General features: G+C 65.1%; 54 protein-coding genes and 4 tRNA genes (1 of these 58 running past the window's edge). 18 read left to right on the forward strand and 40 right to left on the reverse strand.

Annotated elements, in window-relative coordinates:
* Positions 1-40: 40 nt before the first annotated feature.
* Positions 41-685 (forward strand): hypothetical protein, encoded by a 645-nt coding sequence (locus tag OIE68_RS27560; RefSeq protein WP_327093979.1) that lies wholly within the window; start codon positions 41-43, stop codon positions 683-685.
* On the opposite strand, the gene OIE68_RS27565 is transcribed toward OIE68_RS27560, so the two are convergent.
* Positions 675-1,541, reverse strand: a complete 867-nt coding sequence (locus OIE68_RS27565; RefSeq protein ID WP_327093980.1) for a helix-turn-helix transcriptional regulator — start codon at positions 1,539-1,541, stop codon at positions 675-677. The two genes, OIE68_RS27560 and OIE68_RS27565, sit on opposite strands and share 11 nt — an antisense overlap.
* Before the next feature lie 100 nt (positions 1,542-1,641).
* Here OIE68_RS27565 and OIE68_RS27570 point away from each other — a divergent pair, with 100 nt between their 5' ends.
* On the forward strand, positions 1,642-2,649 hold the full coding sequence (locus tag OIE68_RS27570) for an aldo/keto reductase (RefSeq protein WP_327093981.1): 1,008 nt from the start codon (positions 1,642-1,644) through the stop codon (positions 2,647-2,649).
* A gap of 62 nt (positions 2,650-2,711) precedes the next feature.
* Here the strand turns inward: OIE68_RS27570 and OIE68_RS27575 are convergent, their stop codons facing one another.
* Positions 2,712-3,182: a PaaI family thioesterase gene (locus OIE68_RS27575; protein WP_327093982.1), complete on the reverse strand. Its 471-nt coding sequence runs from the start codon at positions 3,180-3,182 to the stop codon at positions 2,712-2,714.
* Positions 3,183-3,252: 70 nt separating this feature from the next.
* Complete coding sequence (locus tag OIE68_RS27580; protein WP_327093983.1) at positions 3,253-3,570, reverse strand: CD225/dispanin family protein; 318 nt, start codon at positions 3,568-3,570, stop codon at positions 3,253-3,255.
* A 192-nt stretch (positions 3,571-3,762) separates the two neighbouring features.
* On the opposite strand from OIE68_RS27580, the gene OIE68_RS27585 reads away from it, so the two are divergent.
* Positions 3,763-4,476: a hypothetical protein gene (locus OIE68_RS27585; RefSeq protein ID WP_327093984.1), complete on the forward strand. Its 714-nt coding sequence runs from the start codon at positions 3,763-3,765 to the stop codon at positions 4,474-4,476.
* Here the strand turns inward: OIE68_RS27585 and OIE68_RS27590 are convergent.
* From OIE68_RS27590 to rplJ, 16 genes are all read right to left on the reverse strand, one after another.
* On the reverse strand, positions 4,473-5,522 hold the full coding sequence (locus OIE68_RS27590; RefSeq protein WP_327093985.1) for a glycerophosphodiester phosphodiesterase family protein: 1,050 nt from the start codon (positions 5,520-5,522) through the stop codon (positions 4,473-4,475). The genes OIE68_RS27585 and OIE68_RS27590 overlap by 4 nt on opposite strands.
* Before the next feature lie 170 nt (positions 5,523-5,692).
* Positions 5,693-9,646: a DNA-directed RNA polymerase subunit beta' gene (locus OIE68_RS27595; protein WP_327093986.1), complete on the reverse strand. Its 3,954-nt coding sequence runs from the start codon at positions 9,644-9,646 to the stop codon at positions 5,693-5,695.
* A gap of 106 nt (positions 9,647-9,752) precedes the next feature.
* Positions 9,753-13,262 (reverse strand): DNA-directed RNA polymerase subunit beta, encoded by a 3,510-nt coding sequence (locus tag OIE68_RS27600; protein ID WP_327093987.1) that lies wholly within the window; start codon positions 13,260-13,262, stop codon positions 9,753-9,755.
* A 420-nt stretch (positions 13,263-13,682) separates the two neighbouring features.
* Positions 13,683-14,393, reverse strand: a complete 711-nt coding sequence (locus OIE68_RS27605; protein WP_327093988.1) for a hypothetical protein — start codon at positions 14,391-14,393, stop codon at positions 13,683-13,685.
* 11 nt (positions 14,394-14,404) lie between these two features.
* The gene (locus OIE68_RS27610; protein WP_327093989.1) at positions 14,405-15,112 is read right to left on the reverse strand and encodes a hypothetical protein; all 708 of its coding nucleotides are present in this window, start codon (positions 15,110-15,112) and stop codon (positions 14,405-14,407) included.
* Between the two features lie 121 nt (positions 15,113-15,233).
* Positions 15,234-16,475: an MlaD family protein gene (locus tag OIE68_RS27615; protein ID WP_327093990.1), complete on the reverse strand. Its 1,242-nt coding sequence runs from the start codon at positions 16,473-16,475 to the stop codon at positions 15,234-15,236.
* Complete coding sequence (locus OIE68_RS27620; protein ID WP_327093991.1) at positions 16,472-17,659, reverse strand: MCE family protein; 1,188 nt, start codon at positions 17,657-17,659, stop codon at positions 16,472-16,474. Before OIE68_RS27620 ends, OIE68_RS27615 begins: the two co-directional genes overlap by 4 nt.
* A 125-nt stretch (positions 17,660-17,784) precedes the next feature.
* A complete protein-coding gene (locus tag OIE68_RS27625; RefSeq protein WP_327093992.1) occupies positions 17,785-19,059 on the reverse strand; it encodes an MCE family protein in 1,275 nt (424 codons plus the stop codon).
* A gap of 1 nt (position 19,060) precedes the next feature.
* Positions 19,061-20,071 (reverse strand): MCE family protein, encoded by a 1,011-nt coding sequence (locus tag OIE68_RS27630; protein ID WP_327093993.1) that lies wholly within the window; start codon positions 20,069-20,071, stop codon positions 19,061-19,063.
* Entirely contained in the window at positions 20,071-21,138 is a 1,068-nt protein-coding gene (locus tag OIE68_RS27635; protein WP_327101824.1) for an MCE family protein, read from the reverse strand. The genes OIE68_RS27630 and OIE68_RS27635 overlap by 1 nt, the downstream gene beginning before the upstream one ends.
* Positions 21,139-21,146: 8 nt before the next feature.
* Positions 21,147-22,499: an MCE family protein gene (locus tag OIE68_RS27640; protein WP_327093994.1), complete on the reverse strand. Its 1,353-nt coding sequence runs from the start codon at positions 22,497-22,499 to the stop codon at positions 21,147-21,149.
* Between the two features lie 123 nt (positions 22,500-22,622).
* Positions 22,623-23,387 carry an ABC transporter permease gene (locus OIE68_RS27645; protein ID WP_327101825.1) on the reverse strand — a complete coding sequence of 255 codons (765 nt, stop codon included), beginning with the start codon at positions 23,385-23,387 and terminating at the stop codon, positions 22,623-22,625.
* A gap of 105 nt (positions 23,388-23,492) precedes the next feature.
* Positions 23,493-24,200 (reverse strand): ABC transporter permease, encoded by a 708-nt coding sequence (locus tag OIE68_RS27650; RefSeq protein ID WP_327101826.1) that lies wholly within the window; start codon positions 24,198-24,200, stop codon positions 23,493-23,495.
* Positions 24,201-24,298: 98 nt separating this feature from the next.
* Positions 24,299-25,375, reverse strand: coding sequence for an ABC transporter ATP-binding protein (locus tag OIE68_RS27655; protein WP_327093995.1), 1,077 nt, complete (start codon positions 25,373-25,375; stop codon positions 24,299-24,301).
* A 241-nt stretch (positions 25,376-25,616) separates the two neighbouring features.
* Complete coding sequence (gene rplL / locus OIE68_RS27660; protein WP_040696004.1) at positions 25,617-25,997, reverse strand: 50S ribosomal protein L7/L12; 381 nt, start codon at positions 25,995-25,997, stop codon at positions 25,617-25,619.
* Positions 25,998-26,061: 64 nt separating this feature from the next.
* Positions 26,062-26,601: a 50S ribosomal protein L10 gene (gene rplJ, locus OIE68_RS27665; RefSeq protein WP_040696007.1), complete on the reverse strand. Its 540-nt coding sequence runs from the start codon at positions 26,599-26,601 to the stop codon at positions 26,062-26,064.
* 540 nt (positions 26,602-27,141) lie between these two features.
* On the opposite strand from rplJ, the gene OIE68_RS27670 reads away from it, so the two are divergent.
* Positions 27,142-28,755: an MFS transporter gene (locus OIE68_RS27670; protein WP_327093996.1), complete on the forward strand. Its 1,614-nt coding sequence runs from the start codon at positions 27,142-27,144 to the stop codon at positions 28,753-28,755.
* 71 nt (positions 28,756-28,826) lie between these two features.
* Here the strand turns inward: OIE68_RS27670 and OIE68_RS27675 are convergent, their stop codons facing one another.
* The 11 genes from OIE68_RS27675 to OIE68_RS27725 form a co-directional block, all read right to left on the reverse strand.
* Positions 28,827-29,360 carry an NADPH-dependent FMN reductase gene (locus OIE68_RS27675; RefSeq protein WP_327093997.1) on the reverse strand — a complete coding sequence of 178 codons (534 nt, stop codon included), beginning with the start codon at positions 29,358-29,360 and terminating at the stop codon, positions 28,827-28,829.
* Positions 29,361-29,567: 207 nt separating this feature from the next.
* Positions 29,568-30,281, reverse strand: a complete 714-nt coding sequence (gene rplA, locus OIE68_RS27680; RefSeq protein WP_327093998.1) for a 50S ribosomal protein L1 — start codon at positions 30,279-30,281, stop codon at positions 29,568-29,570.
* Positions 30,282-30,359: 78 nt separating this feature from the next.
* Positions 30,360-30,794, reverse strand: coding sequence for a 50S ribosomal protein L11 (rplK, locus tag OIE68_RS27685; RefSeq protein WP_062983809.1), 435 nt, complete (start codon positions 30,792-30,794; stop codon positions 30,360-30,362).
* Positions 30,795-30,902: 108 nt separating this feature from the next.
* The gene (nusG, locus tag OIE68_RS27690) at positions 30,903-31,682 is read right to left on the reverse strand and encodes a transcription termination/antitermination protein NusG (RefSeq protein ID WP_327101827.1); all 780 of its coding nucleotides are present in this window, start codon (positions 31,680-31,682) and stop codon (positions 30,903-30,905) included.
* Positions 31,683-31,787: 105 nt separating this feature from the next.
* Positions 31,788-32,171, reverse strand: a complete 384-nt coding sequence (gene secE, locus OIE68_RS27695) for a preprotein translocase subunit SecE (RefSeq protein WP_327093999.1) — start codon at positions 32,169-32,171, stop codon at positions 31,788-31,790.
* Positions 32,172-32,277: 106 nt separating this feature from the next.
* Positions 32,278-32,350 (reverse strand) — tRNA-Trp (locus tag OIE68_RS27700).
* A 231-nt stretch (positions 32,351-32,581) separates the two neighbouring features.
* Entirely contained in the window at positions 32,582-33,646 is a 1,065-nt protein-coding gene (locus OIE68_RS27705; protein WP_327101828.1) for a fused (3R)-hydroxyacyl-ACP dehydratase subunits HadA/HadB, read from the reverse strand.
* Between the two features lie 346 nt (positions 33,647-33,992).
* The gene (gene rpmG, locus OIE68_RS27710; RefSeq protein ID WP_011211653.1) at positions 33,993-34,163 is read right to left on the reverse strand and encodes a 50S ribosomal protein L33; all 171 of its coding nucleotides are present in this window, start codon (positions 34,161-34,163) and stop codon (positions 33,993-33,995) included.
* A gap of 43 nt (positions 34,164-34,206) precedes the next feature.
* Positions 34,207-34,282 (reverse strand) — tRNA-Met (locus OIE68_RS27715).
* A 74-nt stretch (positions 34,283-34,356) separates the two neighbouring features.
* Positions 34,357-34,429, reverse strand: a tRNA-Thr gene (locus tag OIE68_RS27720).
* A gap of 179 nt (positions 34,430-34,608) precedes the next feature.
* Complete coding sequence (locus OIE68_RS27725) at positions 34,609-35,100, reverse strand: YajQ family cyclic di-GMP-binding protein (RefSeq protein WP_327094000.1); 492 nt, start codon at positions 35,098-35,100, stop codon at positions 34,609-34,611.
* A gap of 205 nt (positions 35,101-35,305) precedes the next feature.
* On the opposite strand from OIE68_RS27725, the gene OIE68_RS27730 reads away from it, so the two are divergent.
* A tRNA-Tyr gene (locus OIE68_RS27730) sits at positions 35,306-35,388 on the forward strand.
* A 56-nt stretch (positions 35,389-35,444) separates the two neighbouring features.
* Here the strand turns inward: OIE68_RS27730 and OIE68_RS27735 are convergent.
* Complete coding sequence (locus tag OIE68_RS27735) at positions 35,445-36,443, reverse strand: nitroreductase/quinone reductase family protein (RefSeq protein WP_327094001.1); 999 nt, start codon at positions 36,441-36,443, stop codon at positions 35,445-35,447.
* Between the two features lie 125 nt (positions 36,444-36,568).
* Between OIE68_RS27735 and OIE68_RS27740 the strand changes: the two genes are divergently transcribed.
* Entirely contained in the window at positions 36,569-37,033 is a 465-nt protein-coding gene (locus tag OIE68_RS27740; RefSeq protein ID WP_327094002.1) for a MarR family transcriptional regulator, read from the forward strand.
* An 18-nt stretch (positions 37,034-37,051) separates the two neighbouring features.
* Here OIE68_RS27740 and htpX read toward each other — a convergent pair whose 3' ends face one another.
* Both htpX and OIE68_RS27750 read right to left on the reverse strand, forming a co-directional pair.
* Entirely contained in the window at positions 37,052-37,927 is an 876-nt protein-coding gene (htpX, locus tag OIE68_RS27745) for a zinc metalloprotease HtpX (protein ID WP_327094003.1), read from the reverse strand.
* A gap of 221 nt (positions 37,928-38,148) precedes the next feature.
* Positions 38,149-39,171: a polyprenyl synthetase family protein gene (locus tag OIE68_RS27750; protein WP_327094004.1), complete on the reverse strand. Its 1,023-nt coding sequence runs from the start codon at positions 39,169-39,171 to the stop codon at positions 38,149-38,151.
* Between the two features lie 194 nt (positions 39,172-39,365).
* Between OIE68_RS27750 and OIE68_RS27755 the strand changes: the two genes are divergently transcribed.
* From OIE68_RS27755 to OIE68_RS27765, 3 genes are all read left to right on the forward strand, one after another.
* Entirely contained in the window at positions 39,366-40,646 is a 1,281-nt protein-coding gene (locus tag OIE68_RS27755; RefSeq protein WP_327094005.1) for a geranylgeranyl reductase family protein, read from the forward strand.
* A 1-nt stretch (position 40,647) separates the two neighbouring features.
* Positions 40,648-41,061 (forward strand): AraC family transcriptional regulator, encoded by a 414-nt coding sequence (locus OIE68_RS27760; protein ID WP_327094006.1) that lies wholly within the window; start codon positions 40,648-40,650, stop codon positions 41,059-41,061.
* 71 nt (positions 41,062-41,132) lie between these two features.
* Complete coding sequence (locus tag OIE68_RS27765; protein WP_327094007.1) at positions 41,133-41,567, forward strand: VOC family protein; 435 nt, start codon at positions 41,133-41,135, stop codon at positions 41,565-41,567.
* A gap of 36 nt (positions 41,568-41,603) precedes the next feature.
* On the opposite strand, the gene OIE68_RS27770 is transcribed toward OIE68_RS27765, so the two are convergent.
* Positions 41,604-42,110, reverse strand: coding sequence for a DUF2505 domain-containing protein (locus tag OIE68_RS27770; protein ID WP_327094008.1), 507 nt, complete (start codon positions 42,108-42,110; stop codon positions 41,604-41,606).
* Between the two features lie 40 nt (positions 42,111-42,150).
* On the opposite strand from OIE68_RS27770, the gene OIE68_RS27775 reads away from it, so the two are divergent.
* From OIE68_RS27775 to OIE68_RS27790, 4 genes are all read left to right on the forward strand, one after another.
* Positions 42,151-42,633, forward strand: coding sequence for a DUF3592 domain-containing protein (locus OIE68_RS27775; RefSeq protein WP_327094009.1), 483 nt, complete (start codon positions 42,151-42,153; stop codon positions 42,631-42,633).
* An 89-nt stretch (positions 42,634-42,722) separates the two neighbouring features.
* Positions 42,723-43,865: a glycosyltransferase family 1 protein gene (locus OIE68_RS27780; protein ID WP_327094010.1), complete on the forward strand. Its 1,143-nt coding sequence runs from the start codon at positions 42,723-42,725 to the stop codon at positions 43,863-43,865.
* A gap of 148 nt (positions 43,866-44,013) precedes the next feature.
* Entirely contained in the window at positions 44,014-44,727 is a 714-nt protein-coding gene (locus OIE68_RS27785) for a demethylmenaquinone methyltransferase (protein ID WP_327094011.1), read from the forward strand.
* 150 nt (positions 44,728-44,877) lie between these two features.
* A complete protein-coding gene (locus OIE68_RS27790) occupies positions 44,878-49,068 on the forward strand; it encodes a bifunctional nitrate reductase/sulfite reductase flavoprotein subunit alpha (protein ID WP_327094012.1) in 4,191 nt (1,396 codons plus the stop codon).
* A gap of 78 nt (positions 49,069-49,146) precedes the next feature.
* Here the strand turns inward: OIE68_RS27790 and OIE68_RS27795 are convergent, their stop codons facing one another.
* Positions 49,147-50,181: an aldo/keto reductase gene (locus OIE68_RS27795; protein WP_327094013.1), complete on the reverse strand. Its 1,035-nt coding sequence runs from the start codon at positions 50,179-50,181 to the stop codon at positions 49,147-49,149.
* 82 nt (positions 50,182-50,263) lie between these two features.
* Here OIE68_RS27795 and OIE68_RS27800 point away from each other — a divergent pair, with 82 nt between their 5' ends.
* Positions 50,264-50,878, forward strand: coding sequence for a TetR/AcrR family transcriptional regulator (locus tag OIE68_RS27800; protein WP_327094014.1), 615 nt, complete (start codon positions 50,264-50,266; stop codon positions 50,876-50,878).
* 105 nt (positions 50,879-50,983) lie between these two features.
* Here OIE68_RS27800 and OIE68_RS27805 read toward each other — a convergent pair whose 3' ends face one another.
* On the reverse strand, positions 50,984-51,454 hold the full coding sequence (locus tag OIE68_RS27805; RefSeq protein ID WP_327094015.1) for a MarR family winged helix-turn-helix transcriptional regulator: 471 nt from the start codon (positions 51,452-51,454) through the stop codon (positions 50,984-50,986).
* A gap of 63 nt (positions 51,455-51,517) precedes the next feature.
* Here OIE68_RS27805 and OIE68_RS27810 point away from each other — a divergent pair, with 63 nt between their 5' ends.
* On the forward strand, positions 51,518-52,018 hold the full coding sequence (locus OIE68_RS27810) for an SgcJ/EcaC family oxidoreductase (RefSeq protein WP_327094016.1): 501 nt from the start codon (positions 51,518-51,520) through the stop codon (positions 52,016-52,018).
* On the opposite strand, the gene OIE68_RS27815 is transcribed toward OIE68_RS27810, so the two are convergent.
* Positions 52,019-52,597: a TIGR03086 family metal-binding protein gene (locus OIE68_RS27815; RefSeq protein ID WP_327094017.1), complete on the reverse strand. Its 579-nt coding sequence runs from the start codon at positions 52,595-52,597 to the stop codon at positions 52,019-52,021.
* 176 nt (positions 52,598-52,773) lie between these two features.
* Between OIE68_RS27815 and OIE68_RS27820 the strand changes: the two genes are divergently transcribed.
* Both OIE68_RS27820 and OIE68_RS27825 read left to right on the forward strand, forming a co-directional pair.
* Positions 52,774-53,010 carry a hypothetical protein gene (locus OIE68_RS27820; protein ID WP_327094018.1) on the forward strand — a complete coding sequence of 79 codons (237 nt, stop codon included), beginning with the start codon at positions 52,774-52,776 and terminating at the stop codon, positions 53,008-53,010.
* A gap of 149 nt (positions 53,011-53,159) precedes the next feature.
* Complete coding sequence (locus OIE68_RS27825) at positions 53,160-53,390, forward strand: hypothetical protein (protein ID WP_040696134.1); 231 nt, start codon at positions 53,160-53,162, stop codon at positions 53,388-53,390.
* A gap of 239 nt (positions 53,391-53,629) precedes the next feature.
* Here the strand turns inward: OIE68_RS27825 and menD are convergent, their stop codons facing one another.
* The 3 genes from menD to OIE68_RS27840 all read right to left on the reverse strand — a co-directional run bounded on the left by menD (position 53,630) and on the right by OIE68_RS27840 (position 56,985).
* Positions 53,630-55,273, reverse strand: coding sequence for a 2-succinyl-5-enolpyruvyl-6-hydroxy-3-cyclohexene-1-carboxylic-acid synthase (gene menD, locus OIE68_RS27830; RefSeq protein ID WP_327094019.1), 1,644 nt, complete (start codon positions 55,271-55,273; stop codon positions 53,630-53,632).
* A 451-nt stretch (positions 55,274-55,724) separates the two neighbouring features.
* Positions 55,725-56,168 (reverse strand): DUF6918 family protein, encoded by a 444-nt coding sequence (locus OIE68_RS27835; RefSeq protein ID WP_327094020.1) that lies wholly within the window; start codon positions 56,166-56,168, stop codon positions 55,725-55,727.
* Positions 56,169-56,253: 85 nt separating this feature from the next.
* Positions 56,254-56,985 carry a PaaI family thioesterase gene (locus OIE68_RS27840; RefSeq protein ID WP_327094021.1) on the reverse strand — a complete coding sequence of 244 codons (732 nt, stop codon included), beginning with the start codon at positions 56,983-56,985 and terminating at the stop codon, positions 56,254-56,256.
* A 126-nt stretch (positions 56,986-57,111) separates the two neighbouring features.
* Between OIE68_RS27840 and OIE68_RS27845 the strand changes: the two genes are divergently transcribed.
* Positions 57,112-57,548: the start of a 1,4-dihydroxy-2-naphthoyl-CoA synthase gene (locus tag OIE68_RS27845; protein ID WP_327094022.1), read on the forward strand. 457 nt of this gene lie beyond the right edge of the window; only the first 437 of its 894 coding nucleotides appear in the window; its start codon is at positions 57,112-57,114; its stop codon lies beyond the right edge, outside the window.

A 57,548-nucleotide genomic window follows, 5' to 3' on the forward strand; every position in this document is an offset into this window, starting at 1 on the left:
AACCGGACATTCCGCGCCGGTGGTCGGATGAAAGAGCAGGATGAGGATCTCCAGAATCACCGCGACGGCACTGCTTGCGCTCGCGGCCACCACGATCGGCACCGGCGTCGTACACGCGGAACCCGCACCGCCCGCACCGAATTCGACCGCCGACGTACCACTCGACCTGCAGGGTGTCTTCCAGCACATCGGCTATCACGTCGCGGCGGCGCAGAACCGCCACGCCGTGGTGACGACCATTTCCGAGGGCCGCTGGGACCTCGTCCGCGACAACAAGGTCATCTCGCTGACCGATCCCAGCGGACAGGTGGTCGCGGCACTGCCGACCGCAGTGAAGATCGCCGGACATCGGATCGATCTGGTGCCGACCATCGATGAGGCGGGCACCCGGCTCTCGCTCACGCCTATCAGCACGACCGATGACCCGGTGCGGGAGGTGAGCACCGAGGAGCGCTTCTTCGATCAGGTCGAGAAGTCCATGCCGCAGGTGCTGACCGGTGCCGCTATCGGTGCGGCCATCGGATTCGTCCTCGGTTTCCCGCTCGGTCTTTTCGTCTTCGACTTCATCACCGTCCCGGTTATGACCGTGGTCGGCGGGACCATCGGTGCGTTCGCCGGTCTGTCCGCCGGTGGTGGCGAACCGGCCGTTCAGGCGGCGATGGATTACTTCGATCTCAATCCCTGAGCGAGCCGATGTCGTCGTGCGGTAGCAGGCGCTGCGTCCCGATGACGCGCAATAGATCCAGCTTCTCCGCGGCATCGGTGCCCGGACGCGGCATATAGACCAGTAGTCGCTGTGCCGCGTTCGGGGTCAGCAGGGTTTCGCAGACCGTATCGATCACGCCGACCTCGGGGTGCAGGATCCGCTTGATATCCGAAGTCCGCACCGCCACTTGGTGTTCGTGCCACAACTGCTCGAATTCCGTACTCGCGAAACGCAATCGGCTCACGTATTCGGTGACGTCGGCATCGCCGGATCGGCGCGCCGCAGTGGCGCGCAGATCCGCGACGTGGTTGCGGCCCAACCGATCCCAGTCGTCCTCGGGGAAGATCGAACGCGACTGCGGATCGGTGAACCAGCGCCAGGCATAGAACCGGTCCCAGCCGCGCCGATTCGCGTGGTCGCCGACGAGCAGGGTGTGCATGCGGTTCTGCACCAAAACCTCGCCGAGGTCGGTGATGACCGTGCCAGCTGTGTCGTCCAGCTTCGCGAGCACGTGCATGATCCCGGGACCGACATGTTTGTCGGCGGACTCCTGCCCGGGCGGGGCGTGATCGCACAGGTGGTACAGATGGTCGCGCTCGTCATTGCTGAAGCGCAGCGCCCGCGCCAGCGACGCCAGTACCTGGGTGGACGGACGCGGGCCGCGGGACTGTTCGAGGCGGGTGTAGTAGTCGGTGGACATGCCCGCCAGCAGTGCCACCTCGTCCCGGCGCAGGCCCGGCGTACGGCGACGCACCCCCGGTGGCAGCCCGACGTCCACGGGCGTCAGCTGTTCGCGACGCTTGCGTAGGAAATCTGCCAGTTCGGATCGGTCCATGGCACCACTGTCCCGCAATACGCGCGGGCCAGCCAGGGATCGCCGATCCCCCGATAAGCGATCTCTGCCGCGGCCCGTGCACAGGGGCCAAGCTGGTCCCATGACGACATCGAAGCTCAGCACCAAGCTCGGCAATACCGGCCCGGCGGTCAGTCGCATCGGACTCGGCGCCATGGGCATGTCCGGCATGTACGGCGCCGCCGACGACGCCGAATCGATTGGCACCATCCACGCCGCACTGGACTCCGGCGCCAACCTGATCGACACCGGCGACTTTTATGGCGCTGGTCACAATGAGATGCTGATCGGCAAGGCCATTGCCGAGCGTCCCCGCGAGGACATGGTGCTCAGCGTGAAGTTCGGCGCACTGCGCGGGCCGGGCGGCACTTGGGGCGGCACCGACAATCGACCTGTCGCGCTGCGCAACTTCCTCACCTACAGCCTGCAGCGCCTCGGCGTGGATTACCTCGACATCTACCGTCCCGCGCGCTTGGACCCGAATGTCCCGATCGAGGAGACGATCGGCGCGATGGCCGAACTCGTCGAGGCGGGCTATATCCGGCACATCGGCCTGTCCGAGGTCGGCGTCGACACCATTCGCCGGGCCGCCGCCGTGCACCCGATCGCCGATTTGCAGATCGAATATTCGCTGATCTCGCGTGGGATAGAGGCCGAAATCCTGCCTGCGGTAAGGGAACTCGGCATCGGCATCACGGCCTATGGTGTGCTGTCGCGTGGTCTGCTCAGCGATTCGGTTCGCCCGGGTGCGACCTTCGCGCCGACCGACTTCCGCGCCCACAGCCCGCGCTTCCAGGGTGAAAATCTCGACCAGAACCTGAAATTGGTCGACGCCCTCGCGACCATCGCCGCGGAGAAGGATGTTTCGGTCGCACAACTGGCCATTGCCTGGGTGCTGACCCGGGGTACCGATATCGTGCCGATCCTCGGTGCGCGCACTCGCCAGCGCTGGTCGGAATCCCTTGGGGCCGTGGATATCCAGCTCAGCGCCGACGAACTGGCGACAATCGAGGCCGCGGTGCCCGCGGATCAGATCGCGGGCGAGCGTTATGCGGAAGCGCAGATGGCGCTGCTCGACAGCGAGCGCTGACGTGGTTTACCGGAGGGCGCGCGCTCGGGCCGCCCTCCCGACCGGGTCAACGGGCGAATCGGTCACTTCCGCCTTGGGCGGATGACGGCCGTGAATGCCGATGCGGCAACGGACTTTCCGGTGTTATCGGTGATATCCACCGGCACCTCCAGCTCGACATCGACCCGCGCCGCGATATCGGCGCGCACCCGTTCCAGGGTTTCGGCGGTCAACTCGGAGGTCGCGAGGAACGGCCCCGCCTCCCCCTTGGCCCGCGCCAGATATTCGATCCGGCCGTCGCGGGCGACGATGAACGTCTCACCCATGAGATCGACGATGCCCGAGATCGACGCGCCCATCGCGGCGGTCTCGGCCAAGCCGAACAGTACAGCGGCATGCAGATCGCCGTTGTGGTTGAGATGTTCGGGCTTCGGCGCGATCGTCACGACATTGCGGCCCGCGCTGAACTCCACTCCTTCGATACCGGCGAACTGGATAAATCCCAGCTTCTGAAATCCGGCCATCACCAGATCGCCCATGGCCGTGTCATCCATCGCATCTCCCACTGAACTGTAACGTGTTCTAATTTCATACCCCGGCGGGATAGCGGTTGTCCACCGCGGGTCAGGAAGAAGATTGGGTGAGCGTGACGACCAGGTAGCCGAGTCCGAGTACCACGCACAGCACATTCGCGACCATCGCTCCGATCGCCCAGCCTCTCGCCTTCTTCGACGCGTCCAGCGCGCCGGCGACGTCGCCTGCGATCCACTTCGAATGCACCTGGGTACCGAAGACGATCGCTACCAGCCCGAGCGCCGTTCCCACCAGGCAGGTCAGCGTGCCGATAATCGTGGCGACGACCGCGAAGCCCAGATGTGCCGGTGGTTCGAACTGCGGCTCGGCCGGCAGGTAGCCATAGCCGGGCTGTTGTCCATACGTCATAGGTGGGATCCCGTCTCGAAGTCGGTGGCCGGGCCCGGATTTCGGACTGCACCAGCCTACGAACACAACCTTGCACCATGGCTGATGATCGCGCGATCGGCTCGGCTTGGGCACAATTGACAACGGTGGCATGTCTATCGCGATTGGATATTGCATGACGGCGTTGGCGCGGAAAGCTGAGGAAAAGCCGATGTGTCTGCGACCGATCGGGCGGTAGGGCCGATGTACGACCCGACCTCCGATATCGATCGGATCATCGCGCAGCAGGTGGGTTGGTCCGCGGCAGATGACCATCTGCTGTACACCTGCGGTGTCATCGACTTCCTGCTGCACGACCGGCTTGCCGAACTGCCGACCCGGGCCACCATGGTCCGAACCGAATCCGACGAATTGTGCCTGGCCGAGGGGCCCGCCGTCTGGTTTCAGTGGCGGGCGGTCGGGGACGGAACCTGGAATCGCAACAGCGTGACGGCCGTCGGCACGCTGTCCTTCGTGGCCGCTGCCCATCTCGGCAATGCCATGGCGAACCGCTCGCGACGCCGCCAGGCCGAGGCCGGACTGCGCCCGCGCTGGGTGGCCGAACGCCCCGGCTCGGTAATGGTTTCGGACCGGCGGATGTACTGCTACAACGTTGATCATTCGTTCTCGGTGCATTGGGCGGGTCTGGAAATGGTGGATATGCCCGGTTCCGACCGCCTGATCTGCCGTTATCCGGACCGAAACGGCAATCCACATCTCCTCCAGGTCCAAAGCCCATGGGCCGTACTGATTTTCGCACTCGCGGCACACACTCAGTTCCCGAGCCATCCGCTCTTGCAATCGGGTAACTGGCTACCGGCGGGGTTCGAGGAAAAGTGCCACATCGCAGGCAAAACCTGCCCCCGAGTGCGTCATCGGGCCCGCTAGCGGTGATAGGCCCTGGGCAGCCGGTAGCCGCGCTCAGCAAGGACGGTGCGCAGTAGGTCCGGGCGATTGGTGATCAGGCCATCCACACCAAGATCGATCAGCGCGGCCATGGTGGGGCGATCATCCACCGTCCACGGCACCACCGTCATGCCGTGCTCGTGTGCGGCACGGACCAGTTCGGGGGTCGTGAACGCCGCGTAGCCAGGATCCGCGACCGCGCCGTCCTGCGGAATGCCGTGTACCGGCGACAGCACATTCGCGCCGAAAGACGCTGCGGCCACGACGTATTTCTCCGGCAGTGTGCCAGGGAAGTCATCGATATCGATCCCACCCAACCAAGGCGACGCATTCGGCTGACCTTCCTGCAGAAATTGCTGCCCGTTGGTGAGCGCGACGATCGGCAACTCCGGCGCCATCTGCCGCATCCGCATCAGCGCGCCCCAATCGAAACTCTGTATGGTCACCCGGTTTTCGAAATTCGCCCGATGCACCTCCGCCGCGACCACCTGCACGAATTGCTCCCGCGGCGCGGTCTGCTCCGGCGCCCCGGCCTCGACCTTCGTCTCGACATTCAGCATTACATCATCGGCTCGATAGGCCCGCACCAGCTCGAACACCTCCGACAGCAACGGCATTCGCTCCCCCGGCGCGATTCGCTGATTCGAAAATGCGACCGATCGCTTCGATCCACAATCGATCGTCCGCACCTGAGCCAGTGTCAGATCCCGAATGAACTGTGCACCAGGCACATACGGGAACTTCGGATCGCTCGGAAACGCGGGCGCGGTATCGACACACTTATCCGGACTCGGATCCCGATCATGCGTGACCACCGCAAACCCATCCGCCGTGATCTGCACATCCAATTCCAACGTGCTGACGCCGAGCTCCAATGCATTCGCGAACGCGGCCAACGTGTTCTCCACAACCAACCCCGCCCCACCCCGATGCGCCTGCAAATCGAAAGCGCGCCCCGGGCCGTCCGCCGATGCCACACCGGCGGCGGCCAATAACAACCCGACCAGGCCCGCCACATACCACCGCATACACCTCATGGTGACAAACCCACCCCACCACCGCGCAACCTCCGGACGAACAGACCGAGTGCGCTCAGTACGTGAATCTGCTGCTCGGCATGTCAGCCGACCTCGATGAGAAACGACGATCGCCCCGCTCCTGTTGGAGCGGGGCGATCGCCTGACTACAGAGCTACCGATTACCGGTAGTCGCTGAAACCGTAATCGTCGAGCGGGACCGCGGCACCGGTGGTGGCGCCGAAGCTGTCGGGGCTGTAGTAGGTGTCGTCGTAGGACGGCACCGCGTACGCCGCGGCACGAGCCTCTTCGGTCGGCTGGACCTGGATGTTGCGGTAGCGGTTGATACCGGTACCGGCCGGGATCAGCTTGCCGATGATCACGTTTTCCTTGAGGCCGATGAGCTTGTCCGAGCGGCAGTTGATGGCCGCGTCGGTCAGGACTCGGGTGGTCTCCTGGAAGGATGCCGCCGACAGCCACGAATCGGTCGCGAGCGACGCCTTCGTGATACCCATCAGCACCGGACGACCCGCCGCCGGCTCATTGCCCTCGGCGACGACGCGACGGTTGGAAGCCTCGAACTCGGAACGCTCGGTGAGCGAACCGGGCAGGAACTCCGTGGCACCCGAATCGATGATCGTCACGCGACGCAGCATCTGGCGCACGATGACCTCGATGTGCTTGTCGTGGATCGACACACCCTGCGAGCGGTAGACCTCCTGGACCTCGTGGACCAAGTGGATCTGCACCTGACGGGGGCCCATCACGCGCAGCACCTCATGCGGATCCGCCGCGCCTTCCAGCAGCTGCTGGCCGACCTCGACGTGGTCACCGTCGGAGAGCAGACGCTCGGTGCCGTCGTCGTGCTTGAACACACGCAGACGCTGACGCTTCGAGAGCTTGTCGTAGACAACCTCTTCGCCACCGTCATCCGGGATGATGGTGATCTTGTAGAAGCGATCGTCGTCCTCGAGCCGCACCCGACCCGAGACCTCCGCGATCGGCGCCTTGCCCTTCGGCACACGAGCCTCGAAGAGCTCCTGCACACGAGGCAGACCGCCGGTGATGTCGTCACCCGCGACACCACCCTGGTGGAAGGTACGCATGGTCAGCTGGGTACCGGGCTCACCGATGGACTGCGCGGCGACGATACCGACGGCCTCACCGATATCGACCAGCTTGCCGGTCGCCATGGAGCGGCCGTAGCAGGTGGCGCAGACACCGGTGCCGGTGGTGCAGGTCAGCACGGAGCGGACCTTCACCTCGGTGATACCGGCGTCGAGCAGCGCCTCGATGGCCGGGTCGCCGAGGTCGGCGCCCTTCGCCACGACAACGTTGCCCTTGGTGTCCACCGCGTCCGACGCGAGCGTCCGGGCGTACGCGGAGGTTTCCACATGCGCGTCCCGGATGAGCGAGCCGTCGAGCTGCTTCTCGGCGATCGGCACCACGATGCCGCGCTCGGTGGCGCAGTCGTGCTCGCGCACGATGACGTCCTGCGAGACGTCCACCAGACGACGGGTCAGGTAACCCGAGTCAGCGGTACGCAGCGCGGTGTCGGCCAGACCCTTACGAGCACCGTGGGTGTTGATGAAGTACTCCAGCACCGTCAGGCCCTCACGGAAGGAGGACTTGATCGGCCGCGGGATGAACTCACCCTTCGGGTTGGTAACCAGGCCCTTCATACCGGCGAGGGTACGAGTCTGGGTGAAGTTACCGGTCGCGCCCGAGTCGACGATCGTGATGATCGGGTTGTCGGCCGGGTAGTGCGCACGCAGCGCCTTACCGACCTCTTCGGTCGCTTCCTGCCAGATCTTGACCAGGGCGTTGTTGCGCTCCTGGTGATCGAGCGCACCACGCTGGTACTTCTTCTCGATCTGATCGGACTGCGCCTCGTAGCGCTCCATGATCTCGGTCTTCTCCGGCGGAACGAGCACGTCCGACATCGAGACCGTCACGCCGGAACGGGTGGCCCAATAGAAGCCCGCGTCCTTCAGCTTGTCGACGGTCTGTGCGACCACGATCATCGGGTAGCGCTCGGCCAGATCGTTGATGATCGTGGCCTGACGCTTCTTCGGCATCTGCTCGTTGATGAACGCGTAGTCCGCCGGGAGCAGCTCGTTGAACAGCACGCGACCGAGGGTGGTCTCGGCGATCCACGCGTCGCCGCGGTTCCAGCCGTCCGGGAACAGCTCCGCCTCGATTGCCTTCGGCGGGCGCTGGTCGGTGAGGCGCACCTTGATCAGCGAACGCACAGTGAGCTCACCGCGGTCCACCGCCATCTGCGCCTCTGCGGGCGAGGAGTACACGCCCTGCTCCGGTGCGTCCTTGGTGGCCGCCTGGTACTCGCCCTTCGCGCCCTCTTCCAGGCGGGTCAGGTAGTACAGACCGGTCACCATGTCCAGACGCGGCATGGCCAGCGGACGACCCGAGGCAGGCGAGAGGATGTTGTTCGAGGACAGCATCAGGATGCGGGCCTCGGCCTGCGCCTCCGCGGACAGCGGCAGGTGCACGGCCATCTGGTCACCGTCGAAGTCGGCGTTGAACGCCTCACAGACCAGCGGGTGCAGCTGGATGGCCTTACCTTCCACCAGCTGCGGCTCGAAGGCCTGAATGCCGAGGCGGTGCAGGGTAGGCGCACGGTTCAGCAGCACCGGGTGTTCGGCGATGACCTCTTCGAGGACATCCCACACCTGGGGACGCTGCCGCTCGACCATCCGCTTGGCGGACTTGATGTTCTGCGCGTGGTTCAGATCGACCAGACGCTTCATCACGAACGGCTTGAACAGCTCCAGCGCCATCAGCTTGGGCAGACCGCACTGGTGCAGCTTCAGCTGCGGACCGACGACGATGACCGAACGGCCCGAGTAGTCGACGCGCTTACCGAGCAGGTTCTGACGGAAACGACCCTGCTTACCCTTGAGCAGATCGCTCAGCGACTTCAGCGGGCGGTTACCCGGTCCGGTGACCGGGCGGCCGCGGCGGCCGTTGTCGAAGAGGGCGTCCACGGACTCCTGCAGCATCCGCTTCTCGTTGTTGACGATGATCTCGGGCGCACCCAGATCGATCAGTCGCTTGAGGCGGTTGTTGCGGTTGATCACGCGGCGGTACAGGTCGTTCAGATCGGAGGTGGCGAAGCGGCCACCGTCGAGCTGAACCATCGGGCGCAGCTCCGGCGGGATCACCGGAACGGCGTCGAGCACCATGCCCATGGGCGAGTTGCCGTTGGCCTGGAAGGCCGCGACAACCTTGAGCCGCTTGAGCGCGCGCAGCTTCTTCTGGCCCTTACCGCTGCGGATGGTCTCGCGCAGCGATTCGGCCTCGGCGTCGATGTCGAAGTTCTCCATCAGCTTCTGGATGGACTCCGCACCCATGGCGCCGGTGAAGTACTCGCCGTAGCGGTCGATCAGCTCGCGGTAGAGCACCTCATCGACGATGAGCTGCTTGACCGACAGCTTGGTGAAGGTGCTCCAGATCTCGTCGAGCCGGTCCAGCTCGCGCTGGGCACGGTCGCGCAGCTGACGCATTTCGCGCTCGCCGCCGTCCTTGACCTTGCGGCGAACATCGGACTTGGCACCCTCGGCCTCGAGCTCGGCCAGATCGGCCTCGAGCTTCTGGGCGCGGGCCTCGAGATCGGCGTCGCGCTGATCGGCGACCGCCTTCTTCTCGACCTCCATCTCGGCCTCGAGCGTGGAGAGCTCGTTGTGACGCAGCTCCTCGTCGACGCCGACGATGACGTAGGCGGCGAAGTAGATGATCTTTTCCAGATCCTTCGGCGCCAGGTCGAGCAGGTACCCGAGGCGCGAAGGCACGCCCTTGAAGTACCAGATGTGGGTAACCGGAGCGGCCAGCTCGATGTGGCCCATCCGCTCACGGCGTACCTTGGCGCGAGTCACCTCGACGCCACAACGCTCACAGATGATGCCCTTGAAGCGGACCCGCTTGTACTTACCGCAGTAGCACTCCCAGTCCCGGGTGGGACCGAAGATCTTCTCGCAGAACAGGCCGTCCTTCTCCGGCTTGAGCGTGCGGTAGTTGATGGTCTCCGGCTTTTTCACCTCGCCGAAGGACCACTGGCGGATGTCTTCGGCGGTGGCCAGACCGATCCGGAGTTCATCGAAGAAGTTGACGTCTAGCACGTAACTTCCTTTCCCCTATTCGGGTCGAATTCGAGCAAAAAGTTCACTAGTTGGTCGAGCGCGGAGGCCGGATGTCGTCGGCGTGCACGCCATCCGGCCCTACCGCCTAGTTCGCCAGATCGTCGACGGTCGCGGCTTCGTTCCTGGACAGGTTGATGCCCAGGTTCGCGGCCGCACGCTCCAGATCCTCATCATCGCCGTCGCGCATCTCGATCGCCGCGCCGTCCGAAGACAGCACCTCGACGTTGAGGCACAGCGACTGGAGCTCCTTCAGGAGCACCTTGAACGACTCCGGAATGCCCGGCTCCGGAATGTTCTCGCCCTTGACGATCGCCTCGTACACCTTCACGCGACCGACCACGTCGTCGGACTTGATGGTGAGCAGCTCCTGCAGCGTGTAAGCGGCGCCGTAGGCCTGCATGGCCCAGCACTCCATCTCACCGAAGCGCTGACCACCGAACTGCGCCTTACCACCGAGCGGCTGCTGGGTGATCATCGAGTACGGACCGGTCGAACGGGCGTGGATCTTGTCGTCGACCAGGTGGTGCAGCTTCAGGATGTACATGTAGCCGACGGCCACCGGGTACGGGAAGGGCTCACCGGAACGTCCGTCGAACAGCGTCGCCTTGCCGTTGTCGTCGACCATGCGCTCACCGTCGCGGTTCGGCAGGGTCGAGGCGAGCAGACCGGTCAGCTCCTCTTCACGAGCGCCGTCGAACACCGGCGTGGCGATGTTGGACTCGGCCGGGGCCGCCAGCATCTCCTCCGGCAGTGCCTTGGCCCAGTCCGGACGGGAACCACCGTCCGCACCGGCGCCGACATCCCAGCCCGCCTTGCCGATCCACCCGAGGTGGGTCTCCAAGATCTGGCCGATGTTCATACGACGCGGCACACCGTGGGTGTTCAGGATGATGTCCACCGGGGTGCCATCGGGCATGAACGGCATGTCCTCGGTCGCGAGGATCTTGCCGATGACACCCTTGTTGCCGTGGCGACCGGCCAGCTTGTCGCCGTCCTGGATCTTGCGCTTCTGCGCCACGTACACCCGGACCAGCTCGTTGACGCCCGGAGGCAGATCGTCGTCGTCCTCGCGCGAGAACACGCGGATGCCGATGACCTTGCCGGACTCACCGTGCGGCACCTTCAGTGAGGTGTCACGCACTTCGCGCGCCTTCTCACCGAAGATCGCGCGCAGCAGCCGCTCCTCCGGGGTCAGCTCGGTCTCACCCTTCGGGGTGACCTTGCCGACCAGGATGTCGCCGTCGCGAACCTCGGCGCCGATGCGCACGATGCCGCGCTCGTCCAGGTCCGCGAGGACCTCGTCGGAGACGTTCGGGATGTCCCGGGTGATCTCCTCGGCACCGAGCTTGGTGTCGCGGGCGTCGATTTCGTGCTCCTCGATGTGGATCGAGGTGAGCACGTCCTCTTCCACGAGGCGCTGCGACAGGATGATCGCGTCCTCGTAGTTGTGGCCCTCCCACGGCATGATCGCCACGAGCAGGTTCTTGCCGAGCGCCATCTCACCGTTCTCGGTGCAGGGACCATCGGCGAGCACCTGACCGATCTCGACGCGCTGGCCCTCGTCCACGATCGGCCGCTGGTTCGCGCAGGTGCCCTGGTTCGAGCGGGCGAACTTGCGCATCCGGTAGCTCTTGCGGGTGCCGTCGTCGGCCATCACGGTGACGTAATCGGCCGAAACCTCTTCCACCACACCGGACTTCTCGTTCACCACGACGTCACCGGCGTCGACCGCGGCGCGCAGCTCCATACCGGTACCCACGATCGGGGATTCGGAACGGATCAGCGGCACGGCCTGACGCTGCATGTTCGCACCCATGAGGGCACGGTTGGCGTCGTCGTGCTCGAGGAACGGAATCATCGCGGTCGCGACCGAAACCATCTGACGCGGCGAAACATCCATGTAGTCGACCTCGGAGGCGGGGACGAGTTCGTTCTCGTCATTGCCCCGGCGGCAGAGCACACGCTCCTCGATGAAGCGGCCGTCGACGTCGACCGGCGAGTTGGCCTGCGCACGGACGTGGCGGTCCTCTTCGTCGGCGGTGAGGTACTTGACCTCATCGGTGACCACGCCGTCGATCACCTTGCGGTACGGCGTCTCGATGAAGCCGAACGGGTTGACCCGCGCGTACACCGACAGCGAACCGATCAGGCCGATGTTCGGGCCTTCCGGGGTCTCGATCGGGCACATGCGGCCGTAGTGGGAGGTGTGCACGTCGCGGACTTCCAGACCCGCGCGCTCACGGGACAGACCACCCGGGCCCAGCGCCGAGAGGCGACGCTTGTGGGTCAGACCCGACAGCGGGTTGTTCTGGTCCATGAACTGCGACAGCTGCGAGGTTCCGAAGAACTCCTTGATCGCGGCCACGACGGGACGGATGTTGATCAGGGTCTGCGGCGTGATGGCCTCGACGTCCTGGGTGGTCATCCGCTCGCGGACCACGCGCTCCATGCGGGAAAGGCCGACCCGGATCTGGTTCTGGATCAGCTCGCCGACGGTGCGCAGGCGACGGTTGCCGAAGTGGTCGATGTCGTCGACCTCGACCGGCACCTCTTCGCCGCCCGGCGCGGTCATCGCCCGATCACCGGAGTGCAGACGCACCAGGTACTCGATCGTGGTGACGATGTCTTCCTTGGTGAGCACCGATGCGGTGATCGGCTCGCCGAGGTGGATGCCGAGCTTCTTGTTGATCTTGTAGCGACCGACGCGCGCCAGGTCGTAGCGCTTCTCCTTGAAGAACAGGTTCTCCAGCAGGGTCTGCGCGGACTCCTTGGTCGGCGGCTCGCCCGGACGCAGCTTGCGGTAGATGTCCAGCAGCGCCTCGTCCTGACCGGCGGTGTTGTCCTTCTCCAGGGTCGACATCATGATCTCGGAGAAGCCGTAACGCTCGACGATCTCCTCGCTCGTCCAACCCAGCGCCTTGAGCAGCACGGTGACCGGCTGCCGGCGCTTACGGTCGATACGCACGCCAACGGTGTCGCGCTTATCGATATCGAACTCCAGCCAAGCGCCACGCGACGGAATCACCCGCACACTGTGCAGGTCCTTCTCCGTGGCCTTGTCGACGCTGTGATCGAAGTACACACCCGGCGAACGCACCAGCTGCGAAACGACGACGCGCTCGGTGCCGTTGATGATGAACGTGCCCTTATCGGTCATCATCGGGAAATCACCCATGAAGACCGTCTGGCTCTTGATCTCACCGGTGTTGTTGTTGATGAACTCAGCGGTCACGAACAACGGCGCCGCGTAGGTCATGTCCTTGTCTTTGCACTCGTCGATGGAGGCCTTGACCTCCTCGAAACGAGGATCCGAGAAAGAAAGGGACATCGACCCGGAGAAGTCCTCGATCGGCGAGAGCTCCTCGAGCACCTCCTCCAGACCGCCCGTTAGTCCGCCGTCGCCGCGAGCCGCGGCTTTCTCACGCCACGAGGGCGAGCCGATCAACCATGCAAATGAGTCGGTCTGTAGATCGAGAAGTCCGGGCACCTCCAAGGGTTCACGGATCTTCGCGAAAGACACCCGCAACGGGGCTCCGGGGATTCCGGCAACTGCCTTGGTCTGGGTGGAGACTGCCAAGATGCGTCCTTCCAGCACCTCACGCGCGTCGCGTGGTGGTCCGCGACCGTCGCTTGTCTGCTACGAATTCCGCTGGATACAACCCGAACGAAACCCGAACAGGCAACAACGGAAGTAACACCGGAAGGTGGAACTTACGTGTGCAAATCGAGGTATGGACAGGAGGCAGCCAGCGCAACGTCCAACCGTACACCCATACGCAAGGTGGTGTCAAAGTACCACCCGAACAAGCCTCCGCGTGGCGGCACGCCGTGACCGTTATGGCCGCATTCCGGGTCCGAATCGCTGGCTGCGTCGGGAGCCACGGGGCGCGAGAAGCCACTGTGACAGCTGCCGCTGTTGTGAATAGCGTGACGTGTCCGGCGAAACTCGTCAAGTGGCGGGCCCGACCCGGTGATCAGCCAGATCCCCTGCCCCGCTGGGCTTATGCCGCCGAAATCACTGGTCGACGATGGCCGCAGCCAGCCACTTGCCGTCGACCTTCTGCATTTTCAGCACGATCGGGCCGGAGGCGCTCTGCTGGGCGATGCCGTTCTTGTTCGCGCTGACCACGAAGTTCACCAGCAGCTCGGCCCTGTCCTGGGTGAGCAAGGTCACCCCGATCGGATCGGCGAGGGCATCGGCGCTGGTCTGCGCCTGTTTCAGGGCGGCGAGATTGGTATCGGCGTACTTGTCGAAATCGGCCAGCATCTGCCCGGTGACGACACCGTGTACCGCATCCTTGTAGCCGTCGAGCTTGTTCACGTCATAGGCGTAGATGGTCTTCAACGCGTGCGAAGCGGCCGCGGTCACCTCTTCGGTGGCCTTGCTGTCCACATAGGCCTCGTTGGAATCGTCGATGCCGGGACGGAACGCCGCGACCGCGGCGAAGGCACCAAGCAGCACAGCGACGAGGAGAAGGGCCGCGACCACACCCCACCCCGCGCCCGGGCGCAACCGCTGCGACCACGGCCGCGACGGCTCGGCGGGGTGCTGAGCCGGACGGACCGGTTCCGCGCTACCAGCGACCTTCGTCCGGCGCTTCGTGGTCGCTTCGTCGGCCGCGCGGTTGCTGCGGCGCGCGGTGACCGACCCGGTGTTCGCCGCCGTGCGGCCGACAGTGGGACGGTTGCGGGGAGTGACCCGATTGACTGGTCGACGAGATGCCATGACGGGTTCTCCTACGATCCGGGCTTGGGCGTCGCGCCCGCGGACGGCGTGGCACCGGGCTGTGCGGCAGTCGGCTGATTCAGGGGGATGGGCTGGCTCAGCGGACTCGCCTTCTCGGCCTTCCAGACCTCACCCTGCTTGACCAGATCAAGGGCCCAGGTCTGACGGTAGGGGTACGGCGCGACATCCGGGACGGTCCTGGTGGTCTGCAGCACGATGAGCGCGGAGGCGTGGTCGCGCTCGGAGTTCAGCGCGGTCAGTGAGGAGCCGATGACCTTGGACTCCAGCCTGGTCTTGGCCTGCGTGGCCTGCTCGCGGAACTGCTCCTGGGTCTTGGTGGCATCGTCGAGCAGCGATCCGGTCATCGACGACTGGATCAGCTTGATCGAACCGTCGACATCATTCGGATCCAGCGACATCAGGTTGATCGCGGCCTGCCTGGCATCGGCGAGCGCGGTATCGCGCGCCTCGACGCGCGGACCGTCGGTGAAGAAGGCCGCGCGCACCCAGCCGGTGCCGAACCAGACCGCGGCGATCAACGCGACGACCAACGCGGCGGCCGCGACCATGGTGACCGCGAGTCGTCCGCGGGGTGCGTCCGCGGACGCCACCGTCGGGCGCACGGGATCCGATGCCGTCGCGTCATGCGCTGCGGCATCGGCTTCCGTGGAATCGGAGCCGGTCACCGCCGGCGTTTCCTTGGACATGTCGATGCTCACGACCGTACCTCGCTAGCGCTCGGCACGGTCGTGCCCATCATGGGCGCAGTTTTTTTGGTTCGCTCGCTCACGGCCAGACACCCTAACTATTGTTACTGCGGCGTAGCCGCGTAGGTCCTGTTCACCGCTTGGGCGTGACCCCCAACAGGGTGGCCATCTGTACGGCGATCGGGTTCAGATTCAGCTTCTCGGGATCGGTCTTGGGGTTGGAATCCCAGGGCTGCACAATGCTCGGATCCGCCAGATCGGCGCGCATTCCACCGCGCACCGCGGTCGGATTACCGAACGGCACAGTGCATTTCGCGTCCTTGTTGAACGGGAACTCGTCGCGGGTGTCGTCGAAGTCCGGATTCTCCCGCTTCATCTGGTCGAGGATCGCTTTGGTGCCCTCGTAGCCCTGGGTACACGCGGGCGGGTTGTTCGCCTCGAGCACCAGACCGAAGTGGCTGGTGCCGTCACCGGGCGCGGTGGACGACGCGCCGATGGACAGCCCCGGCAGCATCTGCAGCAGCGGACGCAGCGCGTAGAACTTCGGCGAGATGGTCAGCAGCAGCTGACGCAGGTTGGTCAGATCCTCGGTGAGCGCGCCGCCGCTCTCGTTCAGCAGCGCGGTGATCTGCTCGCCGGCATCGGTGCCGGTGCCGATGAGCCGCCGGATATCCGGATCGCTCGAGCGCAGTTGAGCGGTGAGTTCGTCGAGGCCCTGGCTGAACTGCCGGATGTAGCCCGACTGCTCGGCCTGGGTGCCCAGTGCGATCCGGCCGTCGCGGATCAACTGGATCGTCTGCGGCAGGCTGTCGTTGAACGTGGCGGTGAATTTGTTCAGCGAATCGATGAAGACCTTGAGGTCGTCGCCCTTGCCATCGAAAGCCTTGCCGAGTTCGGTGACGGTGGTGTTGAGCGCGGTGAGATCGACCGAGCGGGTGAAGGTGTCCACGCTCTGCACCAGCTGCTCGACCGAAATCGGTGTCGTCGCCGAGGCGATGACCGAACCGTCGCGCAGATACGGGCCGTGGTCGGCATCGGGCTGCAGATCGACGTACTGCTCACCGATGGCCGAACGGTTGGCGATCACTGCCTTGGCCGACTCCGGAATCTTCGGCGCGTTCGAATCGAGCACCAGGTCGATAGCCACACCCGAATCGGTCAGTTCGAGATTGCCGACCCGGCCGACCGGGACGCCGCGGTAGGTCACCTCGGCGCCCTTGTAGATGCCGCCGGTCTGCTTGGCGTCGACCTTCACCCTGTACTCGCCGATGCCGAGCATGTGCTCGAGCCGAACGTATTTGGCGCCGACGAATACCACGCCGAGCACCGCGATCAGGGCGAACGCGACCAGCTGGTAGCGCACCAGACGGGTCATCGCTGACCACCTCCGATCTGGTCGAGAATCGCCCCGAGCGGATCGGCAGGCAGCTGCGGCAGGCCAGCGGGGTAGCGCGGAATATTGGGCGGCAGCGGCAGCAGCGATACCGTCGGCCAACCCGGGCGCGGACCATTGCCGCCGTAGTACGGGTTGGTCGGATTCACCGGTACCTCGGGGCCGTAGGGCGGCGGGATGTACACCGGGTCACCCTTGCCGACACCGAGATTGCTGAGCGTGACACCGATCTGCTGATCCACCGAGAGCCAGGTATTCACCTGACCACCGAAGGTGCCCTCCAGCGTCGAGTCCGGGAACGGATAGGTCGGTATCAGCGGCAGCGCGGTGACCAGATCCGGTGCGGCCTTGCCGAGTTCCTGCAGCGTCGGACGCAGCGAGGTCAGATCCTTGATCAGGTCGTCCTTCGAGTGGTTCAACACGTCGAAGCCGGCCTGACCCACCCGATCCAGCTGCTGCAACAGCGAAATCAGTTGCGGCCGTTGCTCGTTCAGAATCTTTACGCCCTGCGGCAGCTCATCGATGATCTTGCTGATCTGATCGGTCTGGGTGCTCACCCGACCGCTCAGCGTGGCGAGTCCGTCGATGGCCCTTGTGATGTCGTCGACCTGCTCGTTCAGCCCGCCGATCAGGGTATTGGCCTGATCCAGCAGCGAGCGCACCCGCTCCTCACGGCCGCCGAGCGTCTTGTTCAGCTCCGTGACGATGGGCTGCAGCTGCGCGACGCCGCCACCGTTGAGCAGCAACGACAGCGCACCGAGCACCTGCTCGATCTCGGTCGCGTGCCGGGTGTGGTCGGCCGGGATGACCGAACCATTGGCGAGCTTCTTGCTGTCGGGTTCCTCGGCCGGCTTGGACAGTTCGATGAACTTCTCGCCGAGCAGATTCGACTGCCGCACCTCGGCCCGCGCATTGGTGGGCAGGTCGACCGAGGAATTCACCAGCGCGCGCACGCTGGCCGTCCAACCGTCCGGAGCCAGAGCGATTTTCTCGATGCGGCCGACCGCCACGCCCTCGACCTTGATCGCGGACTGCGGCACCAGATCGAGGACATCGTCGAACCGGATATCGATGGTCATCGGGTGGTCGCCGACATCGGCGCCGCCGGGCAGCGGCACCGCATAGATACCCTCGGACGAGCACGAAGTCACCAAGACCGTGCTCATACCCACCACCAGCACCGCGCCGGCCATTTCGAGCGACCTGCGAGCAGTCGCTACGCGGACCCTTTCTAGCGACCTGCGAGCAGTCGCCACGGCGAGAGTGCGTGCCGCGGAACGAATTCGCTTGTTCATCGCTGGCCACCTCCCTGCGAGGGCGGAAGTTGATCGGACGGTGTGCCGGGAACCGTGCCCGGCACCGGATCGCGCTGCTGGTTGTCGTTGCTGAGGATGCCGAACGGCAGGATCAGCGTCGGCGTCTTCACACCGGCGGTGATCTGATCGGTGATCTCCTTGCAGTGATCCAGAATCGGGCGCATCTGCTTGCCGAGCGCCTCGAACTTGGGATCGCCCGGCATCAGCTTGCTCAGATCCAGCATCTTGCACACCGCGCCGAACGGATCCTGCAGATCGGTGAGGTTGGCGCGCATGTCGAGGGTGCCGGATTCGGCATTGTGGATATTGATCAGATTGCTCAGCGCCAGCGGCAGCACCGGCAGTGCCGCGGCCAAATCGTCGCGCTGCTTGGCCAGCGTCGCGGTTAGCGTGGTCAGGCCCTGGGCATTCTGCTGGATCAGATCCCGGTTCTCGTCGATGAATCGAGCGACATCGCCGAGCGCGACCGACAGCAGGTTCAGCGCCGCGCCGAGGTCCTGGCGTTCCCCCGCGAGGAAGGTCGACAGATCCGCGAGCTGGACATTGAATTGCCGCACCTGCTGGTCGTTCTGGGCCAGCATGGTGACGAAGGTCTGCAGATTCTTGACCGTGTCGAAGATATCGCCGCGGGCATCGCCCAGGTACCGCGCCGCGCGCGAGAGCTGAGTGATGCTGTTGGCCAACGCCTCTCCGTTGCCCGCCAGGTTCGCCGCGGAGGTTCGCACCAGTTGGTTCACCGCGCCCTGGGCGTTGGCGCCGTTGGGGCCCAACGCATCCGAGAGTTCGGTGATGCTCTTGTACAGCTGGTCGACCTCGACCGGGGTGACCGTGTTCTTGCGCGGAATGGTCGCGTTGTGCGCCATTTTCGGTCCGCCGGTGTAGGCCGGGGTCAGCTGGATGTAGCGGTCGGACACGATCGACGGCGTGATCTGCGCGGCCTTGGCATCGGCGGGCACGTCGACGCTGCGGTCGACGCTCATCACCACCTTGACCTGCTCGCCTTGCGGCTCGACGGAATCCACCTTGCCCACCGGCACACCGAGGATGCGAATATCCGAACCTTCGTAGATGCCCACGGAGCGGTCGAAGTACGCGGTGATCTTGGTCGTGGTCATCCGGTCGAAAAGCCACCAGAGGGCACCGGCCAGGACCAGCGCCGCGATCACGCCGATCGCGATGGTCGCCTTGGTGCCGCGACGCGAGGTCCGCAGCGCGGTGAGCGGCTCCTTACGAGGCCAGTTCACCCCCATGTCAGTTACCTCCCATGGTGCGCACCGGCGGCCGGTCGCCCGGAATCTCCGGCAGACCGGGCGGGAGCAGGTTCACGATCACCGCGTCGAACCAGCGACCGGTACCGAGCACATTCGCGTAGAGGCCGTAGAACGGCGCCGCGAGTTCCAGCGTCTTGGAAATGTTCTGCTGATTCTCGTTCAGCAGGTTGATGGCGGCCTCGAGGTTGGTCAATGCCGGCCCCATCTGCTTCTCGTTATCGGCGACCAGCGCGCTCAGTTCGGCCGACACCGTCTTGGCGCCGGTGAGCAGCTGTGCGATGGACTGCTGGCGAATGTTCAACTCGGCCAGCAACTGTCCGCCGTTGGCCAGCAGGCGCTCGAACTGCTGACTGCGGTCGGCGAGCACACCGGTGGTCTGCCTGGTCGCCGCGAACAGCTTCTTGAGCTCCTCATCGCGCTTGCCGAGGGTTTCGGAAAGCCGGGCCACACCGTCGATGGAGTTGCGGATCTCCGGCGGGGTGGTCTCGAACGCCTCCGAGAGCACCCGCATGCTGGTGGCCAGCTGCGCGGTGTCGATCTGATCGATGTTCTTGGCCGCATCGCTGAACGCGTCCACCACGTCATACGGAGATACCGTGCGCGACAACGGAATCACTTTGCTCGGATCGGCGGGCTCGGAGCCCTTCGGATCCAGCGCCAGGTACTTCTGGCCGAGCACGGTCTTGATCTGGATGGAGGCGGTGGTCTCGTTGCCGACCCACGCGTCCTGGGTGCGGAAGTCGACGAGCACCTTATTGCCGTCGAGCCGGACATCCGATACCGCACCGACCTTCACACCGGCGATGCGAACCTCATTGCCCTTCTTGAGGCCCGCGGCCTCGGAGAACTGCGCGGTGTATTTGGTGCCCGCGCCGATGATCGGCAACCTGTCCAGGAAGAACGCGGAGATCGTCACGAGCAGCACCATTGCCAAGCCGAGCACACCCAGGAACGCGGGGCTGCGCTTGCCGAGCAGGATCCGGTCGTCCATCAGTGACCACCCTTCCCCTGGCAGCGCGGCGCAGCATTGGTGTAGAGCGGCTGGTTGACCGTCGGCAACCCGGCGGGGAGGTTGAGCTGCGGCGCATCCACCGCGCCCGGTCCGACCACGATGTCGATACCGCACAGATAGAACTGGAACCAGGAGCCGTAACTGCCGGCGCGGCCGAGCTTCTCCATCTTGATCGGCAGATTCGTCAGCGCCGTATTCACTTCGTCCTTGCGCTCGTCGAGGGTGCCGGTGAGCTGGCTGAGCCCGGCGATCGAACCCTGCAGCGTCGGGCGGGTCGGCACCAGCAGATCCGCGGTGGCCGAGGCCAGATTGCCGAGCGAGGTGACCGAACTGCCGATGGTGTCGCGTTCGGCGGCCAGTCCGCTGACCAGCGCCTCGGTATTGACGATCAGCTGATCGAACTGGCCCTCACGCTCGTTGACCGCATTGAGTACGGCCGTCAGATTGCGCACCAGATCACCGATGACCGCGTCCTTGTCGGCGATCTTGTTCGTCAGGTTCGCGGTGGTCGCTACCAGATCGTGGATGGTGCCCTGCTCACCCTGGAAGACCTGGATGATCTCGTAGGACAGCTTGTTCACGTCATCGGCTGTCAACGTCTGGAACAGCGGCCGGAAACCGTTGAACAGGGTGGTCAGGTTGAGCGCGGGCCTGGTGTGCTCGAGCCCGATGGTCGCACCCTTGTTGAGTTTGCGGCCCTGCTCGCCCGTGCCCTGTTCGAGCGCGATATAGCGCTGGCCGACCAGGTTGCGGTACTTGATGGTCGCAGTCGTGGAGGCGGGCAGCCAATCGCGGTCGGTCAGTTCGAATCCGACCTCGGCCTGGCGCTTGTCCACGATCTTGACGCTGGTGACCTTCCCGACCCGGACACCGGCGATGCGCACCTCGTCACCTTTATTGAGCGAGGTGACATCGGAGAAGCGCGCCTTGAACGCGGTGCCGCCGCCGGTGTAGTTGGCGATCGAGAGCCCGAGGATCGTCGTCGCCAACAGCGTGACGACGACGAAGATGATCAGTTTGGTCAGCGGCCCGCCGAGGCCGCGCATCGTTTCCTTCATCGCACGCTCACCTCGCTGCCACGGAATGCGGGTGCACCGATCCTGGTGACCCAGCTGGGCACCTGGTCGGGCGAAACACCGTTCGCCGCACCGTAGATCGTGCCGAGGGTCTGCTGTTCGGCGGGCGAACCGGCCGTGGTCGGCACATTCGCGGCCGGGTACATGCCGAACTGCGGCACAGGTAGCTTGCCACTGTCCTGGTCACCCGGATTGCGGCTCGGCACCTGGTAGGAACCATCGTTGATCGGTCCGCCGGTGTACTGACCCGGATCGGTGAAGACCGGGTATTCCGGCACGCACCAAGGCCCGCGGGTGTCCAGCCAGCGCGGCTCGTCCTGGTTGGGCAGGTACTTGCCGCGGGTGTTGGTCAGCTCGATGCTGACTCGCGAGCCGGGCCGATTGGTACCCATACCCATGAGCTGGTCGATGCGCGGCTTCATCTTGGCGAAGTTCGCTATTGCGCAGGTGTAGGTCGGCGAGTAGGTCGCCAGCTGTTCCAGCGCGGGCCGCGAGTCGGCGGCCACATCGATGATGTTGTCGCGGTTGGCGATCAGGAAGTCCGCGGTGGTAGCCGCGGTCGGATTCAGCGTGGCCAGCAGGTTATCGATCTGCGGGCGGCGCTGCACGATGGTCGCGTTGGTGGTGCGCAGGTTGTCGAATGCGCCGACCAGCTGCGGCAGCGCATCGGAATAGGTGGCGGCCACATCGGCGAAGCTCACCAGATCCTGCTTCAGATCCGGCATGACCCCGTTGACCTCACGGAAGATGTGATCCAACTTCTCCACCGACTCACCGAGCGCCAGGCCCTGCCCCGAAAGCGCTTGGGACAGTGCGCCGAGCGTCGAGGCGAGATCCTGCGGCGGAATCGCCTGCAGCAGTGGCAGCACATCGTCGAGCAGCTTGCTGATCTCGATGGCATTGCCGCTGGTGTCCTGATGCAGGGTCACGCCCTCGGTCAGGTGCTGCTTACTCGGCTCGTCCGGGATGACCAGATCCACATACCGCTCTCCGAACAGCGTCTTCGGCAGCAGCCGGGCCGTCGCATTGACCGGAATCTGCTCGGCCTTACCCGGATCGATCGCGAGGTCCAGGGTCACCTTGCCGCCCACGGACCGGCTGGACCTGACCTCGCCGACATTGACGCCGCGCACCTTCACATCGGCATTGCGGGTCAACGCATTTCCCACGCTGTCGGTGATCAGTTCGACCCGGACGGTGTCGACGAACGCCTTGTTGTAGATCGCGACCGTAGTGACCAGGAATAGTGCGCAGACCACGAAGAATGCGATACCGAGTAGCCGGACACGCAATTTCTCCGTCGCGCGCCACAGCTGCACGTTATTACTCATGACGGCACCTCACCGCCGCTTCGCATTTCGATGACCCGCGCGCTCATGCCTGCACCTCGCTGACGCTCGGTTCCGGCATGACCGCGATGGTGGCTCTGTCTTTTATTCGCTCGCTGCGCTCGCTCATCCGGCAACCCGCACGGTTGTCGTGGTGCCCCAGATGGCGAGACTCAGGAAGAAATCGAGCACATTCACGAGCACGATCGCCGCGCGCACCGCGCGACCCACCGCGACGCCGACACCGGCCGGTCCGCCGGTGGCATTGAAGCCGTAATAGCAATGCACCATGATGATTACGAATGCGAAGACCAACACTTTGATGAATGAATACAAGACGTCTTCTGGTGGCAGGAACAGACTGAAATAGTGGTCATAGGAACCACTGGATTGTCCGTTGAACCAGATGCTGATCATTCGCGACGCCAGGAAGGTGCCGAGCAGACCGACGATGTAGAGCGGGATAACCGCGAGAAAGCCCGCGATCACCCGGGTGGTGACCAGGAACGGCACACCCGGCACCGCCATCACCTCGAGCGCGTCGATCTCCTCGGAGATCCGCATCGCACCGAGTTGGGCGGTGAAACCACAACCCACCGTTGCCGATAGCGCGAGCGCGGCGACCAGCGGCGCGATCTCGCGGGTATTGATATAGGCGGTGAGGAAGCCGGTCAGCACCGAACTGCCGAGCGCATCCAGGGCCTTGAAGCCCTGCAGGCCGACCACGACGCCGACCGAGCCGGACATGAACACGATGACGCCGATGGTGCCGCCGATGACGGCCAGCGCACCACTGCCGAAGGTCACCTCGGCGAGCAGCCGCATGACCTCCTTGCGGTAGTGCACCGCGGTGCGCGGAATCCAGGCGATGGCCTTGGAATAGAACGACATCTGATCGCCCGCGCGATCGATGACATTAACCGGCACACGTGCGATCTCACGGGCCCGGCGGGCAGATTTCGCCAGCACCGGGGGACGGTACGAGGTGGCCACGGGTCAGGCGCCCTTGGCGGGGACGACCTGCAAATACACCAGTGTCAGGATCAAGTTCACGAAGAACAGAACCATGAAGGTGATAACCACGGATTGGTTCACCGCGTCTCCGACTCCTTTCGGGCCCCCTTTGGGATGCAACCCCTTGTACGCGGCGATCACGCCTGCGAGCAGACCGAATACCAAGGCCTTGATCTCGCCGATCCACAAGTCCGGCAGCTGGGCCAGTGCGGAGAACGAAGCGAGGTAGGCGCCCGGTGTTCCGCCCTGCAGCAGCACGTTGAAGAAGTAGCCGCCCGCGATGCCGACCACCGACACCAGACCGTTGAGCAGTAGCGCGACCAACATCATGCCGAGCACGCGGGGCACGACCAGGCGCTGCACCGGGTCGATGCCGAGCACCTCCATCGCGTCGATCTCCTCACGGATGGTGCGCGCGCCCAAGTCTGCGGCTACCGCCGATCCGGCCGCGCCCGCGATGATCAACGCGGTGACAACGGGGGCGGCCTGCTGGACGGTAGCCAGGACGCTGGTTGCGCCGGTAAACGATTCGGCGCCTAGTTGTTTGATCAAAGAGCCGGTCTGCAGCGCGACAACCGCACCGAACGGGATGGCGACCAGTGCGCTTGGCAAGATCGAGACACTCGCGATGAACCACGACTGCTCGATGAATTCGCGCAACTGGAAAGGCCGTTTGAACGTCTTGCGCATAACGTCGATGAGCAGCGCAAAGATGTTGCCGGCCTGGCCAAACCCCGACTCTACTGGAGTCCGCAATCGCGCCAGGGTGGAATTCACGATCGCAGATGTTACCCGTTAGTTGTGTTGTGGCGCACGGTAGTGTCGAATGACCCGCCCTGGTATCCGCCCAGCTCGCTGTTCTGATACGCCATCACCTGCGTGTCGTCGCTCTGCTCAAGTGACTCACGGATAGCCGCCTGGGCCGCATGCGGCAGGGTGTGCATGACGTCGCGGACGCGCGCCTGACGGCGAAGTACCGCCTGACGCACCGGCATACCCGGAGTGGCCCGCATCTGCGGAATGATGCCCTCGACCTCCTCGGCACCACCGTGATGGTGCCCGGCATCGACGAGGGCCTGCTCGCGCGCCATCTGCGCCTCGTCCTTCTCCTCCGACATACCGATCGGACCGATCATCCGACCGTTGAGGAACTGCTTGACCACCGGCTCCTCGGAGGTCAGCAGCACCTCACGCGGACCGAACATCACCAGCGAGCGACGGAACAGCATCCCGATGTTGTCGGGCACGGTGCGCGCCAGGTTGATGTTGTGGGTCACGATCAGGATCGTCGCGTCGATCTGGGCGTTGATATCGATCAGCAGCTGCGACAGATACGAGGTACGGACCGGGTCCAGACCGGAGTCGGGCTCGTCGACCAGAATGATCTGCGGGTCGAGCACCAGGGCGCGGGCAAGACCGGCACGCTTGCGCATACCACCGGAGATCTCACCGGGCAGCTTGCCCTCCGCGCCGAGCAGACCGGTCAGCTCGAGCTTCTCCATCACGATCTTCTTGATGTCCGATTCGGACTTCTTCGTGTGTTCACGCAACGGGAACGCGACGTTGTCGAACAGGTTCATCGACCCGAACAGCGCGCCGTCCTGGAACAGCACACCGAACAACTTGCGGATTTCGTAGAGCTCCTTATTGGAGCAGGTGGTGATATCGGTGCCGTCGATGAAGATCGAACCGCGCTCCGGACGCAGCAGACCGATCAGCGACTTCAGAAAGACAGATTTACCGGTACCCGAGGGGCCGAGCAGCGCGCTGACCTCACCCGAGGGCAGCGTCAGAGAGACATCCTGCCAAATACGCTGTGAACCGAAGGATTTGGTAACACCCTCGGTCCTGACCTCGACGCCCACGCCAACCTCCACAAATTCTCAGCGAGCCACCCACCGGCGAACCGCGCTATTCGGTATCACGGTGTGTCGCGTCACAGTGGGTGCGGTCACTGTATCCCATGAGCATGACGCGGCACACCCTTACCTGACCGAAGAGTAACCCCGGATCACTCGCAATATTCGCATTACCGTCGCACGCGTCATGACAACGCAAACGGGCGGCCCCCAATGGGGACCGCCCGTTCGGCGAGTAACTCGCGAATTACTTCACGGAAACCTTGGCGCCGGCCTCTTCCAGCTTCGCCTTGGCAGCCTCGGCGGCGTCCTTGGCGACCTTCTCCAGGATCGGCTTCGGGGCGCTCTCGACGAGGTCCTTGGCTTCCTTCAGGCCCAGGCCCGAGACGATCTCACGGACCACCTTGATGACCTGGATCTTCTTGTCGCCGGCACCCTCGAGGATGACGTCGAACTCGTCCTGCTCCTCGGCGGCCTCGGCCGGAGCGGCAGCGCCACCGACGGCGGCGACGGCGACCGGAGCAGCCGCGGTGACCTCGAACTTCTCCTCGAACTTCTTGACGAAGTCCGACAGCTCGAGCAGGGTCATGTTGCCGAAGGTCTCGAGCAGTTCGTCAACGTTGGCCATTGTTGTTTCCTTTCGGTAGTTGGTTGTCTATGTGGGCGAGCCGCACGCGATCCACCCGGGGGTGTTACTCGGCGGCAGCTCCGCCTTCTTCGGCCTGCTTCTTCTCCTGCAGCGCGGCGGCCAGGCGGGCCACCTGCGAAGCGGGAGCGTTGAACAGACCGGCAGCCTTCGCCAGGTTGCCCTTCATCGCGCCGGCCAGCTTGGCCAGCAGCACCTCGCGGGACTCCAGGTCGGCGATCTTCTCGACCTCGGCAACGGACAGCGCGGCGCCGTCCATGTACCCGCCCTTGATGATGAGCGCCTTGTTCTCCTTGGCGAAGGTCTTGATGGCCTTCGCTGCGTCGACCGGCTCGCCCTTGATGAAGGCGATGGCGGTCGGTCCGACGAACAAGTCGTCCAGGCCAACGACGCCCGCTTCCGCAGCCGCCCGCTTGACCAGGGTGTTCTTGGCGACGGAGTAGGTAGCGCCTTCGCCGAGCGCGCGACGCAGATCGGTGAGCTTACCGACCGACAGACCACGGTATTCCGTGATGACGGTGGCCGACGAGCTCTTGAACTGCTCCGTGATCTCCTCGACCGCGGTGACCTTCTCGGGTTTTGCCATACTTCGCCTCCTCTCTGGATGTCGGTTCGTATTCGAACTGCCGAGTACCAGGGGCCAGCGATAAAGCAAACGCCCCGAACGCAGAGCGTTCCGGGGCGCAATAGGTGATCGACCCAGGCATTGCCCAGATCGAATCCCAGCCTCGGTCCTCCCTGCGTGGGCCGCCGGCTCGATGCCGGACCTTCGACCACGCCCGAATGGGCGCAGCGACCAACGGTCTTCGGTAGAACGGATTGGGTAGTCATCGAACTCGTCGATTACTTCGGTCCAGAGTAGCCGAACCCACCCTCATCTGCCAAAACGGCGCTCCCCCGGAACTTTCGCCGGTCGCGAGTGCCACCGGCCGAACGTCGCGGACCTGCGGCTATGCCGGAGTTGCGGATTGGACGCACCCGACGAGTTACCCATGCACTCGCGAAATCAGCCAGCGCCTCCATAACTTCGGCCATGTGTCGCCAATCACAATCACTGACAGCTGTGGCGGATATCGCCGCAATAAAGTGTTACCAAGAGTGACAGTTACTGCTTGACTACTGAACTATGGCAACCTCCATAGTCGATCCACCGGTGCTGTTGGAACGACGCACCAGGCGCTTCATCGCCCTTGCCGTCATATGTTTGGCGGAGCTGCTGGTCGTCCTCGACAACACCATCGTGAATGTGGCCCTGCCCTCCATCGGAGTGGAATTGGCCACCGGCGTCAGCGGTCTGCAATGGGTCGTCGATGCGTACACCCTGACCTTCGCCGGATTGTTGCTGGCCTTCGGCAATCTCGCCGACCGCTACGGACGCCGCCGCGTCATGATGATCGGGCTGGTCGGCGTGGCCGTCATGTCGGTCGGCGGGGCGCTGTCGGAATCCATGGGCACTGTCATTGCCGCCCGCGCCGCGATGGGAGTCTTCGCCGCGGCCGTCTTCCCTGCGACGCTGGCGCTGATCATCAATATCTTCACCGATAAGCGCGAGCGCGCGCTGGCCATCGCCGCCTGGACTGCCATGGCCGGCTTCGCCATCGCGATCGGCCCGATCTCGGGTGGCTGGCTGCTGGAACACTTTTCATGGCATTCGGTCTTCTGGATCAACGTACCGGTGGCGCTGATCGCCCTGGCCGCCACCCTGATCTGGGTGCCCGAATCGCGATCCGCCCAGGTGGGGCGGCTCGATCTGCCAGGCATCGGATTGTCGGTCACCGGCATCACCGCACTGGTGTGGGCCATTATCGAAGCGCCGCGCTACGGCTGGCTTTCCACGACCACACTCGGCGTCGGCGCACTCGGCGTCGCACTGCTCGCGGCGTTCATCACGTGGGAATTGCGTACCAGCGCACCGATTCTCGATATGCGGCTGTTCCGCAATCGACGATTCTCCATGCCCGCCTTGGCGATTGCGGTCGGCTACTTCTCGATGTTCGGATTCCTGTTCCTCATTACTCAGTACTTCCAAGGGGTGCGCGAGTACACGCCACTCGAATTCGGCATCGCCTCGCTGCCATTCGCGTTCTCGGTGGCGATCGGCGCACCGATCGCGACGCTCATGGCGACCCGCATCGGCACCACGCCGGTGATCGTATTCGGGCTGTTGCTCACCGGGGTCGGGCTGTATCTCGGCGGGCAGGTCACGGTGGACAGCAGTTATGTCATCGGTGTGCTGCCGTCCATGGTTTCGATGGCGCTCGGTCTGGCCATCGTGCAGGGCCCGGCGACCGAATCGATCATGGGTTCGCTGCCACTGAATGAAGCGGGCGCAGGATCCGCGGTCAACGACACCACCCGCGAGATCGGCGGCACCCTCGGCGTCGCGGTACTCGGCTCGATTGTGGCGTCGTACTACACGACTCGCGTTTCGCCGCTGATCGACCGGGTGCCCAGCGGGATGATGAACTCCGACCAGCGCAGTCTGGTGAAGGCCAGTCCGCTCAGCGTGCTGGAAATCCGCAAACGAGAACTCGCACCATTTTTCGACGCCCAGCGCGAAAACCTCATCACCGCAATGAAAACGGCAGCACTGCAGGGGTCACACGCCGCATCCCTGGTCGCCGCGGGCGCGGTCGTGGTGTGTGCGCTGATCGTCGCCATCTTCCTACCGTGGGGAGTGCAGGAGAGCGAGTCGGTGCTCCTCGGCTGGCGCAAATCCACAGAGCCCCACGAAAACTGACCATCCGAGCGAGTCGAATGGTGGCTTGGAGCGGTCCGAAAGACACCATTCGACTCGCCTGGGCGGTGTGGTCAGGCTGGGGTGGTCTGGTGGACCAGACGGGTGAGGGCTGTCAGTGCGCCGGTGCGGAATTCGGGGGTGGTGACCAGGCCGTCGGCGTCGACGGCATCGCGAGCTACCGGCAGGCGGGCACAGGTAGCCGGATCGACGATGGCACCGACGTAACCCAGCACAGTGGTCAGGGTGGTGGCCGCGCCTTCGCCGCGGCCTTGGGCGGCGACATTGAGGAAGGCAGTCGGCTTTTCGTAGAGGTCGGCGGTGCCGACGGTCCAGTCGAGCAGGTTCTTTAAGCTGCCGGGGAGGGTACCTGCGTATTCGGGAGTGCAGAGCAGGACCGCGTCGGCGCGCGAAATATGTTCGTGCAGTGCGACAACCGACGGATGACCGGTACCGTCGTCATCCGGGCTGAAGGCGGGAAGTTCGGCGAGGCCTTCGTACCAGAAGGTCTCGACATTCTCCGGCGCGATTGCCGCGACTGTGCGCAGTGCGGCGGTATTGGTCGAAGCACTACGTGTGCTTCCGGAGATGAGCAGTACGGCGGTCACCTCATGGCCAACCGTCGCCGCACGTGAATTAGTCCGGTTCGCGGTGCGGCCGCAGCACCGCGACCGTGCCGCTACCTACGAGAATCTGCCGAGTATGCGCAAAGGACGGGAACGCGATTCGCGTTCCCGCCCTAGCGGTAAAACTCAGCTTCCTGCGATAACGCTCAGCTTCCGAAGAGCTGGGCTACCGAAGAGCCAGGGTGCTACTTATGCATCCTCGTCGAGGAGGTTGCGGGTGCGGTTCGGGTCCACCGGGATGCCCGGTCCGGTGTTCGTCGAGACCGTCACCTTCTTGACGTAGCGGCCCTTGGCGGTCGACGGCTTGGCACGCAGGATCTCGTCCAGCGCGGCGCCGTAGTTCTCCACCAGCTTGGCGTCGTCGAAGGACGCCTTGCCGATGACGAAGTGCAGGTTGGCCTGCTTGTCGACGCGGAAGTTGATCTTGCCGCCCTTGATGTCGTTGACGGCCTTGGTCACATCGTTGGTGACCGTGCCCGTCTTCGGGTTCGGCATCAGGCCGCGCGGGCCGAGAACACGCGCGATCCGGCCGACCTTGGCCATCTGGTCCGGGGTGGCGATCGCGGCATCGAAGTCCAGCCAGCCGCCCTGGATCCGCTCGATCAGATCCTCGGCGCCGACGGCGTCCGCACCGGCGGTCTCGGCCTCGGCGGCCTTCTCACCAGCCGCGAACACGATGACGCGGGCGGTCTTACCGGTGCCGTGCGGCAGGTTGACCGTGCCGCGGACCATCTGGTCGGCCTTGCGGGGATCCACACCGAGACGAACGGCGACCTCGACGGTCGCGTCGGTCTTGGTGGTTGCGGTCTCCTTCGCCAGGCGCGCGGCGGCCAGCGGGGAGTAGAGCTGAGTGCGATCGACCTTCTCGGCCGCGGCGAGATACGCCTTGCTTCGTTTTGCCATGATTGTCTGTCCTTAATGTGGTTCAGAAGTGGTTATCGGGTCTGGCCGACCCTCCCACCGGGATTTCGAGTGCGAAACTCACGCCTCGACGGTGATACCCATCGAGCGCGCGGTGCCCGCGATGATCTTGGCCGCCTGGTCGATGTCCTTGGCGTTCAGATCTTCCTGCTTGGTCTTGGCGATCTCCCGGACCTGGTCCATGGTGACCTTCGCGACCTTGGTCTTGTGCGGCTCGGCCGAGCCCTTCTGCACACCGGCGGCCTTGAGCAGCAGCTTGGCGGCGGGCGGGGTCTTCAGCTTGAAGTCGAAGGACCGGTCCTCGTACACCGAGATCTCGACCGGAATGACGTTGCCACGCTGCGACTCGGTCGCGGCGTTGTACGCCTTGCAGAACTCCATGATGTTGACGCCGTGCTGACCGAGCGCGGGGCCGACCGGAGGGGCCGGGTTCGCCTGGCCGGCCTGGATCTGAAGCTTGATGATCCCGGCGAGCTTCTTCTTCTTGGGGGGCATCTTTCTTTCCTAGGGTTTTGGTGTCCTTGCTCTTTGCAAGCCTGGTGAATCAACCCGTGCGCCGGGCCGATTCATCCCGCGATCCCGGCCGGAGCCGAAACCGCGGAACTAGATCTTCGCGACCTGGGTGAACGCCAGCTCGACCGGTGTCTCGCGACCGAAGATCGACACGAGCACCTTGAGCTTCTGCTGCTCGGCATTGACCTCGGAGATGCTGGCAGGCAGCGTCGCGAACGGGCCATCCATCACGGTCACCGACTCGCCGACCTCGAAGTCGACCTCGATGACCGGCTTGGGCGCGATATCGGTGGCGGTCGAAGCCGCGGCGGCGGCCTCGGCAGCGGGCTTCTTCTGCTGCTGCGCGGCCGGGACCAGGAACTTCACCACGTCGTCGATGGAAAGCGGCGACGGCCGCGAGGTGGCGCCGACGAAACCGGTGACACCGGGGGTGTTGCGCACCGCGCCCCACGACTCGTCGTTGAGTTCCATCCGGACCAGAATGTAACCGGGCAGCACCTTGCGGTTGACGTGCTTACGCTGGCCGTTCTTGATCTCGGTGACCTCTTCGGTCGGCACCTCGACCTGGAAGATGTAATCCTCGAGGTCCAGGTTCTGCACGCGGGTCTCGAGGTTGGCCTTCACTTTGTTCTCGTAACCGGCGTACGAGTGGATTACGTACCAATCGCCGGGGGCGCGCCGCAGGGCGGCCTTCATCTCGGCAACCGGATCGGCGGGTTCGGCATCGACAGGAGCGGCCTCGACAACTTCGGCGTCAGCGGCGTCGGATTCGTCGACAACAGCTTCCTCGACGGCCGCGGACTCCTCGACGGTCTGCACCGTTTCGTCGACCGGGAACTCGTCGGTTGTGTCGTTCTCCGGGGTGCTCACTGGGGCACTCGCTTCCTGTGTCGTCACGTACATCCTTTGCGTACCGGGCCGGGCGCGCTGTAACGCGCCGCCCCGGGGTCGGCTACCGGCGTCGGCGGCGATCAGCTAGCCGAACAGCCAGTTGACACCCTTGATGAACGCCAGATCCAACCCGCTGATGAACGCGACCATGAAGATCACGAACACCAGAACAACGCTCGTATAGGTGACCATCTGCTTCCGGTTGGGCCAGATCACCTTGCGCAGTTCCGCGACTACTTCGCGCAGGAACTTGATCAAACGCTTGAACGGGTTACCCGTCTTCTTGCGTTCGGCCCGATCGGTCTTCTTGGCTGCCTTGCCCGACGTGGGCCGATCGATCGTGGCGACCGAGCCCGAATCGGCATTGCGACTGCGCCGCGCGGACCGCTTACCGCTCGGCCGAGCCACCGCGGCGGTGTCGTCGTCCTCGGCATGCGCGTCGTGGCGATTATCCCGCTCGTCGCTCACGCCGTCACCTCGCTACGCTCGGCGCCGCCGTGCGCGATGCGCGCTGTGCCAATGGCTCGCTCGCTACGCTCGCTCACGTCGATCCTTTCGTCGCTGGCATCCAGGGCAGGGGCGACAGGACTTGAACCTGCAACCTGCGGTTTTGGAGACCGCTGCTCTGCCAGTTGAGCTACGCCCCTTCGGTTGGACGATCCAGCTGTCCAACCACTGTTCTGTATTCAGTTGTCGGTCTTCCACCTGGTTTCACACAACACGCGCGCCACTCCGGCAGTTGCCGGCCCCGTCGGCGAATCCTTGCGGACTCACCTGGAACCAGCCCTTGCAGAGCAGCGCGCAGCGGCTGGTGACCCCAGAAATCTGAGTGTACGTTACCGCCCGCGGCATATGCCAATCAGGGTCGCTCGACCAGGTCAGGCCAGTTGGACCGTCGCGGTGGCGCGTCCGAAGATCTTCTTGCCCGCCGACTTCGCCACGATGGCGACGACTGCGGTCCGGGTCTCCGGATCCACCGACTTCACCTTACCCGTGAACTCGACCTCCGCAGGCTCCTCGGAGCCGACGTAGACCGGGCTGGTGAAGCGGACGTTGTACTCCTTGACCGCGCCGGGATCGCCGAGCCAGGAGGTGACGAAACCGCCGCCGAGGCCCATGGTGAGCATGCCGTGCGCGACCACGTTGTCCAGGCCGACCAGCTTGACGACTTCGTCACTCCAGTGGATCGGATTCGCGTCGCCGGAGACGCCCGCATAGTTCACCAGGTCGCCGCGGGTCAGCCGGACGGTGCGCGGGGGCAGCTCGTCGCCGACGGCGATGTCCTCGAAGTTGATCGCGTGCTTGCTCGGCACGATCGCAGGCACTACGGGCGCAGGCGCCGCGAGCGCATCGGTGGCGGCCCCGGTGCGCGGATGGTGGCTCGGCGCGTCCTCGTCGATGCCGTGCATGAGCACATTGCGGACCGCGCCCTGCAGGTTCGGATCGATATCGCCGCCGCTGCGCCCGATCAGCGTGGTGTAGGTGGTGAGCACCACCTCGTCCTGCACGGTGACGATGTTCTTGGTGACGATGATGTCGCCGCCGAAGGCCTGCCGGAACGAGTGCAGGTAGACATCACAGACCAGCTGGTCGCCGACCTTGATCGGCCGATGGAATTCCAGGATCTGATCGGTCTGCATGATCTGGCTCAGGTCGTAGCCCGTGACGATCTGCTCGAAGAGTTTGCGCTGGGCCAGAATTCCGACCAGGGAGATGAAGGTGAGCGGGGCGAGCAGGCTGTCGTAGCCGTACTCCTGCGCTGCGTCTTCATCCCAGTGCACCGGGTGGTAATCCTGCACGGCGCGGGCGTATTCACGCACCTTCTCGCGGCCGACCTCGTAGTAGTCGTCGACGCGGTAGTGATGACCGACCATCGCCGCGGCGTGCGCCGCGGGGTCGAGTTCTTCGTCCATTGCGACCGCTTCGTCTGTACCGGTGTTGATTGTCACGGGAGGACTGTACCTATCTGACCCCGAGCCCCGGAGTCGACGGAGCGTTCACGACTGCGCCTCGCTAGCGCTCGGCTCCGTCGTGCCCGCTTTGGCGGCTGTGCTCTTGGCTCTCTCGCTTCGCTCGCTCGCACGACTGCGCCTCGCTAGCGCTCGGCTCCGTCGTGCCCGCTTGGCGGCTGTGTCGATCGGTTACTCGCTTCGCTCGCAACGCCCACTGCACTCGAGTCGTGAAACACGTCAGGGCCGGACATATGTCCGGCCCTCGCAAGTGTCACGACCCGAGAATCCGGGACGAACCCGGAAGCCAATTCAACGCGGCAGCGGCACGCGTGGTGGACTAGCGGGATTCGCGGTGCGCCCGGTGGGTGCCACAGTTCGGGCAGAACTTCTTCAGCTCCAGCCGATCCGGGTCGTTGCGCCGGTTCTTCTTGGTGATGTAGTTGCGGTGCTTGCACTGCTCGCAGGCCAAGGTGATCTTTGGCCGGACATCGGTGGACTTCGCGGCCACGATATTCCTTCTTTCGGGTCAACCAGATGGTCTGATCGGTCTTTGGTAGCGATGGCCGGACTTGAACCGGCGACACAACGATTATGAGTCGTTTGCTCTACCGACTGAGCTACACCGCCACGGGGTCGCATTGCTTGGTGATGCCGCGCCCAACCTTGGAGATGCCGAGTCGGTCACCACCGGCAATCCGGCGAGCCCCCTAACGGAATCGAACCGTTGACCTTTTCCTTACCATGGAAACGCTCTGCCGACTGAGCTAAGGGGGCATGACTAGCTCCGCACCGTGACCAACGTTCAGGACTCCGGCGCGGCGAAGTCTTGAACGAGGTTACACACTCACCGGTCGCACTTCCAAACCGGGTGGTCAGAGCGGTTTTTACGACCACCCACGCGGCGGGCCGCCAGCGACTGCTTGCAGGTCGCCCGCAAAGATCAGCCACAACGCCTACCGGTAATTGACGAACTGCAGCGCGATACCGAAGTCCTCACCCTTCAGCAAGGCGATCACCGCCTGCAGATCGTCGCGCTTCTTACTGGAGACGCGCAGTTCGTCACCCTGGATCTGCGCCTTGACGCCCTTGGGCCCCTCGTCGCGGATCTTCTTGGAAATTTTCTTCGCATGCTCGGCGTCGATGCCCTGGACCAGCGTGCCGGTGATTTTGTAGGTCTTGCCGGAGGCCGCGGGCTCGCCGGTGTCGAAGGCCTTGAGCGAGATATCGCGGCGAATCAGCTTTTCCTTGAATACGTCGAGCGCCGCCTTGACCCGCTCCTCGGCCTCGGCACTGAGCACGATCTTGTCCTCACCGGACCATTCGATACTCGCGCCGGTGCCACGGAAGTCGTAGCGGGTGTTCAGCTCCTTCTCCGCCTGATGCAGCGCGTTGTCGACCTCCTGACGGTCGACCTTGCTGACAACATCGAAAGACGAATCGGCCACACTTCGCTCCTGTCCTGGCGGTCCAACGGGTCCTGGCTGACCCTTTCGAGCGACCTGCAAGCAGTCGCTGGCGACCAGACGATCCGGTCACCGTCAGTTCTACCCCGGAGCGCGACCGTAGTCCCGTCGCATGGCCGATGGCCAGCCGGTTTGCATTCTGGGTGCAGGTTCGTTGTAAGCTGCTCTGCGCGCCGAGAAGCGCGACGGCAGGTTGCCCGAGCGGCCAATGGGAGCAGACTGTAAATCTGTCGGTGAAAGCCTACGTAGGTTCGAATCCTACACCTGCCACCGAAAACCCCCGTCGATCATCATGATCGGCGGGGGTTTCTCATTTCTGCGGGCATTTACCGCTGTCGAAGTGCGGCCGGGTCGGTCGCATTCAGGGTTGCCACGAGTTCGTCCTCTTCGTAAGTAAAATGCGTTTCCAATTCATTTGCGAGACGGTCGAATTCGGTACGCAAACGGACCGGGTCGGCACTGTTCAGCAACTGTTGCAATTCGGCGAGTGCCGTGGCAACCACACCGTGCTCACGCTGCAGCCGCTCGACCACCGGAGCCAATTCGGGATGCAGGCGGACCAGCGCCGGAAAGACACCGTCCTCATTGGTGTGATGCTCATGCAGCGCACCACAGAATGCGACACAGTGGCTGCGCAGATCCGTTGGCAGGCTTGGGATTTCACTCGAGCCGTCGAGCTGATCGAGTTGCGTGCGAACCGTCGCGAGATCGCGCCGCAATTGCTCGTGCACGGTCCGCAGATGGTCGCCGATAGCGGCAGCGCGTGGGGCCGCCTGCTGCGGGGCCGCACCACCCGAGCCGACGATCGCGGCGGAGACACCCGCCACCGCGGTCGCGGCGACCGCCGCACCGACGATCATCCCGCGGCGGCCGATCGCGGATCGCTGTTCCCGAGACAGCGCGATCACCGGTATGACTCTCGAGGTTCCCGCTTGATATGTGGCAAATGCCGGATCGCGCTCGGCCTGCTCGGCGTAGCGCTGATCGCGCTCGGCACCCGACAGCACTGTTGCGGTTGCCCGAAAACTCTCGACGCCGGCCGCTTCGCCGATCTCCACGGTGACGGCCGGATTCCGCTGCACGTTGTAGAACCACGCCGGATGGGTGTCTGCGCCACCGTTCGAACCGAAGATCAGTAGACGATCGCCGTCTCGGTAGTAGACGACGGGCGTCGTGTGCTCGCGTCCGCTTTTCGCGCCGACCGTGGTCAGCAGGATGAGCGGCACTCCCTCGAACATCGCGCCGACCGACCCCGCGTTCGCGCGGAACTCCTCGATGATCGCCGCATTGAAATCCGCCGCCGAAGTCGGCTGTGCATCTGTCATGTCCTGCGTCCTTCCGGATCGCCGGGCGGACCGGCGACCGCTGGTACTAGCCTTGCCAGAGAGATTAAATTTTGCTTTGCAAGCAAAATTACTTTGTGAGCAAAGGCTATTTGGAGGTGTGCGGGATGTCAACGGGTGCGCGTGGCATCGGGGTGGACGAGGGCATTCGGAGTCTGCTGCTGCTCATGCCGCGGGTGGTGGGACGGGCCAAGAAGATGCGCGTTCCCGAAGAGCTGCAATCGTTTTCGCTCGCTCCGCGGCATCTGTCACTGCTGGCGAATCTGGTGTTCGAGGGGCCGATGACGGTGAACGAGCTGGCGGCGCGGCTGGAAGTCGCGCCGACGACGGTCAGCCTGATGGTGGGCGATCTGAGCCGTCAGGGAGTACTCGAGCGACGCTCGGATGCGGCGGATCGCCGTCGGACCATCGTCGCCATCGCGGCAGCGCACGAGAAGTCGGTCAATGCCTGGCTCGGTGGCAGTGCGCGGGCGTGGCGGAAGGTGCTCGAGCCATTGAATGCCGAGCAGCGGCGGATGTTCGTCGACACGCTACGGGCCTACGAACAGGAACTCGCGGCCGAACACGATTGAGCGCGTCGGGTCCACCGATCAGTAATTGCGGGGCCCGCCCCCCATTTCCTCGAGGCGGGCGATGCGATCGGCCATCGGGGGGTGGGTGGAGAACAGGCGTGCCGCACGCTCACCGGCCCGGAACGGGTTGGCGATCATCAGGTGCGACTGGGCAGTCAGCTGCGGCTCAGGGGGCAGCGGGGCGGCCTGTACGCCGCGCTCCAGCTTGCGCAGCGCCGAGGCCAGGGCGAGCGGATCGCCGGTCAGCTCGGCGCCGGATCGGTCGGCTTGATATTCGCGGGAGCGCGAGACGGCCAATTTGACCAGGGTCGCGGCGATCGGGCCGAGCAGCGTCACCAGGATCACGCCGAGGATATTGGGGCCGTCGCCATTGCGGTTGCCGCCGAACATCGAGGCGAAGAAGGCCAGGTTGGCCAGGCCGGAGATGACCGCGGCCAGTGCGCCCGCGATCGAGGAGATCAGGATGTCGCGGTTGTAGACGTGCGATAGCTCGTGGCCGAGCACCGCGCGTAGTTCGCGCTCGTCGAGGATCTGCAGGATGCCGCTGGTACAGCAGACCGCGGCGCGGCGCGGATTGCGTCCGGTCGCGAAGGCGTTGGGGGCGTTGGTCGGGCTGATGTAGAGCCGCGGCATCGGCTGACGCGCGGTGGTCGCGAGCTCACGCACGATGCGATAGATGACCGGGGCCTCCAGCTCGCTGACCGGCTGCGCGTGCATGGCCTTGAGCGCGATCTTGTCGCTGTAGAAATAGGCATAGGCATTCATGCCGACGGCGAGCAGGATCGCCAGGAAGAGAATCAGCGGGCTGCGGAACATCGACCCGATGAACACGATCAAGGCCGAGAGGCCGACCATGAGCCCGAACGTCTTCAGCCCATTCGCATACCCGTGCATGTCCGCCTCTCCGCGTATTCAGGCCATACAAGTCAGTGCCGCGAGACTTGGTCACAGGTCCTGCGTCGAGTGCCTGGTGGGTTCTGGGCGTACCCGGCGAGTTACCCATGTACTCACGAAATCAGTCGTCGCGTTTGCCACGATCTCACCGATTGGATTACACCAGGTCAACGCCGAGGGCGGGGCGAAGGTTCCTGATCGAAATGTGAGCTCCGTGCCACCTAGCCGACGCGTTCGATGGTGTAACGGACCAGGCGCTCGAGGGCGTCGTTGGCCGGGCCCGACGGCAGCGCGGAGAGTTCGGCGTGCGCGATATCGGCGTAGCTCTGCAGCTTCTCCTTGGCCAGCACCATGCCGCGGGAGTGGGCGAGCAAGGACAGCGCCTCCTCGACCTCGTCGTCGGTCTGCAGCGGGTGGGCCAGCAGTTTGCGCAGGCGGTCGCCCTCGGCACCCTCGTCGCGCAGCGCGTACAGCACCGGCAGGGTGTGCACGCCCTCGCGCAGATCGGTGCCCGGCGTTTTACCGGATTGTTCGGCGGCCGAGGAGATGTCGATGATGTCGTCGGAGATCTGGAAGGCGGTGCCGACCGCATCGCCGAGCCGGGCCAACCGCTCGACGTGTTCGGCATCGGCGCCGGAGAAGGTGCCACCGAAGCGTCCGGCGGCGGCGATCAGCGAGCCGGTCTTCTCCCAGACCACGCGCAGGTAATGCTCGACCGGATCCTGGGATTCGCGCGCGCCCATGGTTTCCCGCATCTGACCGGTGACCAGTTCGGCGAAGGTTTCGGCGATGATCCGCACGGCATCGGGGCCGAGGGTCGAGGTGAGCCGTGACGCGTGTGCGAAGAGATAGTCGCCGGCGAGGATGGCGATGCTGTTGCCCCAGCGCGAATTCACGCTCGGGGCGCCGCGGCGCATCGGGGCCTCGTCCATCACGTCGTCGTGGTACAGAGTCGCCAGGTGCACCAGCTCGACCACAGTGCCCGCAGTGATCAGCGCCGGATCGGTGGGGCGCGGACCGAGCTGGCCGGTGAGGATGGTGAACAGCGGGCGGAATCGCTTGCCCCCGGCCTTGGCCAGATGCAGCGCCGCCTCCTGTAGGAACAGCTCGCCGTCGGACAGCTCATCGATCAGGAGTTTTTCGACATCGATGAGGCCATTGCGCACGGTCTCCGCGAGCTCGGTATCACCGAGATCGACTCCGGCCACCACCGTGCTCTCATCACTCACAGCCGATGTGCTCATCTCTTCTCCCAGCGATGCGTCCGACCCCACGGTAGAGAACCTAGCGTGTCCCCGCCGCGCGGCCCATGAACACCGTCACTATGCGGTGTATCAGACACTTTTCCATATCGTTTTCCGACGTCATCGATCGCATGGTCTGCGCCACGGGCAGGCTCCATCGACACGAACCGAATGCTCCTGCGAGTATTGAGCGCATGGGTTCACCGGATGTCACCCCCGTCGGCGGGGACGGGGAGACGCAGAGCGCGATTCCCACACAGACCGAAGTGCTCGTGGTCGGTGCCGGGCCGGCCGGATCGGCCACCGCCGCCTGGGCCGCGCGGGCCGGTCGCGATGTCCTGCTCATCGATTCAGCCGTCTTCCCACGTGACAAGACCTGCGGCGATGGACTCACCCCGCGCGCGACCGCCGAATTGGAGCACCTCGGGCTCGGCGACTGGCTGCGCGCGCACACCGTGAACCACGGCCTGCGGCTGACGGGTTTCGGTCGCGAGGCCGAGCTGCCGTGGCCGGGCGGTTCCTTCCCAACGTATGGAAGTGCCGTTCCCCGAACCGAACTCGACGACAAGCTGCGTGAGACAGCGGTGAAGTCCGGGGCCAGGATGCTGGATGGCACGAAAGTGATCGATGTCATCCGGGAGGGTGATCGCGTCACGGGTGTGACGGTGAAGACGGCGGAGGGCACCCGTTCGATCGGATGCAAGACGCTCGTGGTCGCCGACGGTGTCCGCTCCCCGATCGGAAAACTGCTCGGGCGCACCTGGCATCGGCAGTACGCCTATGGCACCGCGGCCCGCGCCTACATCAAATCCGCGCGCAGCGACGACCAGTGGATCACCTCGCATCTGGAGCTGCGCAATGCCGACGGTGACTTGGTACCCGGCTACGGCTGGGTGTTCCCGCTCGGCAATGGCGAGGTGAATATCGGCGTCGGCTCGCTGGCCACCGAGCAGCGGCCCTCGCATGTCGCGCTGAAACCGCTGCTGGAGCACTACACGTCGTTGCGCCGCGAGGAGTGGCAGTTCGAGGGGTCGCTGCGGGCGGTCGCGTCCGCACTGCTGCCGATGGGCGGGGCGGTATCGAATGTCGCGGGGCTCAATTGGGTGCTGATCGGCGATGCCGCGGGCTGTGTGAATCCGCTCAACGGCGAGGGCATCGATTACGGACTGGAGGGCGGGCACATGCTCGCCGAACTGCTGGACGAACCGGATCTCACGATGGTGTGGCCGGAGCTCTTGCGTACCCGCTACGGGCGGACGTTCTCGGTGGCGCGGCGGATCGCCGGTCTGGCGACCCACCCCAGGATGGTGCCGATGGGCGGGCCGCCGGTGATGCGGTCGAAGTATCTGCAGCGCACAGCGGTTCGGGTGATGGGCAATCTGGTCACCGACGAGGATCTGGATCTGACGGCAAGGGCCTGGCGGGCCGCGGGCCGGGCGTCCTACCGCTTCGACGAACTCGCACCCTTCACCTGAGATGACCGGATTGCCCGCGCTCTACCTACTTCCGCATCTGCGGCGGGCGCGGGATCTTGCGGACCGGAACTATGCCGAGCCGTTGAATCTGGACGAATTGGCTGCCGCCGCAGGGGTTTCGAAGTATCACTTCCTGCGCGCGTTCGCGACCGTGTACGGCGTGACGCCCGCGGCGTATCTGGCGGAGCGGCGGATCGAGCGGGCACAGGATTATCTGCGGGCCACCAACCTCACCGTGACCGAGGTATGCATGCTGGTCGGATACAGCAGTCTCGGGTCGTTCAGCAGTAAGTTCCGGCAGTTGGTCGGGGTGACGCCGTCGGAGTACCAGGCCGAATTCGCGGACGGCGCGCCACGGATTCCGGGCTGTTATGTGTTCATGCACGGGCTGTCGGATCGCAAGCCGCGGGGCTGAGGCTGAGCGGTTCGCACAGCTCAGCAATTTCGGAGAAGCGTCCGGATCGACGCGTTTCCTAGTCTTTGGGCATGACTATTACGAATGTCTCGCTGGTCACCGTGTACGTCACCGACCAGGACGCCGCCAAGCAGTGGTACACCGAAAAGCTGGGGTTCGTCGAGCGCACGGATCTGACGATGGGCGACAACGGATTCCGCTGGGTCAGCATCGCACATCCCGATCATCCGGAACTCGAGGTCACCCTGATGATTCCGGGACCGCCGCTGGATGACAATCTCGCCGACGCCATCCGCCGGGCCCTGGCCAATGGCACCAACGGCGCACTCGGCCTGAAGACCGACGACTGCCAGAAGACCTTCGAGGAATTGACCGCCAAGGGCGTGGAGTTCATCCAGCCGCCCGCCGAACGGCCCTACGGCACCGAGGCGATCATCCGGGACAACTCCGGCAACTGGCTGGTGCTGGTGGAGCCCAAGGAATTCAGCCCGGAGGATTTCGCCTAGCCGATGAGCCCGGCACGCCCCGGCGTTCGGAACTGGTCAGGCGCTCGCCTGCGCGGCGACCCACTCCTCGATGTGTTTACGCTCGCTCTCGAGCACCCGATGATGCAACTGCTCGGCGAGCGGTTCGATGGCACCGCCGACCAACGGCACCTTCACCTGCACGGTACCGGCCACCTCGATCTCGGAACCCTCGGCCGTCGGGCGCAGTTCGTAGGTGCCCGACATTTCGGTGCTGATGCCGCGGGTGGCGCCCTCGAAGGTGCCCTTGGCGATTTCGCCGTCCAACGCCTGCCAATTGTCGGTGCGCGAGAGCAGTAGTTCGTTCTCGAGTACCCTGCTCACGATGCCGGGAACCTTGTCATCGCTTGCCTTTTCGGTCATATGTATGCGGATGGTGCCCGCGCCCTGCGGATGCGAGAGATCGAGCGTGGCGGTCCGCGCATCGGCGAAGCGGGACTGCCAGACGTCATCGGTGGTGAGTGCCCGGTGAAGATCTTCGACCGGGACGGCGTAAGGCACGGTGAAGCTGAATTTTCGGGACATGGGCGCAAACGGTATCGGAGGCGGCAAGTAGCCTGTTGTGGTGTCGGAAACCAGCCAGTCTGAAAGGCGTTCGAACCGCCTGCGGCGGGCCAGGATCGGGGTGCTGACGGCGGCCGTCTTCCTCAGCGCCCTCATTGTGCTGTTGGTGCTGGCCGCCTGGCGCAACGATTATCTGATCAGCTCCGACAAGGGTGTGACCTCCGCCGAGGTGCTCTCGGCCGGGCGGCTGCGTTCGGCGGTCATCTATGTCACACCGGACGGGAAGACGCACAATCCGAAGGTCGGGGTGCTGTATCCGACGAACCTCACCGCGGGTGAGCGGATAAATGTGGAGTACAGCCGCAAGGATCCGGATCTGGTCCGGGTGGCCGGGCGTGATGTGCGGGTCGCGATTCAGCCCGCGCTGTCGGTGATTCTGGTGGTGTGGGTGGTCGCGTTGCCCACAATGTGGCTGCTGCTGCGGGCACAACGCCGCACGCCCGGCCCGGTGAACAGATCCCGCGCGGCGGCCGGCGCCGCCTGAGGCGAGCAGCCCCGACAGTTCGCCGGATCTTTGCGTATCGGTCATTTCGACGTGACGGCGTGGCGCGTTGCACGGGTCAACCTGGAATGGTGCGAGTAGCCATCGTTTCGGAGTCGTTCCTGCCGAATATGAACGGCGTCGTCAATTCCGTGCTCCGGGTGCTGGACCACCTGGACCAGCACGGGCACGAGGCGCTGGTGATCGCGCCGGATACGCCGCACGGGCTGCCCACCGCCCCACGGGTCTACAAAAGGTTCCCGGTGCATCTGGTACCAGCGGTGATGGTGCCGAAGGTCAGCTCGCTGCCGGTGGGCCTGCCGCAGCCCGGGATCACCGCCGCGATCAACGAATTCGATGCCGATGTGGTGCATTTGGCCTCGCCCTTCCTGCTCGGCGCGGGCGGTCTCGGTGCGGCGATGCGTTTGGATCTGCCGACGGTCGCGATCTATCAGACCGATGTGGCCGGATTCGCGAAGAGTTACGGGCTGGGGCTGGCCAGTCGCGCGGCCTGGGCCTGGACGCGACGGATTCACGAGGGCGCGACGCGGACGCTGGCACCGTCGCGTGCGGCGGCCGAGGATCTGGGGCGGCACGGTATCCCCCGGGTGCACCGCTGGGGTCGCGGTGTCGATATCGGCCGGTTCACACCGTCGGCGAAGCGACCGGAACTGCGGTCGTCCTGGTTACGCGGGCGGGACAAGCTGCTCGTGGGGTTCGTCGGTCGGTTGGCCCCGGAGAAGCATGTGGAGCGGCTCGCGGTGCTGGTGAGCGATCCGGCGATCCAGCTGGTGATCGTCGGAGACGGGCCGGAGCGGGCTCGGTTGGCTCGGATGATGCCCACCGCGGTCTTCACCGGTGAGCTCGGCGGCGGCGAGCTGGCGCAGGCGTATGCGAGCCTGGATGTGATGGTGCACGCGGGTGAACACGAGACTTTCTGTCAGGGCGTGCAGGAGGCGCTGGCCGCCGGGGTTCCGGTGATCGGGCCGGATGCGGGCGGACCGCGGGATCTGATCGCGCACTGCCGCAACGGCTACCTGTTGCCGGTGGATCGCTTCACTGAGCTGTTACCCAGTGCGGTTGCGGCGCTTCGTGATCCGGTATTGCGGGCGCGATTCGCCGCGGCCGCTCGCAAGTCGGTGCTGCACCGGACCTGGCCCGCCATCTGCACCGAATTGATGGGCCACTACGCCGACGTCACGGGGATTCGGACCCAGTTGCCACACACCGCGTGATCCGTTGTGAGTTTCGCGACCTCCGAAAGCCGGTTAGGGGATGTGACCATGGAAAAGACCGGCGTGTCTGATGGCGAGGCAGATTGTCTGGGCCAGTTCGGCGCGGGAGTCTCGCCCGGCATGTGTTACGCGCGGTAGGTTCGGGGGCGTGGCGAAAACAGAGCAGCGGGAACCGGTTCGGGCTTCGCTGGACAAGCAGCCGCACGAGGTCGCGTCGATGTTCGACGGGGTCGCGAAGCGGTACGACCTGACCAACACCGTCATCTCCTTGGGACAGGACCGATATTGGCGCTGGGCGGTGCGGAAGGCAGTGGCGCCGCGGCCGGGTGAGCGCGTGCTCGACCTCGCCGCCGGCACCGGCATTTCGACGCTTGACCTGGCGAAATCCGGTGCCTGGTGCCTGGCGGCCGACTTCTCCCAGGGCATGCTCGCCGCGGGCAAATTCCGCAATGTGCCGATGGTCGCCGCCGATGCGACCGCACTGCCCTTCGCCGACGATTCGTTCGACGCGGTGACCATCTCCTACGGTCTGCGCAATATCTCCGAGACCGATGCCGCGCTGCGCGAGATGCTGCGGGTCACCAAGCCGGGCGGGCGGATGGTGGTCTGTGAGTTCTCCACACCGGTCGTGCCGATCTTCAGCACCATCTATCTGGAGTACCTGATGAAGGCGCTGCCCAAGGTCGCGGTGGCGGTGAGCAGTAATCCGGATGCCTACGTCTACCTCGCCGAATCCATCCGGGCCTGGCCGAATCAGCGGCAGTTGGCGCTGCGGATCGCCGATGCGGGCTGGTCGTCGGTGAAATGGCGCAATCTGACCGGCGGCATCGTCGCACTGCACCGCGCTTACAAATTGGGCTGACCGCCGAATTCGGCTGAGCACCTGGTCGCGGCATATTTTCGTGGCGTAGGCCACACCTCACGGGGGAAATTTGCTGCGGTGAGGTTAATTGTCATCTGTCGATAACGTTGGGTAAATCGGCCGCAATCGGCGGTGCGCATGATCGGTGGCATGACCGATGCAGGCACCGATCGCGCGGGCACCGCCAGAACGGCGTGCTCGTACTGCGGCGTCGGCTGCGGCATCGTCGTCGAGACCCGCGCGGGTACGGACGGTGCGCCGGTCATCGCCAAGGTCCGCGGTGACAAACTGCATCCGACGAATGCGGGTCGGCTGTGCACCAAGGGTGCGACCCACCAGGAGTTGATGGCGGCGCCGGGGCGGATGGAGACCGCGTACCGGCGGCCCGAGCGCGGTCAGGTGCCGGTGCCGGTGCCCGTCGACGAGGCGGTGCACGAGGTAGCCACCCGGCTGCGGGCGATCCTGGACGAACACGGACCGGACGCCATCGCGCTGTACGTCTCCGGGCAGATGTCGCTCGAGGCGCAGTACCTGGCAACCAAGCTGGCCAAGGGGTATCTGCGGACCAAGCACATCGAGGCCAATTCCCGGCTGTGCATGGCCAGCGCCGGGACCGGCTACAAGCAGTCGCTCGGCGCGGACGGGCCGCCCGGCTCCTATGACGACTTCGAAAACGCCGATCTGTTCTTCGTGACCGGCGCGAATATGGCCGACTGCCACCCGATCCTCTATCTGCGCATGATCGACCGGGTCAAGGCGGGGGCGAAGCTGATCGTGGTGGATCCACGGCGCACCGATACCGCGGCGCGGGCCGATCTGTTCCTGCAGATCGCGCCGGGTACCGATCTCGCCCTGCTGAACGGGCTGCTGCACCTGCTCGTCGAAAACGGTGATATCGACACGGACTTCATCGCCGAGCACACCGAGGGGTGGGCGGCGATGCCCGAATTCCTCGCCGATTACCCGCCGGACAAGGTCGCCGCGATCACCGGGCTGGCCGAGGACGATATCCGAACAGCAGCGCGCTGGATCGGCGAAGCCGGTGAATGGATGTCGCTGTGGACCATGGGACTCAACCAGTCCACCCACGGCACCTGGAATACCAACGCGCTCTGCAACCTACACCTGGCCACCGGGGCTATTTGTCGACCTGGCAGCGGACCGTTCTCGCTGACCGGTCAGCCGAATGCCATGGGCGGGCGCGAAATGGGTTATATGGGTCCGGGTTTGCCCGGGCAGCGCAGCCTGCTCGCCCCCGCCGACCGCAGCTTCGTGGAGACCGCTTGGGGCGTCGAGCCGGGCACGCTGCGCACCGAAGCCGGACCGGGCACGATCGAGATGTTCCGCGAGCTGTCCGAGGGGCAGATCAAGGCGGCCTGGATCATCTGCACCAATCCCGTTGCCACCGTACCCAACCGGAAGACGGTGATCGGCGGCCTGGAGGCAGCCGAGCTGGTCATCGTGCAGGACGCCTACACCGATACGGCCACCAACTCCTACGCCGACATACTGCTGCCCGCCACGCTGTGGGCCGAAGCCGATGCGGTGATGGTGAATTCGGAGCGCAACGTCACGTTGCTGCAGCGCTCGGTGGATCCGATCGGCGATGCCCGTCCGGACTGGTTGCTGATCGCGCAGGTCGCCACCGCGATGGGCTTCGCGGGTTTCGAATACTCCTCCAGTGCCGAGGTTTTCGACGAGATCAAGCAGTTCGCCAATCCAACCACCGGATACGACCTGCGTGGCATGAGCTACGAGCGGTTGCGTGAGGGGCCGATGCAGTGGCCGTGCGCCGAGCCCGACCGCGCGCGCAACCCGATCCGCTACCGCAATGACGGTGTCAGCCAGGAACTTTTCGTCGACGATGCCGGGCACCAGCCCCGGTTGTCCTTCGCGACGCCGAGCCGTCGCGCGGTGTTCTGGCCGCGCCCGCATCTGGCGCCGGAGGAAATGCCCGACGACGACTACCCGTTCATGCTGAATACCGGCCGCCTGCAGCATCAGTGGCACACCATGACCAAGACCGGCAAGATCGACAAGCTGACCAAGTTGACCGGCCAGCCGTTCGTCGAGGTACATCCCGAGGATGCCGAGCGGCTCGGGGTCGAGACGGGTGACCAGCTCGAAATCGCCTCCCGGCGCGGTCGAGCGGTGCTGCCGGTGCAGATCAGCGACCGGGTGCGGCCCGGTGATTGCTTCGCGCCCTTCCATTGGAATGACGAACAGGGCGAGTATCTGACGATCAATGCCGTGACCAATGACGCGGTGGATCCGGACTCGTTGCAGCCCGAATTCAAGGCGTGCGCGGTGTCGTTGCGGCGGGTCGCGGTAATGGCGAAAGCGGCCGAAAGGCCTTCGGCGGGACTGCCGGAAACCGCCGCGAACCATGGGTCGCACCCGCTGGCGGTCATGCTGGGGCTCGATGCGGGCACAGCGCCGACGCTCAGTGAGACCGAGCGGATCTACCTCGCCGGATATCTCTCGGCGCTGCAATCCCTTCCGGTCACGGGTCAGCCGGTGCTGCCCGAATCCGCACCGCTGGCCAAGAACAGTCGGCTGTGGATCGATGGACTACTGGCCGGAATGTATTCGCGAAGCGCGGCAACCGAATCCGCGTCCGTCGACAATGTTCCCGACGAACCACCGGCGCGTCCCATCACCGTGCTGTGGGCTTCACAGACCGGAACCGCCGAAGAGTTCGCGGCGACTACGGCCGCGCGTCTGGCCGAATCCGGTTTCGCGCCGCGGCTGCTCGATATGGACTCGTGCGAACTACACGAACTCACCGGCGATGTGCTGGTGATCAGCAGCACCTTCGGCGACGGCGGACCGCCGGATAACGGCACCGACTTCTGGGAACGCCTGGACGACAGCGTGCTCCGATTGACCGGCATGCGGTACGCGGTATTCGCACTCGGCGACTCCTCGTATGACGACTTCTGCGGCCACGGTCGCAAACTGGACTCGAAACTGACCGAACGCGGGGCCACCAGACTGCTCGCACGCGTCGACAGCGAACCCGATTACGAGCAGGCGGCGGCGCGCTGGCTCGACGAGGTGCTCGCCGCCCTCGACGGCGGTGCGCCCGAAGTTGGTCCGCCCGGGCCGATCGGAACTCGGACGCCCGCGCGGTCCTCCGGTATCACGATGGTGCTGCCCCGCACCGCACCGCCGCTCGGCCGAAACCAGGGCCCGGGTCCTGCGCCGTTTACCCGCAACGCCCCGGTGACCGCACCGCTGGTGCGCAATGAACCACTGTCGCATGCCGGTTCGCCGAAAGAAGTGCGCCAGTTCGGCTTCGACCTGCGCGGGCAGAAGGCGAACTACGAGGTCGGCGATTCCCTCGGAGTTTGGCCTACGAACGCCGATTCGATGGTGGCCGAATGGCTCGGCGCGACCGGGCTGGACGGTCGTCGGATCATCGAACTCGACGACCAGGAGCTGCCGCTGGCTCAGGCGCTGCGGACCCGCTACGACATCACGAAGGTCAGCCACGATCTGCTCACCTTCATTGCCGAACGCAATCCCAACAACCGGCTGGCGAAACTGCTGCGCCGCGATAATCGCAATGAACTCGACAACTACCTGTGGGACCGGCAGGCCGTCGACGTGCTGCGCGATTTCCCGGTGCGCGCCGATCTCGTCGAATGGCTCGGCACGCTGAAAAAGCTGCAACCGCGCCAGTATTCGATTTCGTCGAGTCCGCTGGTCAGTCCCGACGAGGTGCAGCTCACCGTGGGTGTCGTCCGGTACGGCGATCCGGCCGCCACCGGATCCGCCGCGCGGCGCGGCGGGGTGTGCTCGACCTTCCTCGCCGACCGCGCCGACGCCGCCGAATCCGCGGTGCCGATCTTCCTGCAGCGCGCCCCGCACTTCCGGCCGCCGCTCGATCCGACCGCACCGATGATCATGGTCGGCCCCGGCACCGGCATCGCGCCCTTCCGCGGCTTCCTGCAGGAACGCCGTGCCCTCGGCTGCAGCGGCCGCAACTGGTTGTTATTCGGCGATCAGCATGCCGCCCAGAACTTCTACTACCGAGCCGAATTGGAGGATATGTTCCGCTCGGGCTTCCTCACCCGACTCGATCTGGCCTTCTCCCGCGATCAGCGCGAGCGGATCTACGTGCAGCACCGGATGATCGAGCACGGCGCTGAGCTGTGGTCCTGGCTGCGCGACGGCGCGCACTTCTATGTGTGCGGTGATGCCGCACGCATGGCCAAGGATGTCGACGACACCCTGCTGGCCATCGCCAGGATCCACGGCAAGCTCGACGAGGACGGGGCGCTGGCGTTCCGGAAGCAGTTGGTTGCCGAGAAGCGGTACGTTCGCGACGTGTACTGAGGGTGGGTGGCCTCAGCGCCCATTCCTGTTCCGATCCTGCGGGTTCTGCGGCGGAGATGGGCGCTGTGGCCGATCCCCTCACACCGCAGGAGCACTCAGCCGAGCAAAATCCGGCAGCCGGTAGTACGGATAGTAGGGGTACGCCGGAGTAGTCGCGCCGGCCTTGTCGAGTCGCGCGATCTGCTCGGCATCGAGCTCCCAACCGACCGCGCCGAGGTTCTGGCGCAGCTGCTCCTCATTGCGCGCACCGACGATGACGGTCGACACCGTTGGACGGCGCAGCAGCCAGTTGAGCGCGATCTGCGGGACAGTCTTACCGGTCTCCACAGCGAGCTCGTCGAGGACGTCGACCACGTCGTAGAGCTTGTCGTCATCGACCGGCGGACCTGCCTCGGCGGTCAGATGCAGACGACTGCCCTCCGGAAGTGGTTGGCCGCGACGGATTTTCCCGGTCAGCCGACCCCAACCGAGCGGGCTCCACACCACCGCGCCGACACCCTGGTCCAGGCCGAGTGGCATGAGCTCCCATTCGTAGTCGCGGCCGACGAGTGAGTAGTAGACCTGATGGGCGACGTAGCGGGTCAGGCCGTGCCGGTCCGCCGCGGCAAGGGATTTCATCAGCTGCCAGCCCGCGAAGTTGGAGGCGCCGAGGTAGCGGATCTTGCCCGCACGAACCAGATCGTCCAGTGCCGCAAGGACTTCCTCGACCGGGGTGTGCGCGTCGAAGGCGTGCAGTTGGAACAGGTCGATGTGGTCCGTGCCGAGCCTGCGCAGCGAGCCCTCGACCGCCTTGATCAGGCGCGAACGGCCGGAACCTGCGTCGAGCGGACCGGGACCGGTCGGCAGACTCGCCTTGGTCGACAGCAGCAGTTGGTCGCGCCTGCCCTTGATGGCCGCACCGAGCACTTCCTCGGAGGCGCCATCGGAATAGACATCGGCGGTATCGAACATGGTGACGCCCGCATCCAGGCTGATATCGACCAGTCGGCGCGCCTGTTCGACATCGGTATCGCCCCATGCGCTGAACAGTTCGCCGCGCCCGCCGAAGGTGCCCGCGCCGAAACTCAGCGCCGGGACGAGCAGACCTGATGCGCCGAGCCGCCGGTACTCCATGATGACTCCTAAAGGGTCTATAGTTCCGTTAACGATTCGAACCATACACGCGTTGCACAGCAAATGAAACTGGAGTTCCGTTATGGAGCCTGACAATGCCATCCCCGGCTCGATTCGCCCCGGTGGGCGCACTGCTCGCGTTCGCGAGGCGGTACTGCAGGCGGCGGGCGATCTACTCGCCGAGCGCGGTTTCGCGCACCTGGATCTGACCGAGGTCGCAGCGCGCGCCGAGGTCGGCAAGACCACGGCCTACCGCCGCTGGCGCAACTCCACCGGACTCGTGGCCGACCTGCTCATCGATATGGCCGAACAATCGCTGCCACACGCCGATACCGGCTCCCTGCTCGGCGACCTCACCGCCAACGCCCGCCTGGTCGCCAAAACGCTCACCGACCCCCGCCAAGGCAAGCTCTTCCAGGCCGTTATCGCCGCCGCCACCTGCGACGAAACCGCCGCAGCCGCCCTACGCCGCTTCTACGACATCCGCCTCACCGAATGGACCCCCTGCATCGACGCAGCCATCGCCCGCGGCGAAATCCCCGAAAACACCGACCCCCGCGCCGTATTGACCGCCGTCTCATCCCCCCTCTACTACCGCCTCCTCGCCACCGGCGACCCGATCGACGACGCAGCCGCCCGCACCGCCGCCGCAGCCGCCACCCAAGCCGCAACAGCGGGCATCTTCACCAAGTCATGAACAAGATCAGGTGGAACTGGTGGCGGGCCCTTCTCGGGCGATGCCGCCCCAGATTCCACCTGATCTTGATCCAACTCGTTGCGAGCTATGGCAGTTCGTTGCGGGCTATTCGGCGGGGTTCAGGGCGGCCACCTGGCGGTCGGTTTGGGCTCGGTGGACTTCCAGCGCGGTGCGCAGGAAGTCGAGGATCACATCCAGCTGGTCGGAGTTGTACCGGGCCAAGGCCTTCGCGCCCGCGTGGCCGACAGGGCCGAAGATTTCAACCGCCGTCGCGTGCGCAGCCTCTGTGGCTTCGACCAGGACGCGGCGACGATTGGCCGAATCCTGGCTGCGGGTGACGAATCCGGCGCGGACGAGTCGATCGATGACGGTAGTGGTCGCGGCGGGGCTCAGTTTGAGCTGAGCACTCAGCTCGCCGGCCGCGAGCGGGCCGCGACCGAGAACGACGTCGAGGCAGCGAGTATCGGTGCGATTGAGGCCGAGACGGGCGGCGACGGCCTCGTCGAAGGCATCGAAGCTCTCCTGCAGCAGGCGCAGCTGCATCCCGATCTCGCCGATGATTTCATCTTTCGACATTCGAAACTTTCTGTTATCGTATATTTCGTTGATCGAAACGATAGCACAGAAAGAGTCGACACCATGAACGAGACCCTCGATCGCGCCGGCACCGACGACACACAACTCAGCGCGGTTTTCCAGCAGGTCATGCAGACCTGGACCGATAACGATGCCGCGGCATTCGGCGCGTTGTTCACCGACGACTCCGACTACGTGTCCTACGACGGCACCCGCGCGATCGGCCGCAAGGAACACCAGGCCAACCACGACAAGCTCTTTCGCGGTGTGCTCGCCGGTTCGGCCCTGGTCGGCGAATTGGAGTCGATCCGGTACGTGACACCGGATGTCGCGATCGTGCACGGCACCGCGTCGGTGCTGATGCCGTGGCGGTCGCGGCTGCCCGAGCGCCGCCTGTCGCGGCAGACCCTGGTGCTGGTGCGAACCCCCGAGGGATGGCGGATCACCGCGATTCACAATGGCCGCGTACGGCCGGTCACGGTTCCGGAGCCGGATTCGTTCCCGGCCAGGATGTCTCAACTGATGGCCCGTATCGCCCGCAAGCTCGGTCTCGGCCGCAAGTGATCAGCGAGCCCAGGAGGGGTCGCGGCCCGTTAGTCCGATGATGCGGTCCAGAGAAGGGGCGGTCTCGAGGACTTGGACGACAGGGCCGAACATGCCCGGGGTGCCCTCGGGTGGTGTGTCCCTGAGGAATTCGAGCAGGATGGTCGAGTGGACCGGGTCGACACTCGGTTGCTGATCGGTAGCGCGGGCGAGATCCCAAGTGTGGACCACGATTTCGTCCAGGGCGATCGTGGCCATGACGACGGCCGGGGCGGATACGCCGCCCGCTTCGGTTTCGCCGTCCCAGGCCGCCGGCTCGCGCCATGCCTCGACGAGCGCCTTTAGTTGGGCCGGAATGCGGGAACGCCAGTCGGCGGGCAGGGCGCTCTCCGGGCCGACGGCGGGCGGGACCGAGCGGCCGACCGCTTCCTTGGTCGCGGCCTGCCGGAAGGCCTCGGTGAGTCCGATGACGTGGGCGAGCAGGTCACGCACGCTGGTATCGGTGCAGGGTGTCTGCGCGCTGAGCTGATCATCGGTGATGGCGCCGGCCACCGCCTCCAGGGTGGCGGCGGCCGGTTCGAGATCGAAATTCGGGTGCATCGGGGCCTCCTCGGCAACGGACGTCAACGATTGAGACGGCGCGCTCCATCGGAATTCATCGGTGCCGCGATCCCCGACCGCATCCGGTTCGGTCCAGCGCCTTGCGAGGCCTTCCCGCCGCCCATCGCAACCAAGTCGTAGCGGCGAAAGGTGCTGGAAAAGCGGAGAATTGGTAGATGAAGGGCGATCGGGTGGAGATAGTCGTCGATTTCGGCGACGGGTCTCGCAGTTATGAAGTGGTCGCGACGCGGGCCGGGCGCAAAGTCGAGGTACGCATCGCACGTGGCGTGGTCGAGGTCAGTGAAGTGACGCGAACGGGCGTCGCGGTGCGGACGGCACGGTTCATGGCGGGCCGCACATTGGCCCTCGTCGAATTCCCGGCGAATGGTTCGGGTCCGTTCGACGGCGAGTAGCAGGTGGGTTGCCGCGCGGCCAGACTAGGAGCATTCTCAACAGTGTTGGACTGGTTGTCCGCCTGCGCTGTGATTCCCGCAGCACCTGGAGTTCGCTCGGCAGAGCATCGGGTACCCAGCCGAAAAGCACGCGCGGAGAGGAATGAACGATGACCGATCCAAGCACGTCCCGCACCATCGACGCGGTTTCGGAAGCCGACTACGTCGAGCAGAACGTCCCCGCCTACCCGGAGATCGGCGATGACACCGACGACAGCTCCGACCGCGATCTCGCGGCGGCGGTCGATCGAGATGCCTTCGATGCCAATCCGGCCGATGTCGTGGAACAGTCGATCCCGGTGCCGCTCGACGACGATCGCGATTCCGAGCCTGGGTACTGATCGGCCTCGCCCGCAGCCGATGCTCACCAGCACCTGAAAGTACGGCAGCGGCGATCGCACGCAGACCGGGGAGGCGGCGACAGCCATCGGGGTCCGAGTCCTCCGATCTGGCGATTCCGCCGTACCGGCCGAAGGTGCGCGCTCAGAGCCGATCTCGGCTTACGCCTGCGCCTCGCTAGCGCTCGGCTCCGCCGTGCGCCGTGACGCGCTGTGCCTATGGTTCACTCGCTGACGCTCGCTCACGGCGCGATCTTGGCCCGCACGGTCGCGTGCAACTCCCGCAGACTGGAACGCTCGGTCGCGACTTCGAGCACCCGCAACCCGTGCGCGTGCCCGGCCAACTCGACCGCCAACTGCTCGGGATCGACCTGCTTGTGCGGAATCCGGTAGGCGGCACACAGGGCGGCCAAATCCATTCCGTGCGGCGTACCGAAGACGCGCTCGAAAACACCGGCGTACTGCGGATCACCCTGTTCCAGGAGTTCGAAGATGCCGCCGCCATCGTCGTTGGCGACCACGATGGTCAGATCGACGGGCCGGGGTTCACCGCGGCCGATGAGCAGGCCGGCGGCGTCGTGCAGGAAGGTGAGGTCACCGATCAGCGCGATGGTGCGACCGGTGTGGTGCAGTGCCGCGCCGACGGCCGTGGAAACGGTGCCGTCGATACCGGCCACGCCACGATTGGACAGCACTCGGACACCCGGCCGCGGAGCCGAGACCAGGGCCGCGTCACGCACCGGATTCGATGCGCCGAGCAGCAGCTGATCGCCCTCGCGCAACGCGTCCATCACCACCGCGGCGACATGCAGCCCCGTCGGCTTCGGGTGGTTGGCCAGTTCGGCGCGAACAACCTGAACAGCCTTCGCATCGAGTTCGCGGCAGTACGCGAGCCAGTCCGCATTCGGCGCGCCCGTGGTCACCGCTCTGGTTCCGGTGCCGACTACATTGCCGGAGACATCGGGCCAGCGGGGACCGGTGGTGAGCGCGTAGACGGTCACGGCCGGATCCGCGAGCACCTTCGCGACCTGACGATGCAGCGTCGGCCGCCCGGTGATGATCGCCTGCCGCGGCTTCAGCAGCGGCAGGGCAAGCGGGTGCAGGGACGGACCGTGCATCGGGGCCGTGGGTTCGGCCACTGTCGGCAGCTCGGCCAGTTCCGGTCGCAAGCCGGCGCCATGGCCGGAGATGACGACCGTATCGGGCGTCAGGTCGAGATCGAGGGGCACATCGAGCGTCGCGTACCTGGTGCACGTCCACGCCTCGCCGCCGGGGCGGCCCTGGGGCGCCCACTCGTCCGGCATGTGATCCGGTACCAGCGGCTCGCGCAGCGGAATATCGAAATGCACCGGCCCGGCATTGCCGGAACGGGTGCCACGGGCCGCCGCGAGTACCCGGCAGACGGCCGAACGCCATTGACTGTTCTGCTGGCCGTAGGGCATGCCGCCATCGGCATCCGACTCCTCCTCGGCGAGTCCGAGGCTGATCGAGGCACGGACCTGGCTACCGAACAGCCCGAATTGTTCGACGGTCTGATTGGCGCCGGAACCGAGCATCTCGTAGGGCCGGTTGGCGCTCAGCACCACCAGCGGTACGCGGGCGTAGTTCGCCTCCAGCACGGCGGGGCCGAGATTGGCGACGGCGGTCCCCGAGGTCATCACCACCGGAACCGGCAGTCGACTGGCGATGGCGAGACCGATGGCCAGGAAGCCCGCGGTTCGCTCGTCGATGCGCATATGCAGGCGGAGCCGGCCGGCCGCATCGGCCGCCTGCAGCGCGAATGCCAGGGGCGCGTTTCTCGACCCCGGGCACAGAACGACGTCCCGCACACCCCCGCGCGCGAGCTCGTCAACGACCACTTGCGCCTGTGCTGTAGACGGATTCACATCTCCAGCCTCTCAGACAGTTGCTTCGACGTCTTCGTCACCCTGCTCACAATGGCACCTCGCTAGGCTCGGCACCATTGTGCCCAGAAGGCGCTGCGCCGTTGGTTTGCTCGCTGCGCTCCCTCACGCTGTCGAGGTTGACGGAAATTCGCCCCGCGTCCACCACCGGACGCGGGGCGCTCAGCGCCCGTGGTCGGCCGAAGCACCGTGCGCGACAATGAGCGTCGCCGGCGCACCCACCACGGAGCGAGTCCCATGAGCGAACGCCGTGAGCGGCAAAAACACAGCCGCCCACGCGGTCATGCCGGAGCCGAGCGCTAGCGAGGCGCAGGCATCAGCGAACGCAGAGAGCGACAAAGAACACAGCCGCCCACGCGGTCATGCCGGAGCCGAGCGCTAGCGAGGCGCAGGTATGAGCGCGATACGCGGCGCCGTGGCGCCGCAATCCAACTCAGGCGTGCCGCTGCACGAGGTCGCCCAGCCGTGGCAGGGCCTCGATGACGTTCTTCTTGGCCGAGGAACGCATCGACGAGTAGACCTTCTTCAGCGCCGGACGCGTCGAAGAGTCGGCACGCGCGTCGGTCACCGCGAGCAAAGCCTCGGCGACCTCATCCGACTTGGCGACCAGCAGGTCGGCGAATTGGCCGGACCCCGTCGCCGCGTATTCCTGCCAGAACGGCTCCAGCTGCGAGACGAGCTTGGGCGCCAAGGACTCCAGCGCGTCCGGCACGATGGACGGGCTGATCTTCTTGACCGCCGCGTAGCCACCCTTTACGGCCAGGCCCGACGCACCACCCTTGTCCGACACCTCGGCATCCAGAACCTCCTTGGCATCGGCAAGGAAGGCCGTGCGCTTTGCGTCGTCGAGCAGGGATTCAGACAGTGCTGCAACCACTTTCAGGTTCCTCCGGGATCGATGTCATGAACGAGCGCACGTCACTATACGCACTGGTGCGCAGAGTCACACGGCACTCATCGGGCTACGGCTGCCATGGCAGCAATTGGACCATCAATCCTTCACAATCCGCGAGGACATTGCCCTGCTCATCGGCCAATTCCGCGGTGATGAAGGTTTTGCGGCCTTCGATGCGATCTACGCGACCCCGCACGGTCAGCGGCGTCTGCAACGGAGTAATTTTGCGATAGTTCACATGCAGATAGGCGGTGCGGCTGATCGGTCGTCCGGCGTAGTGCACGATCATGCCGAGCAGATCGTCGAAGAGCAGTGGGAGCACGCCGCCGTGTGCCGCGCCGTTGCCGCCGAGATGGAAGCGACGGAATTCACCGTTCATCACGATGCCGTCGGGTCCGGCCTCGACCACCTGCCACGGCAGCAGCAAAAGGCTGCCGCGCCCGGGTAATTCGACGGCACGGCCCGCCGGACCCTGGAGTTCGGGGGCGCGATACGGCTCGAGCAGATCGATGAGTTCGCGTGTGCGGTCGAGTGCCTCGCCGTAGATCTCGTCGGGGGCGTCCACGGAGACGACCAGATCCTGCAACGTGCGCATGGCCTCGACGAACGGGCCGAAGTCGGCGCCGACTCGCGCGCGGGAGACCTTGGGGAAGCCGCCGTGCTTCTCGTACCGGGATTCGTCCACCGCGCTGTTGTCGATGCGGCCGACAACGCGTTCAGGAACCCGTTGCGCTGCCGCACGCCCACCCGTCGCCCGACCGCCACCCCTCATCGAATCGCTTCGCGATGCTCCACTCATGCTCTGCACGGTATCGCGTTGTTTTACACCGTCAAGTCGTACCGCCGAGTAATGGAACCGGCACCGTAGAAGTTCGCATGGAAGTCGCTGGCATCCGAAACATCGGTGGGGGCAATAATCACTGGGGTGACGTTCAATTCGAAGCTGTGGCGGCCCGTTCCAGGGTTCGAGAACCTGACCGACATCACCTATCACCGGCATATCGAGCAGGGCACCGTCCGGGTGGCCTTCGATCGGCCGGAGGTGCGCAATGCGTTCCGTCCCCACACGGTCGACGAGCTCTATCGTGCGCTCGATCACGCCAGGATGACCCCGGACGTCGGCGCGGTGCTGATCACCGGCAACGGCCCTAGCCCCAAGGACGGCGGCTGGGCCTTCTGCTCGGGCGGCGACCAGCGTATTCGCGGCCGCAGCGGCTACCAGTACGCCGATGGCGAGACCGCGGACACTGTCGACCAGGCGCGTGCGGGCCGCCTGCACATCCTCGAGGTGCAGCGGCTGATCCGGTTCATGCCGAAGGTGGTCATCGCGCTGGTCAACGGCTGGGCCGCGGGCGGCGGGCA

The sequence above is a fragment of the Nocardia vinacea genome (assembly GCF_035920345.1).
Classification (GTDB): domain Bacteria; phylum Actinomycetota; class Actinomycetes; order Mycobacteriales; family Mycobacteriaceae; genus Nocardia; species Nocardia vinacea_A.

Coding starts and splice junctions, on each gene's coding strand:
- OIE68_RS27560 (WP_327093979.1), top strand. CDS start 41: ATGAGGATCTCCAGAATCACCGCGACGGCACTGCTTGCGCTCGCGGCC.
- OIE68_RS27565 (WP_327093980.1), bottom strand. CDS start 1,541: ATGGACCGATCCGAACTGGCAGATTTCCTACGCAAGCGTCGCGAACAG.
- OIE68_RS27570 (WP_327093981.1), top strand. CDS start 1,642: ATGACGACATCGAAGCTCAGCACCAAGCTCGGCAATACCGGCCCGGCG.
- OIE68_RS27575 (WP_327093982.1), bottom strand. CDS start 3,182: ATGGATGACACGGCCATGGGCGATCTGGTGATGGCCGGATTTCAGAAG.
- OIE68_RS27580 (WP_327093983.1), bottom strand. CDS start 3,570: ATGACGTATGGACAACAGCCCGGCTATGGCTACCTGCCGGCCGAGCCG.
- OIE68_RS27590 (WP_327093985.1), bottom strand. CDS start 5,522: ATGCGGTGGTATGTGGCGGGCCTGGTCGGGTTGTTATTGGCCGCCGCC.
- OIE68_RS27605 (WP_327093988.1), bottom strand. CDS start 14,393: ATGGCATCTCGTCGACCAGTCAATCGGGTCACTCCCCGCAACCGTCCC.
- OIE68_RS27615 (WP_327093990.1), bottom strand. CDS start 16,475: ATGACCCGTCTGGTGCGCTACCAGCTGGTCGCGTTCGCCCTGATCGCG.
- OIE68_RS27620 (WP_327093991.1), bottom strand. CDS start 17,659: ATGAGCACGGTCTTGGTGACTTCGTGCTCGTCCGAGGGTATCTATGCG.
- OIE68_RS27625 (WP_327093992.1), bottom strand. CDS start 19,059: ATGGGGGTGAACTGGCCTCGTAAGGAGCCGCTCACCGCGCTGCGGACC.
- OIE68_RS27630 (WP_327093993.1), bottom strand. CDS start 20,071: ATGGACGACCGGATCCTGCTCGGCAAGCGCAGCCCCGCGTTCCTGGGT.
- OIE68_RS27635 (WP_327101824.1), bottom strand. CDS start 21,138: ATGCGCGGCCTCGGCGGGCCGCTGACCAAACTGATCATCTTCGTCGTC.
- OIE68_RS27640 (WP_327093994.1), bottom strand. CDS start 22,499: ATGAGTAATAACGTGCAGCTGTGGCGCGCGACGGAGAAATTGCGTGTC.
- OIE68_RS27645 (WP_327101825.1), bottom strand. CDS start 23,387: ATGTCGTTCTATTCCAAGGCCATCGCCTGGATTCCGCGCACCGCGGTG.
- OIE68_RS27650 (WP_327101826.1), bottom strand. CDS start 24,200: ATGCGCAAGACGTTCAAACGGCCTTTCCAGTTGCGCGAATTCATCGAG.
- rplL (WP_040696004.1), bottom strand. CDS start 25,997: ATGGCCAACGTTGACGAACTGCTCGAGACCTTCGGCAACATGACCCTG.
- rplJ (WP_040696007.1), bottom strand. CDS start 26,601: ATGGCAAAACCCGAGAAGGTCACCGCGGTCGAGGAGATCACGGAGCAG.
- OIE68_RS27670 (WP_327093996.1), top strand. CDS start 27,142: ATGGCAACCTCCATAGTCGATCCACCGGTGCTGTTGGAACGACGCACC.
- rplA (WP_327093998.1), bottom strand. CDS start 30,281: ATGGCAAAACGAAGCAAGGCGTATCTCGCCGCGGCCGAGAAGGTCGAT.
- rplK (WP_062983809.1), bottom strand. CDS start 30,794: ATGCCCCCCAAGAAGAAGAAGCTCGCCGGGATCATCAAGCTTCAGATC.
- OIE68_RS27735 (WP_327094001.1), bottom strand. CDS start 36,443: ATGACAGATGCACAGCCGACTTCGGCGGCGGATTTCAATGCGGCGATC.
- OIE68_RS27740 (WP_327094002.1), top strand. CDS start 36,569: ATGTCAACGGGTGCGCGTGGCATCGGGGTGGACGAGGGCATTCGGAGT.
- htpX (WP_327094003.1), bottom strand. CDS start 37,927: ATGCACGGGTATGCGAATGGGCTGAAGACGTTCGGGCTCATGGTCGGC.
- OIE68_RS27750 (WP_327094004.1), bottom strand. CDS start 39,171: ATGAGCACATCGGCTGTGAGTGATGAGAGCACGGTGGTGGCCGGAGTC.
- OIE68_RS27755 (WP_327094005.1), top strand. CDS start 39,366: ATGGGTTCACCGGATGTCACCCCCGTCGGCGGGGACGGGGAGACGCAG.
- OIE68_RS27760 (WP_327094006.1), top strand. CDS start 40,648: ATGACCGGATTGCCCGCGCTCTACCTACTTCCGCATCTGCGGCGGGCG.
- OIE68_RS27765 (WP_327094007.1), top strand. CDS start 41,133: ATGACTATTACGAATGTCTCGCTGGTCACCGTGTACGTCACCGACCAG.
- OIE68_RS27770 (WP_327094008.1), bottom strand. CDS start 42,110: ATGTCCCGAAAATTCAGCTTCACCGTGCCTTACGCCGTCCCGGTCGAA.
- OIE68_RS27790 (WP_327094012.1), top strand. CDS start 44,878: ATGACCGATGCAGGCACCGATCGCGCGGGCACCGCCAGAACGGCGTGC.
- OIE68_RS27795 (WP_327094013.1), bottom strand. CDS start 50,181: ATGGAGTACCGGCGGCTCGGCGCATCAGGTCTGCTCGTCCCGGCGCTG.
- OIE68_RS27800 (WP_327094014.1), top strand. CDS start 50,264: ATGGAGCCTGACAATGCCATCCCCGGCTCGATTCGCCCCGGTGGGCGC.
- OIE68_RS27805 (WP_327094015.1), bottom strand. CDS start 51,454: ATGTCGAAAGATGAAATCATCGGCGAGATCGGGATGCAGCTGCGCCTG.
- OIE68_RS27810 (WP_327094016.1), top strand. CDS start 51,518: ATGAACGAGACCCTCGATCGCGCCGGCACCGACGACACACAACTCAGC.
- OIE68_RS27815 (WP_327094017.1), bottom strand. CDS start 52,597: ATGCACCCGAATTTCGATCTCGAACCGGCCGCCGCCACCCTGGAGGCG.
- OIE68_RS27820 (WP_327094018.1), top strand. CDS start 52,774: ATGAAGGGCGATCGGGTGGAGATAGTCGTCGATTTCGGCGACGGGTCT.
- OIE68_RS27825 (WP_040696134.1), top strand. CDS start 53,160: ATGACCGATCCAAGCACGTCCCGCACCATCGACGCGGTTTCGGAAGCC.
- OIE68_RS27840 (WP_327094021.1), bottom strand. CDS start 56,985: ATGAGTGGAGCATCGCGAAGCGATTCGATGAGGGGTGGCGGTCGGGCG.